The organism is Pseudomonas sp. P110(2024) (assembly GCF_057480795.1).
The window spans coordinates 1-56,906 of the sequence record NZ_JBLIYT010000007.1 but is presented as its reverse complement, the minus strand read 5'-3'; the positions used below and the strand labels follow the sequence as shown (position 1 = coordinate 56,906).

The 56,906-nt window shown below is 64.1% G+C and carries 50 protein-coding genes; 22 read left to right on the top strand and 28 right to left on the bottom strand.

Annotated elements, in window-relative coordinates:
- Window positions 1–19: 19 nt before the first annotated feature.
- From AC25ND_RS12570 to gloB, 10 genes are all read right to left on the bottom strand, one after another.
- Window positions 20–289 (bottom strand): DUF3077 domain-containing protein, encoded by a 270-nt coding sequence (locus AC25ND_RS12570; RefSeq protein ID WP_028690518.1) that lies wholly within the window; start codon window positions 287–289, stop codon window positions 20–22.
- 198 nt (window positions 290–487) lie between these two features.
- A complete protein-coding gene (locus AC25ND_RS12565; protein WP_096048297.1) occupies window positions 488–733 on the bottom strand; it encodes a hypothetical protein in 246 nt (81 codons plus the stop codon).
- A gap of 569 nt (window positions 734–1,302) precedes the next feature.
- Complete coding sequence (locus tag AC25ND_RS12560) at window positions 1,303–2,430, bottom strand: hypothetical protein (RefSeq protein ID WP_343582198.1); 1,128 nt, start codon at window positions 2,428–2,430, stop codon at window positions 1,303–1,305.
- Window positions 2,431–2,541: 111 nt separating this feature from the next.
- A complete protein-coding gene (locus AC25ND_RS12555; protein WP_486976367.1) occupies window positions 2,542–4,140 on the bottom strand; it encodes an ABC transporter ATP-binding protein in 1,599 nt (532 codons plus the stop codon).
- Between the two features lies 1 nt (window position 4,141).
- Window positions 4,142–5,161 (bottom strand): ABC transporter permease, encoded by a 1,020-nt coding sequence (locus tag AC25ND_RS12550; protein WP_028690523.1) that lies wholly within the window; start codon window positions 5,159–5,161, stop codon window positions 4,142–4,144.
- 1 nt (window position 5,162) lies between these two features.
- A complete protein-coding gene (locus AC25ND_RS12545; RefSeq protein ID WP_011534684.1) occupies window positions 5,163–6,236 on the bottom strand; it encodes a microcin C ABC transporter permease YejB in 1,074 nt (357 codons plus the stop codon).
- A 1-nt stretch (window position 6,237) separates the two neighbouring features.
- Window positions 6,238–8,070, bottom strand: a complete 1,833-nt coding sequence (locus AC25ND_RS12540) for an extracellular solute-binding protein (RefSeq protein WP_062363622.1) — start codon at window positions 8,068–8,070, stop codon at window positions 6,238–6,240.
- Entirely contained in the window at window positions 8,067–9,899 is a 1,833-nt protein-coding gene (locus tag AC25ND_RS12535) for an extracellular solute-binding protein (protein WP_199522821.1), read from the bottom strand. Before AC25ND_RS12535 ends, AC25ND_RS12540 begins: the two co-directional genes overlap by 4 nt.
- Before the next feature lie 236 nt (window positions 9,900–10,135).
- A complete protein-coding gene (locus tag AC25ND_RS12530) occupies window positions 10,136–11,563 on the bottom strand; it encodes a lytic transglycosylase domain-containing protein (RefSeq protein ID WP_028690526.1) in 1,428 nt (475 codons plus the stop codon).
- 100 nt (window positions 11,564–11,663) lie between these two features.
- Complete coding sequence (gene gloB / locus AC25ND_RS12525) at window positions 11,664–12,443, bottom strand: hydroxyacylglutathione hydrolase (RefSeq protein ID WP_028690527.1); 780 nt, start codon at window positions 12,441–12,443, stop codon at window positions 11,664–11,666.
- Between the two features lie 84 nt (window positions 12,444–12,527).
- Here gloB and AC25ND_RS12520 point away from each other — a divergent pair, with 84 nt between their 5' ends.
- The 4 genes from AC25ND_RS12520 (at window position 12,528) to AC25ND_RS12505 (ending at window position 17,004) form a co-directional block, all read left to right on the top strand.
- Entirely contained in the window at window positions 12,528–13,301 is a 774-nt protein-coding gene (locus AC25ND_RS12520) for a class I SAM-dependent methyltransferase (protein ID WP_028690528.1), read from the top strand.
- 13 nt (window positions 13,302–13,314) lie between these two features.
- Window positions 13,315–13,761 (top strand): ribonuclease HI, encoded by a 447-nt coding sequence (gene rnhA / locus AC25ND_RS12515; RefSeq protein ID WP_028690529.1) that lies wholly within the window; start codon window positions 13,315–13,317, stop codon window positions 13,759–13,761.
- 150 nt (window positions 13,762–13,911) lie between these two features.
- Window positions 13,912–14,667, top strand: a complete 756-nt coding sequence (gene dnaQ / locus AC25ND_RS12510) for a DNA polymerase III subunit epsilon (RefSeq protein WP_028690530.1) — start codon at window positions 13,912–13,914, stop codon at window positions 14,665–14,667.
- A gap of 93 nt (window positions 14,668–14,760) precedes the next feature.
- Window positions 14,761–17,004 (top strand): Orn/Lys/Arg family decarboxylase, encoded by a 2,244-nt coding sequence (locus AC25ND_RS12505; RefSeq protein ID WP_486976366.1) that lies wholly within the window; start codon window positions 14,761–14,763, stop codon window positions 17,002–17,004.
- Here the strand turns inward: AC25ND_RS12505 and AC25ND_RS12500 are convergent.
- Window positions 16,988–17,206 (bottom strand): hypothetical protein, encoded by a 219-nt coding sequence (locus AC25ND_RS12500; protein WP_028690532.1) that lies wholly within the window; start codon window positions 17,204–17,206, stop codon window positions 16,988–16,990. The two genes, AC25ND_RS12505 and AC25ND_RS12500, sit on opposite strands and share 17 nt — an antisense overlap.
- 158 nt (window positions 17,207–17,364) lie before the next feature.
- Here AC25ND_RS12500 and AC25ND_RS12495 point away from each other — a divergent pair, with 158 nt between their 5' ends.
- Complete coding sequence (locus AC25ND_RS12495) at window positions 17,365–17,925, top strand: NADPH-dependent FMN reductase (protein ID WP_062363610.1); 561 nt, start codon at window positions 17,365–17,367, stop codon at window positions 17,923–17,925.
- Window positions 17,926–18,034: 109 nt separating this feature from the next.
- Here the strand turns inward: AC25ND_RS12495 and phnX are convergent, their stop codons facing one another.
- Together phnX and AC25ND_RS12485 are read right to left on the bottom strand one after the other, a co-directional pair.
- A complete protein-coding gene (phnX, locus tag AC25ND_RS12490; protein ID WP_062363608.1) occupies window positions 18,035–18,862 on the bottom strand; it encodes a phosphonoacetaldehyde hydrolase in 828 nt (275 codons plus the stop codon).
- Window positions 18,863–18,896: 34 nt separating this feature from the next.
- A complete protein-coding gene (locus AC25ND_RS12485; protein ID WP_062363605.1) occupies window positions 18,897–20,003 on the bottom strand; it encodes a 2-aminoethylphosphonate--pyruvate transaminase in 1,107 nt (368 codons plus the stop codon).
- A gap of 114 nt (window positions 20,004–20,117) precedes the next feature.
- On the opposite strand from AC25ND_RS12485, the gene AC25ND_RS12480 reads away from it, so the two are divergent.
- The 8 genes from AC25ND_RS12480 (at window position 20,118) to AC25ND_RS12445 (ending at window position 32,309) form a co-directional block, all read left to right on the top strand.
- Window positions 20,118–20,981: a LysR substrate-binding domain-containing protein gene (locus tag AC25ND_RS12480; protein ID WP_028690536.1), complete on the top strand. Its 864-nt coding sequence runs from the start codon at window positions 20,118–20,120 to the stop codon at window positions 20,979–20,981.
- Between the two features lie 57 nt (window positions 20,982–21,038).
- A complete protein-coding gene (locus AC25ND_RS12475) occupies window positions 21,039–22,100 on the top strand; it encodes an AraC family transcriptional regulator (RefSeq protein WP_486976365.1) in 1,062 nt (353 codons plus the stop codon).
- 38 nt (window positions 22,101–22,138) lie between these two features.
- The gene (locus tag AC25ND_RS12470; protein WP_486976364.1) at window positions 22,139–26,647 is read left to right on the top strand and encodes an NEL-type E3 ubiquitin ligase domain-containing protein; all 4,509 of its coding nucleotides are present in this window, start codon (window positions 22,139–22,141) and stop codon (window positions 26,645–26,647) included.
- 106 nt (window positions 26,648–26,753) lie between these two features.
- Entirely contained in the window at window positions 26,754–28,400 is a 1,647-nt protein-coding gene (locus AC25ND_RS12465; RefSeq protein ID WP_028690538.1) for an acyl-CoA synthetase, read from the top strand.
- 12 nt (window positions 28,401–28,412) lie between these two features.
- Window positions 28,413–29,180 (top strand): SDR family NAD(P)-dependent oxidoreductase, encoded by a 768-nt coding sequence (locus AC25ND_RS12460; RefSeq protein WP_486976363.1) that lies wholly within the window; start codon window positions 28,413–28,415, stop codon window positions 29,178–29,180.
- A 12-nt stretch (window positions 29,181–29,192) separates the two neighbouring features.
- Window positions 29,193–30,386 (top strand): acetyl-CoA C-acyltransferase, encoded by a 1,194-nt coding sequence (locus tag AC25ND_RS12455; protein ID WP_486976362.1) that lies wholly within the window; start codon window positions 29,193–29,195, stop codon window positions 30,384–30,386.
- Window positions 30,387–30,394: 8 nt separating this feature from the next.
- The gene (locus AC25ND_RS12450; protein ID WP_028690541.1) at window positions 30,395–31,522 is read left to right on the top strand and encodes an acyl-CoA dehydrogenase; all 1,128 of its coding nucleotides are present in this window, start codon (window positions 30,395–30,397) and stop codon (window positions 31,520–31,522) included.
- A gap of 13 nt (window positions 31,523–31,535) precedes the next feature.
- A complete protein-coding gene (locus tag AC25ND_RS12445) occupies window positions 31,536–32,309 on the top strand; it encodes an enoyl-CoA hydratase (protein WP_236248543.1) in 774 nt (257 codons plus the stop codon).
- A 36-nt stretch (window positions 32,310–32,345) separates the two neighbouring features.
- Here AC25ND_RS12445 and AC25ND_RS12440 read toward each other — a convergent pair whose 3' ends face one another.
- Window positions 32,346–36,893 (bottom strand): hypothetical protein, encoded by a 4,548-nt coding sequence (locus AC25ND_RS12440; RefSeq protein WP_236248544.1) that lies wholly within the window; start codon window positions 36,891–36,893, stop codon window positions 32,346–32,348.
- Between the two features lie 355 nt (window positions 36,894–37,248).
- Between AC25ND_RS12440 and AC25ND_RS12435 the strand changes: the two genes are divergently transcribed.
- The 3 genes from AC25ND_RS12435 to AC25ND_RS12425 all read left to right on the top strand — a co-directional run bounded on the left by AC25ND_RS12435 (window position 37,249) and on the right by AC25ND_RS12425 (window position 39,723).
- A complete protein-coding gene (locus AC25ND_RS12435; RefSeq protein WP_028690543.1) occupies window positions 37,249–37,653 on the top strand; it encodes a TraR/DksA family transcriptional regulator in 405 nt (134 codons plus the stop codon).
- A gap of 274 nt (window positions 37,654–37,927) precedes the next feature.
- Window positions 37,928–39,412, top strand: a complete 1,485-nt coding sequence (locus AC25ND_RS12430; protein ID WP_486976390.1) for a methyl-accepting chemotaxis protein — start codon at window positions 37,928–37,930, stop codon at window positions 39,410–39,412.
- 116 nt (window positions 39,413–39,528) lie between these two features.
- Window positions 39,529–39,723, top strand: coding sequence for a hypothetical protein (locus AC25ND_RS12425; protein WP_028690545.1), 195 nt, complete (start codon window positions 39,529–39,531; stop codon window positions 39,721–39,723).
- 4 nt (window positions 39,724–39,727) lie between these two features.
- Here AC25ND_RS12425 and AC25ND_RS12420 read toward each other — a convergent pair whose 3' ends face one another.
- The gene (locus AC25ND_RS12420; RefSeq protein ID WP_155952684.1) at window positions 39,728–39,868 is read right to left on the bottom strand and encodes a hypothetical protein; all 141 of its coding nucleotides are present in this window, start codon (window positions 39,866–39,868) and stop codon (window positions 39,728–39,730) included.
- A 361-nt stretch (window positions 39,869–40,229) separates the two neighbouring features.
- On the opposite strand from AC25ND_RS12420, the gene AC25ND_RS12415 reads away from it, so the two are divergent.
- A complete protein-coding gene (locus AC25ND_RS12415; RefSeq protein WP_028690546.1) occupies window positions 40,230–40,700 on the top strand; it encodes a hypothetical protein in 471 nt (156 codons plus the stop codon).
- Window positions 40,697–40,906, top strand: coding sequence for a hypothetical protein (locus AC25ND_RS12410; RefSeq protein WP_028690547.1), 210 nt, complete (start codon window positions 40,697–40,699; stop codon window positions 40,904–40,906). The genes AC25ND_RS12415 and AC25ND_RS12410 overlap by 4 nt, the downstream gene beginning before the upstream one ends.
- Window positions 40,907–40,909: 3 nt before the next feature.
- Here AC25ND_RS12410 and AC25ND_RS12405 read toward each other — a convergent pair whose 3' ends face one another.
- The 7 genes from AC25ND_RS12405 to AC25ND_RS12375 all read right to left on the bottom strand — a co-directional run bounded on the left by AC25ND_RS12405 (window position 40,910) and on the right by AC25ND_RS12375 (window position 48,101).
- Entirely contained in the window at window positions 40,910–41,275 is a 366-nt protein-coding gene (locus AC25ND_RS12405; RefSeq protein ID WP_028690548.1) for a Na+/H+ antiporter subunit G, read from the bottom strand.
- Window positions 41,272–41,550 (bottom strand): K+/H+ antiporter subunit F, encoded by a 279-nt coding sequence (locus AC25ND_RS12400; RefSeq protein WP_011534656.1) that lies wholly within the window; start codon window positions 41,548–41,550, stop codon window positions 41,272–41,274. The genes AC25ND_RS12405 and AC25ND_RS12400 overlap by 4 nt, the downstream gene beginning before the upstream one ends.
- Complete coding sequence (locus AC25ND_RS12395) at window positions 41,547–42,035, bottom strand: Na+/H+ antiporter subunit E (RefSeq protein ID WP_028690549.1); 489 nt, start codon at window positions 42,033–42,035, stop codon at window positions 41,547–41,549. The genes AC25ND_RS12400 and AC25ND_RS12395 overlap by 4 nt, the downstream gene beginning before the upstream one ends.
- Window positions 42,032–43,711 carry a monovalent cation/H+ antiporter subunit D gene (locus AC25ND_RS12390; RefSeq protein WP_028690550.1) on the bottom strand — a complete coding sequence of 560 codons (1,680 nt, stop codon included), beginning with the start codon at window positions 43,709–43,711 and terminating at the stop codon, window positions 42,032–42,034. Before AC25ND_RS12390 ends, AC25ND_RS12395 begins: the two co-directional genes overlap by 4 nt.
- Entirely contained in the window at window positions 43,708–44,052 is a 345-nt protein-coding gene (locus AC25ND_RS12385; protein WP_028690551.1) for a Na+/H+ antiporter subunit C, read from the bottom strand. The genes AC25ND_RS12390 and AC25ND_RS12385 overlap by 4 nt, the downstream gene beginning before the upstream one ends.
- A complete protein-coding gene (locus AC25ND_RS12380) occupies window positions 44,052–46,958 on the bottom strand; it encodes a monovalent cation/H+ antiporter subunit A (RefSeq protein ID WP_028690552.1) in 2,907 nt (968 codons plus the stop codon). The genes AC25ND_RS12385 and AC25ND_RS12380 overlap by 1 nt, the downstream gene beginning before the upstream one ends.
- A 198-nt stretch (window positions 46,959–47,156) precedes the next feature.
- Window positions 47,157–48,101 (bottom strand): DMT family transporter, encoded by a 945-nt coding sequence (locus AC25ND_RS12375; protein ID WP_207853033.1) that lies wholly within the window; start codon window positions 48,099–48,101, stop codon window positions 47,157–47,159.
- Between the two features lie 84 nt (window positions 48,102–48,185).
- Between AC25ND_RS12375 and AC25ND_RS12370 the strand changes: the two genes are divergently transcribed.
- A complete protein-coding gene (locus tag AC25ND_RS12370) occupies window positions 48,186–48,749 on the top strand; it encodes a helix-turn-helix domain-containing protein (RefSeq protein WP_486976361.1) in 564 nt (187 codons plus the stop codon).
- 4 nt (window positions 48,750–48,753) lie between these two features.
- Here AC25ND_RS12370 and AC25ND_RS12365 read toward each other — a convergent pair whose 3' ends face one another.
- Complete coding sequence (locus AC25ND_RS12365; protein ID WP_486976360.1) at window positions 48,754–49,302, bottom strand: cysteine hydrolase family protein; 549 nt, start codon at window positions 49,300–49,302, stop codon at window positions 48,754–48,756.
- 82 nt (window positions 49,303–49,384) lie between these two features.
- Here AC25ND_RS12365 and AC25ND_RS12360 point away from each other — a divergent pair, with 82 nt between their 5' ends.
- The gene (locus tag AC25ND_RS12360; protein ID WP_028690556.1) at window positions 49,385–50,362 is read left to right on the top strand and encodes a GlxA family transcriptional regulator; all 978 of its coding nucleotides are present in this window, start codon (window positions 49,385–49,387) and stop codon (window positions 50,360–50,362) included.
- On the opposite strand, the gene soxR is transcribed toward AC25ND_RS12360, so the two are convergent.
- Window positions 50,329–50,817, bottom strand: a complete 489-nt coding sequence (gene soxR, locus AC25ND_RS12355; RefSeq protein ID WP_486976359.1) for a redox-sensitive transcriptional activator SoxR — start codon at window positions 50,815–50,817, stop codon at window positions 50,329–50,331. The genes AC25ND_RS12360 and soxR overlap by 34 nt on opposite strands.
- An 88-nt stretch (window positions 50,818–50,905) precedes the next feature.
- Between soxR and AC25ND_RS12350 the strand changes: the two genes are divergently transcribed.
- Entirely contained in the window at window positions 50,906–51,286 is a 381-nt protein-coding gene (locus tag AC25ND_RS12350) for an antibiotic biosynthesis monooxygenase (protein ID WP_028690558.1), read from the top strand.
- Here AC25ND_RS12350 and AC25ND_RS12345 read toward each other — a convergent pair.
- Window positions 51,265–52,035: an alpha/beta hydrolase family protein gene (locus AC25ND_RS12345; protein WP_028690559.1), complete on the bottom strand. Its 771-nt coding sequence runs from the start codon at window positions 52,033–52,035 to the stop codon at window positions 51,265–51,267. The genes AC25ND_RS12350 and AC25ND_RS12345 overlap by 22 nt on opposite strands.
- The gene (locus AC25ND_RS12340) at window positions 52,019–53,131 is read right to left on the bottom strand and encodes a DUF3182 family protein (protein ID WP_236179967.1); all 1,113 of its coding nucleotides are present in this window, start codon (window positions 53,129–53,131) and stop codon (window positions 52,019–52,021) included. The genes AC25ND_RS12345 and AC25ND_RS12340 overlap by 17 nt, the downstream gene beginning before the upstream one ends.
- Before the next feature lie 196 nt (window positions 53,132–53,327).
- Here AC25ND_RS12340 and AC25ND_RS12335 point away from each other — a divergent pair, with 196 nt between their 5' ends.
- Window positions 53,328–55,130, top strand: a complete 1,803-nt coding sequence (locus tag AC25ND_RS12335; protein WP_236179968.1) for an aminopeptidase P family protein — start codon at window positions 53,328–53,330, stop codon at window positions 55,128–55,130.
- A gap of 54 nt (window positions 55,131–55,184) precedes the next feature.
- Here the strand turns inward: AC25ND_RS12335 and AC25ND_RS12330 are convergent, their stop codons facing one another.
- Window positions 55,185–55,466, bottom strand: a complete 282-nt coding sequence (locus AC25ND_RS12330) for a hypothetical protein (RefSeq protein ID WP_028690562.1) — start codon at window positions 55,464–55,466, stop codon at window positions 55,185–55,187.
- 186 nt (window positions 55,467–55,652) lie between these two features.
- Window positions 55,653–56,540 (bottom strand): threonine/homoserine exporter RhtA, encoded by an 888-nt coding sequence (gene rhtA, locus AC25ND_RS12325; protein ID WP_182323545.1) that lies wholly within the window; start codon window positions 56,538–56,540, stop codon window positions 55,653–55,655.
- Between the last annotated feature and the right edge of the window lie 366 nt (window positions 56,541–56,906).

Here is a 56,906-nt window from a genome sequence, read left to right as displayed (position 1 = left end):
CCCGCGTTTGCCTGTGGCGTCAGTGCTTCATCCCCAACTCCGCATCATCCATCAGCGCCTTGGCCAGCGCACTCAGGTAATACGATGCCCAGATCAACTGAGGCTTCTCCTCCATGATCCCGGTGATGGTCAGGTCGCATACGCAGCCCATCAACTCCGAAGCCTGTTCCCGTGCGTGCTGGCAAGGGATGCCGGGTTCGATGCAGAACAGCGGGTCGGTATGCCCTTCACCCTGGTAGAACTTGGTCTTGCCCACCGTGGTGTGGGACGTGGTGTCGTCTGTGCTCATTGCTCAATCTCCCTGAAATGATCGGTGCCTGGGCTTGCGCAATCGCGGGACAAGCCCGCTCCCACGGGTACATGTATCACAGCGCATGTGGGGTGCTGCGCGTGGATCGCAGCTATGGATCACAGCGTGTTTGGATTACAGCGTGGGAGCGGGCTTGCCCCGCGATTGCATCAGCCCAGCCAACAAATGACTTAAGTCCTAGTGCAACGTCCGAGGCTCCACCTGCGGCATCTGCACTTGAATCAACGCCGATTCGAGCAGCACCCGCAGCGCCTCCATTTCATGCATCGCGGTCATGACCAGAATCGACACGGGCGACTTGGGATGCAGCAGAACAGCCTGATGCGCCACGGTCTGTGCGCACAGGGCGTACTCCGTGGCCTGGATGATGGTGTCTTCGAGGGAGTGGTGGTTGTGGGGTGGATCGGGGACGATCTTTAACATATTGAGCTCCTATATCCCTAAAGGAACCACCACCTGCCCGCTGTCAAACAGAAGGGTGGCAGCTGTACGTGGGTTGACAGACCGGCGGACATAGGAAGTTCCGGCGCACGCAAGCGTGCCCGCACGTACAGCTACCATTGAAGGTGCTGCAATCCTAGTACCGTCGCGGCCTGTCAAAGCCGATCGCTGAATTCAGCGACTTGCCGAGACTAGGACTACTTTCCAAAGGCTGCAACGGAAAAAAGGCGAGAGGAGGATATTTGGGAAAAGGACTACAAGAAAGGGGATTAATCTGATTTGGATGCTACAGCGGAAGCGTGCGCATGATGAGCTAATAGGCATCCTCTGAGAACATGGGTTTACCATTGGGTGATTTTACGTAATCTTTGAGGTTGTGAGTTCTTAATGTCCAATGCGTGGAGTATGTTTTTAGGTTTTATCAGTTTGGATGTATTGTGGCTCCGGTTTTAGATTTTATTGTTGAGGCTGTAAGGAGAGGTATTTCCGGTTGTGGTGCTGAGATTTATTTGCGCCCAGACAGTGTGTGGGCTAGGGCGCATGGAGTGTTGTTAGTTTGGTTTTGCTTTGAGTTTGTCGAGTACGTTGGCTACATGCTCTAGCCCGTCGAGCGTGGATGGTATCGCTGCTTCGCTATTAACGATGCCGCTAAAAATAAGCTGGTCGAAGCGGTCAAGTAGTTCGGGGCTGTCCTTTCTAATGTCTTTTGCGTATTTCGCGTATTCCTGGATGAACTGGCAAAGCGCCATTCTGAGATCAATTTGGATTAGTTGAGCTTTAATGGCTCTGTATCCATGGAGTGCAACTCGAAAAAAATAGCCGAGCAAAATCTCGAAACCAACTACTGTTGCAATTAGGTAGGTGTCAGTTTTGTCGGTCGTTGAATTGGTTATAAATGCATACATTTTGTAGGTGAAAGGTGCAGTCATTGCTCCTCCAAGGAGAAAAAGCCATGACAGTCTAAGTCGGCCTTCCTTGGTTTTTTGCTGTCTAAGCTTTCTGAAGCCCTCGTGCAATCCAACAAAATTGAACGCATCTTTATATGTGTCCAAGGACCTTTTTAGATTGTTTGCACGCTGCTCCCGCTCAGATAATTCTTTTTCATTAGTCTCACGTTCTTTGGTTAGTCGGCTAATGGTTTTTGGGAGTTCCTTTATTTCGATCATGCCAGGATGATGTATGTACTTGCCCAAGACCTGAAGCACCATTTGGTGCTCGGCGTATTTTATGGTTAATGCTAGGTTTCCAGAGAATTCATGATCAGTTACCTGGTGGGCGACTCGTGCTAAATCATCACTGAGTTCGCCTGGAGTCATTAATTGGAACTCGATTAGGAATCGATAGGCAAGCGCAAAGGCTGCATCCAATCTGCTGAAATCCTGGTTGGCGATGTATGAGGCTTCATTTGTGAATTGGTCGCCTATGTAGCCTATGTTGAGTCCGCATCTTTTTTCAAATAGATCTGGTTGTGCAGATATTTTTCGAAAAATGGATGTTAATGATAGGGCTAGAAATCTAGGGGTGCCCTCTGAGAATGTTGTGTTTTTATTTATTTCGTGTCTCAGTTCTTTTTCGGCGTTTTCGAATATTGTTCGCTTGCTCGAGAAGAATCCTTCGTAATATTCGGTGGTTTCATCCAAAGTGGAGGGTGGTATTGGATTCTGGCTATTTGATTCCATTCTTACTCTCGATTTGTGGGGTGTCATGTGTTGCGTGTTAATGGTTTGGGTTTCTAATTTATTGAAAGATGATGGTTTTCAAGGTTGATATTCGTTAGGTGGTTTTGAACTTTAGCGCTCGATAAACGCCGCCTCCAACAACTGCCTCGTATACCCATGCTTCGGCTCATGAAAGATAGCCCCCGCATCCCCCTGCTCAACCACCTGCCCATGCTTGATCACCATCAGCTGATGACTCAACGCCTTGACCACCGCCAGGTCATGACTAATAAACAGGTAAGTCAGGTTGTACTTCACCTGCAAATTCCGCAAAAGCTCCACCACCTGCCGCTGCACCGTCCGATCCAGCGCCGAGGTCGGCTCATCCAGCAAAATCAGCGCCGGCTTCAACACCAACGCCCGAGCAATGGCGATGCGCTGCCGCTGCCCCCCAGAAAACTCATGGGGATACCGATGCCGCGTCCGAGGGTCCAGCCCCACTTCCTCCAACGCCGCAATAATCGCCGCTTCCTGCTCAGCCGGCGTGCCGATCTTGTGAATCCGTAACCCCTCGCCAACGATATCCGCCACGCACATACGCGGGCTCAGGCTGCCGAAGGGATCCTGAAACACCACCTGCATCTCTCGCCGCAGCGGCCGCACGGCCTTCTGGTTCAACCCTTCAAGATCCTGCCCATGGAAGCGAATGCCACCCTGGCTGGAAATCAACCGTAAGATGGCCAACCCCAAGGTGGACTTGCCCGACCCACTCTCGCCAACGATCCCCAGCGTCTGCCCCTGGGGCAGGCTGAAGTTCACCCCATCTACCGCCTTCACATGGTCCACGGTCCGGCGCAGCAGCCCCTTCTTGATCGGGAACCACACCTTCAGGTCCTTCACCTCCAGCAATGGCGCCCCTTCGGCGTTAGCGGCAGGCGCGCCACTGGGCTCGGCATTGATCAGCATCTGCGTATACGGATGCTGCGGCTTGCTGAACAGCGTGGCGCAGTCAGCCTGCTCGACGATCTTGCCGCACTGCATCACGCACACGCGGTGGGCGATGCGGCGCACCAGGTTGAGGTCGTGGCTGATCAGCAGCAGGGCCATGCCGAGGCGCGCCTGCAGCTCCTTGAGCAGGTCGAGAATCTTCAACTGCACGGTCACGTCGAGCGCCGTGGTGGGCTCGTCGGCGATCAGCAGTTCGGGCTCGTTGGCCAGGGCCATGGCGATCATCACCCGCTGGCGCTGGCCACCGGACAGCTCATGGGGCAGGGCTTTCAGGCGCTTCTTGGGCTCGGGAATGCCGACCAGCTCCAGCAGCTCCAGCGTGCGTGCCGTGGCGGCCTTGCCGGTCAGCCCCTTGTGCAGCAAGAGGATCTCGTTGATCTGCTTCTCGATGCTGTGCAGCGGGTTCAGCGAGGTCATCGGCTCCTGGAAGATCATCGCGATGCGGTTGCCGCGAATGCGCTGCATGGGCTTCTCACCCAGGTGCAGCAGGTCCTTGCCGCCGTACTGGATGGTGCCGGACGGATGCCGCGCCAGCGGGTAGGGCAGCAGGCGCAAAATCGAATGGGCGGTCACCGACTTGCCCGAGCCGCTTTCGCCGACCAGGGCCAGGGTCTCGCCCTTGCGGATGTCGAAGCTGATGCCGTCGACCACGCGGTTGACCTGCTCGCCAGTGACGAACTCCACCGCCAGGTCGCGGACTTCGATCAGGGTGTCTTGGCTCATGTCATTTCCTCGGGTCGAAGGCGTCGCGGGCGGATTCGCCGATGAATACCAGCAGGCTCAGCATCACCGCCAGCACGGCGAAGGCGCTGATGCCCAGCCACGGGGCTTGCAGGTTGGACTTGCCCTGGGCGACCAGCTCGCCCAGCGACGGCGAGCCAGCAGGCAGGCCGAAGCCTAAGAAGTCCAGGGCGGTGAGGGTGCCGATGGCGCCGGTGAGGATGAACGGCATGAAGGTCATGGTCGAGATCATGGCGTTGGGCAGGATATGCCGGAACATGATCGGGCCGTTGCGCATGCCCAGCGCGCGGGCGGCGCGCACGTATTCGAGGTTGCGCCCGCGCAGGAACTCGGCGCGCACCACGTCCACCAGGCTCATCCACGAGAACAGCAGCATGATGCCCAGCAACCACCAGAAGTTGGGCTGCACGAAGCTGGCGAGGATGATCAGCAGGTACAGCACCGGCAGGCCGGACCAGATCTCCAGGAAGCGCTGGCCGGCGAGGTCGACCCAGCCGCCATAGAAGCCCTGCAAGGCGCCGGCGATCACGCCGACGATGGAGCTGGCGATGGTCAGCGTCAGGGCGAACAGCACCGAGATACGGAAACCGTAGATCACCCGGGCCAGCACGTCGCGGCCCTGGTCGTCGGTGCCCAGCAGGTTGTCGGTGGAGGGCGGCGCGGGGGCCGGCACCTTCAGGTCATAGTTGATGCTCTGGTAGCTGTAGGGGATCGGCGCCCACAGCACGAAGGCGTCCTTTTTCTCCAGCAGCTCGCGGATGTACGGGCTTTTGTAGTTGGCCTCCAGCGGGAACTCGCCGCCGAAGGTGGTCTCCGGGTAGCGCTTGAAGGCGGGGAAGTACCATTCGCCGTCGTAGCGCACGGCAATCGGCTTGTCGTTGGCGATGAACTCGGCGCCCAGGCTCAGCACGAACAGCACCAGGAAGATCCACAGCGACCACCAGCCGCGGCGGTTGGCCTTGAAGCGCTCGAAGCGCCGGCGATTAAGGGGGGACAGGGCCATGTCAGTGCTCCCGGCTGGCGAAGTCGATGCGCGGATCGACCAGGGTGTAGGTGAGGTCGCCGATCAGCTTCACCACCAGACCCAGCAGGGTGAAGATGAACAAGGTGCCGAACACCACCGGGTAGTCGCGGTTGATCGCTGCTTCGAAACTCATCAGGCCCAGGCCGTCGAGGCTGAAGATCACCTCGATCAACAAGGACCCTGTGAAGAAGATGCCGATGAACGCCGAGGGGAAGCCGGCGATCACCAGCAGCATGGCGTTGCGGAACACGTGGCCGTACAGCACCCGCGAACGGCTCAGGCCTTTGGCCTTGGCGGTGACCACGTACTGCTTGTTGATCTCGTCGAGGAAGCTGTTCTTGGTCAGCAGGGTCATGGTGGCGAAGTTGCCGATCACCAGCGCGGTGATCGGCAGCACCAGGTGCCAGAAGTAGTCGAGCACCTTGCCGGTGGTGCTCAGCTCATCGAAGTTGTTGGAGGTCAGCCCGCGCAGCGGGAACCAGTCGAAGTAGCTGCCGCCAGCGAACAGCACGATCAGCAGGATGGCGAACAGGAACGCGGGGATGGCGTAGCCGACGATGATCGCCGAGCTGGTCCAGACGTCGAAATGGCTGCCGTGGCGCACGGCCTTGGCGATCCCCAGGGGGATCGACACCAGGTACATGATCAGCGTGCTCCATAGCCCAAGCGAGATGGACACGGGCATCTTCTCGGCGATCAGGTCGATGACCTTGGCGTCGCGGAAGAAGCTGTTGCCAAAGTCCAGCTGGGCGTAGTTCTTGACCATGATCCACAGCCGCTCGGGCGCGGACTTGTCGAAGCCGTACATGCGCTCGATCTCGGCGATCAGCGCCGGGTCCAGGCCTTGCGCGCCGCGGTAGTTGGAGCCGGCCACCGACACTTCGGCGCCGCCGCCGGCGATGCGGCTGGTGGCGCCGTCGAACCCTTCGAGCTTGGCGATCATCTGCTCCACCGGGCCGCCGGGGGCGGCCTGGACGATGATGAAGTTGATGATGAGGATGCCGAACAGGGTCGGGATGATCAGCAGCAGGCGCCGCAGGATATAGGCCAGCATGTCAGTGGGCCTCTTCCACGGCGGGGGCTTCGCTCACGGCAGGCGTGACGTCGGGCTTGATCCACCAGGTGTCGATGCCGATGTCGTACTTGGGCGACACGGCGGGGTGACCGATGTGGTTCCAGTAGGCCACGCGCCAGGTCTTGATGTGCCAGTTGGGGATCACGTAGTAGCCCCACAGCAGCACGCGGTCCAGGGCGCGGCAGTGGTCGACCAGGCTCTGGCGCGAATCGGCGTTGATCAGCTGTTCCACCAACTGGTCGATGGCAGGATCGCGCAGGCCGATGAAGTTGCGGCTGCCGGGGTTGTCGGCGGCGGCGCTGTTCCAGTACTCGCGCTGCTCGTTGCCGGGCGAGTTCGATTGCGCGAAGCCGCCGACGATCATGTCGTAGTCCCGCGAACGCAAGCGGGTGATGTACTGCGACACGTCCACCCGGCGGATCTCGAGGTTGATGCCCAGGTCCGCGAGGTTGCGCTTGAACGGCAGCAGCACGCGCTCGAACTGGGTCTGGGCCAGCAGGAACTCGATGCTCAGCGGCTTGCCGTCCTTGTCGACCATCTTGTCGTCGACGATCTTCCAGCCGGCGTCCTGCAGCAGCTTGTAGGCCTGGCGCTGCTGGTCGCGGATCATGCCGCTGCCGTCGGTGACGGGGTTGCGGAAGGCGCCGTTGAACACCTCGTCGGGCACCTTGCCGCGCAGCGGTTCGAGAATCTTCAGCTCGGCGGGCGAGGGCAGGCCGCTGGCGGCCATCTCGGAGTTCTCGAAGTAGCTGCCGGTGCGGGTGTAGGCGCCGTTGAACAGCTGCTTGTTGGTCCATTCGAAGTCCAGCAGCAGGCTGATGGCCTGGCGCACGCGGATGTCCTGGAACATCGGCTTGCGCAGGTTGAAGATGAAGCCCTGCATGCCCACCGGGTTGCCATTGGGGATCTCTTCCTTGATCAGGCGGCCGTCGCGCACGGCGGGCACGTCGTAGGCGGTGGCCCAGTTCTTCGCGCTGACTTCCAGGCCGTAGTCGAACTGGCCGGCCTTCAGCGCCTCGAGGGCGACGGTGTTGTCGCGGTAGGAGTCGAAGGTCATCACATCGAAGTTGTAGAAGCCGCGGTTGATCGGCAGGTCCTTGGCCCAGTAGTCCTTGACCCGCTCGTAGCGGATCGAGCGGCCGGCCTTCACCTCGGCGACCTTGTACGGGCCGCTGCCCAGCGGGATCTCCAGGTTGCCGCGGTTGAAGTCGCGGTTGGCATACCAGTGCTTGGGCAGCACCGGGAGCTGGCCGAGGATCAGTGGCAGCTCGCGGTTGTTGCTGTGCTTGAACTTGAACAGCACCTTGAGCGGGTCTTCGGCGACCACGTCGGCGACGTCGGCGTAATACTGGCGGTACAGCGGGGCGCCGTCCTTGATCAGGGCGTTGAAGGTAAATACCACGTCTTCGGCGCGCATCGGCTGGCCGTCGTGGAAGCGCGCCTCGGGGCGCAGGTAGAAGCGCACCCAGCTGTTGTCAGGAGCCTTTTCGATCTTGCCGGCCACCAGGCCATACTCGGTGAAGGGCTCGTCCTGGCTCTGGCGCATCAGCGTGTCGTAGATGCTGCCGATGTTGTCGGCGGGCACGCCCTTGTTGATGAACGGGTTGAGGCTGTCGAAGCCGCCGAAGCTGGACTGGCGGAAGGTGCCGCCCTTGGGCGCGTCAGGATTGACGTATTCGAAGTGCTTGAAGTTGGCCGGGTATTTCGGCGCTTCGCCGTACAGGGTCAGGGCGTGTTGCGGGGCGGCGACGGCCGGGAGCGTGAGGCAGGCCAGCAGCAGGCTGCCGGCCAGGCGGCGCAGGGTGGGCGTCATTTGGCTTTCTCCGAAGTCTTCTTGATCCACCAGCTGTTCAGCCCAAGGGTGTAGGGCGGCGTGGTGACGAAGGCGAACCGGTTGCGGTAGGCCAGGCGGTGATTGTCGAGGTACCAGTTGGGGATCATGTAGTACTGCCATGAGAGCACGCGGTCCAGGGCGCGCGCGGCGGCGATCTGGTCATCGCGGCTGCGGGCGGCGAGCAGGGTGTCGAGCAGGTGGTCGACCACCGGGTCCTTCACGCCAGCATAGTTCTTGCTGCCCTTGACGGCGGCTTGGCTCGAGTGGAAATACAGCCACTGTTCGAGGCCCGGGCTCAGGGTCTGGTTCAGGGTCATCAGGATCATGTCGAAATCGAACTGGTCGAGCCGTTGTTTGTACTGGGCGCGGTCGACAGTGCGCAAGCGCGCATCGATGCCGATGCTGGCCAGATTTTCGACATAAGGTTGCAGGATGCGTTCGAGGTTCGGGTTCACCAGCAGCAGTTCCATCCGGAACGGCTGGCCCTTGCCGTCCACCAGGCGCTGGCCGTTGAGCTTCCAGCCGGCCTGGGCGAACAGGTCGAGGGCCTGGCGCAGGGCCGCGCGGCTGATGCCGCTGCCGTCGGTGTGGCTGACCTGGTAGGACTGGGTGAACAGCTTTTCGGGCAGTTGGTCGCGGAACGGCTTGAGCAGCAGCCACTCCTTGCCGGTGGGCAGGCCGCTGGCGGTGAACTCGCTGTTGGGGTAGTAGCTGGTGGCGCGCCGGTAGGCGCCGTTGAACAGGGCGCGGTTGGTCCATTCGAAATCGAGCATCAGGCCCAGGGCCTGGCGTACCCGTGGGTCGCTGAAGGCGGCGCGGCGGCTGTTCATGAACAGGCCTTGGGTCTGCGTGGGGATCTGGTGCGGGATCTGCGCCTTGATCACCTCGCCCCGGCGCACGGCGGGGAAGGTGTAGCCGTTGGCCCAGTTCTTCGCCTGGTGCTCGATATAGATGTCGAATTCGCCCGCCTTGAAGGCTTCGAAGGCCACGGTGGCGTCCCGGTAGAACTCGTATTCGACACGGTTGAAGTTGTACTTGCCGCGGTTCACGGCCAGGTCCTTGCCCCAGTAGTCCTTCACCCGCTCGAACACCAGGCGCCGGCCCGGTTGCACCTCGCTGATGCGGTAGGGACCGCTGCCCAAGGGCGGCTCGAAGGTGGTGGCCTTGAAGTCGCGTTTTTCCCAGTAGTGCTTGGGCAACACCGGCATTTCGCCCAGGCGCAGGATCAGTAGCGGGTTGCCGGCGCGCTTGAACACAAAGCGGATGCGCAGCGGGCCGAGGATGTCGACCCGGGCCACTTCCTGCAGGTTGGTGCGGTAGATCGGGTGGCCGTCCTTGAGCAGGGTGCGGTAGCTGAAGGCGACGTCGGCGGCGGTAATCGGCACGCCGTCGTGGAAGCGTGCCTCGGGGCGCAGGTTGAACACCACCCAGCTGCGGTCCTCGCTGTACTCGACGGAGCGGGCGATCAGGCCGTAGCTGGAGGTGGGTTCGTCGCCGGAGGGGTCGTACATGCCGGTGCCGACCATCAGCGGCTCGTTGAGCTCGTTGATGCCGTACTGCAGGAAGTTGGGCGTGGTGACCGGGCTCGAGCCCTTGAAGGTATAGGGGTTGAGCGTGTCGAAGGTGCCGAAGGCCATGGCCCGCAAGGTGCCGCCTTTTGGGGCTTGCGGGTTGACCCAGTCGAAGTGGGTGAAGCTGGCCGGGTACTTGAGCGTGCCGAACTGCGCGTATCCGTGGCTTTCGCTCACCATCGCGACGGCGGGGAAGCTCAAGGCCAGGCTGAGAGACAGCAGGAGGGGACGTATCAAGTCGGCATCCGATCCAGAAGGCGTTGGGCTTGGTTCGGGGTACAGTAACAGCTTGTCTGGAATGGAAAAAGGGTACGGGTCGGTCGGATGGATGTGGCTGATTGGGGCTGCTTTGCAGCCCTTTCGCGACACAAGGCCGCTCCTACAGGGATTGCGCAGACCCTCAGGCTGGTGCAATGCCTGTGGGAGCGGCCTTGTGTCGCGAAAGGGGCGCGAAGCGCCCCCCAGGATTCACATCAACGCGACAGGTAGACGGTCAGCGTCTGCCCCGGCTTGAGCGCATGCCCGCTGCGCGGATTCCAGCGCTTGAGGTGCTTCATCTCGACGTTGAAGCGCTTGGCCACCAGGTAGTACGAGTCGCCCTTGCGCACCTTGTACTGGGTGGAGCGTTGCTTGGCATCGGCCACGCGCTTGGCCGCCGCGCTCGGCGCGTTGCCGCCACGCAGGGCCAGCACCTGGCCGACCTTGAGGCTGTTGCCGCGCAGGCTGTTCCAGCGCTGGATGTCCTTGACCGCGACGCGGTTGGCCTTGGCGATGCTGCCCAGGTTGTCGCCACGCTTGACCCGGTAGCTGCGTGCCGCCGGCGCCCTGGCATCGGCCAGGGCGGCCTGGAACACGGCCTTGTTCGGCTGCAGGGCGACCAGTTCCTCGGGCTTGAGGTTGGACATGCGGTCGCTGAGCAGCTGCGCCTTGGCGGTGGGCACCAGCAGTTGCTGCGGGCCGTCCACGGTCATGCGCTTCTTGAAGGCGGGATTGAGCTGGATCAGCTCGTCTTCGTCGATGTCGGCGAAGGCCGCGACGCGGGACAAATCGAGGCGGTCGTTGATGGCGACGGCTTCGAAATAGGGCTCGTTGGCGATCGGGTTCAGGTTGATCCCGTAGGCGGCAGGGGTGTTGACCACCTGCGACAGGGCCAGCAGCTTGGGCACGTAGTCGCGGGTTTCCTGCGGCAGCGGCAGGTTCCAGTAGTCGGTCGGCAGGCCCAGGCGCTCGTTGCGCTCGATGGCGCGGCTGACGGTGCCTTCGCCGGCATTGTAGGCCGCCAGGGCCAGCAGCCAGTCGCCGTTGAACATGTCGTGCAGGCGGTTCAGGTAGTCCAGTGCGGCGTTGGTCGAGGCGGTGACGTCGCGACGGCCGTCGTAGAAGTTGGTCTGGCGCAGGTTGAAGTGACGCCCGGTGGACGGGATGAACTGCCACATGCCGGCGGCATGCGCGCGGGAGTAGGCCATCGGGTTGTAGGCGCTCTCGATGGCCGGCAGCAGGGCCAGCTCCAGCGGCATGTCGCGTTCTTCGAGGCGCTCGACGATGTAGTGCAGGTAAAGGCTGCCGCGCTCGCCGGCGTTCTCGAGGAACGACGGGTTGCTGGCGAACCACAGGCGTTGCTGTTCGATGCGCGGGTTGACGTCCATGCCGTCCTGCAGGGCGAAGCCCTGGCGCATGCGCTCCCAGACGTCCTGGGGCGGTGCTTCCTTGGGCTTGACCACCAGCGGCGCGGGTTTGTGCTTGATCCGCGCCTGGTAGTTGTGCGCGCGAACGCTGTCGGATTCGTCGAGCTGACGGGTGCTCTGGCAGCCGACCAGGGTGGCGGCCAGCGCCAGTGCACTGATCTGTGCCAGTCGCGTCAGGGCGACCGAATGAGCGGTTCTGCGGCTAGGGGAAGACATCGGCTGGAACGGTTATCCGGGCAAAAAAGTTGGGCGATTCTAGAAACCGGCCCCGGCCGGGTCAACCTTTGGGCGTGTGTCACGATATATCTTGAGGTTATCAGAACACGTCTTTCCAAGACCTCAAGGCAGCAAAAACAGTGGCTTGGGTAGGGTTGGAATGACCCTTCCATTCGTCTGCTTTTTGTTTAACGAATGTTTCAGCGGTGCGCAAAAACGGGTTGGTCAGGCGCTCGAGGCCGATGGTGGAGGGCAAGCTGATGCGATTGTCGGCGCGCAGGCGGGTAACGTCTTCGAAGCGTTGCAGAACGTGCGGGTTTTCCGGCTCGACGGCGCGGGCGAAGCGCAGGTTGCTCAGGGTGTACTCGTGGGCGCAGTACACTTCGGTCTCGGCGGGCAGGGCGGCCAGGCGCTGCAGCGAATGGTGCATCTGTTCGGGTGTGCCTTCGAACAACCGCCCGCAACCGGCGGCGAACAGGGTGTCGCCACTGAACAGTAGCGGCGTGGGCGATTGCGCAGTGTAATAGGCGATATGGCCGAGGGTGTGGCCGGGCATGGCCATGACCTCGAAGGTCAGGCCCAGTGCCTGGACCTGCGCGCCGTCCTCCAGGGCGACGTCGCGGCCCGGGATGCGTTCGCTGGCCGGGCCGTAGACGGTGGCGCCGCTGGCCTGCTTCAGGGCTTCGACGCCGCCGACGTGGTCATGGTGATGGTGGGTGACCAGGATCGCCTCCAGCACCCAGTCGGGATGCTGGCCGAGCCAGGCGAGCACCGGCCCGGCATCGCCGGGATCGACCACTGCGCAGCGGCGATTGGCAGTATCCTGTAACAACCAGATGTAGTTGTCGTTGAAAGCGGGTAGGGCATCGATCTGTATCATGTGCGGATCCGTATCGCCAAGCCTGGACATTGGGGGCATCTTAGCCGCGATGGCGCGGCCGGAGAACCTTCGAGGGAGAACGCAATGACCGACCAAGCCTTCGCCCAGGCCGACCCCGACTGGGTCGAACTCATCAGCCTGGCCCGCGACTGGTTCAATGGCCCCCTTGGGCAGTTGATGCTCAAGGAAGAGGAAAAGTTGCTCGAAGAAGAGCTGCGGCGCTTCTTCGGTGGTTACCTGGTGCACTACGGCCCCTGCGCCGAACCCCCGCCCAATGCGCCACAGGTGCAGCGCAATGTGCGCCTGGGCGCGCCGTTGCCGGGGGTGGAGATCGTCTGCGAAGAGCAGGCCTGGCCGTTGTCGGAGCATGCCGCCGACGTGGTGGTGCTGCAGCATGGCCTGGACTTCAGCCTGTCGCCCCATGGCCTGCTGCGCGAGGCGGCCAGCGCGGTGCGCCCGGGCGGCCACCTGCTGATCGTCGGCATCAACCCGTGGAGCAGCTGGGGGCTGCGCCATTTCTTCAGCCAGGGCGCCTTGCGCAAGGCCCGCTGCATCTCGCCGTCGCGGGTCGGCGACTGGCTCAACCTGCTGGGCTTCGCGCTGGAGAAACGCCGCTTCGGGTGCTATCGTCCGCCGCTTGCCTCGCCGGCCTGGCAGCAGCGTCTGGCCGGCTGGGAGCGGGTGGCGGGGGGCTGGCAGAGTGCCGGGGGCGGCGTCTACCTGCTGGTGGCGCGCAAGATGGTGGTCGGCCTGCGGCCGCTGCGCCTCGAGCGCCGCGAGCCGATGGGCAAGCTGTTGCCGCTGCCATTGGCCAAGGTCAACCGCAGCGCCACCCACCCCGATTCCGAAAAGCACTGAACACGAGTGGTACATGAGCGATAGCGTCGAGATCTACACCGATGGTGCCTGCAAGGGCAATCCCGGCCCGGGCGGCTGGGGCGTCCTGATGGTTTTCAAGGGCGTCGAGAAGGAACTGTGGGGCGGCGAACGCGAGACCACCAACAACCGCATGGAACTGATGGCCGCGATCGAAGGCCTGAAGGCGCTCAAGCGCGAGTGCGAGGTGGTGCTGACCACCGACTCCCAGTATGTGATGAAGGGCATCAACGAGTGGATGACCAACTGGAAGAAGCGTGGCTGGAAGACCGCCGCCAAGGAGCCGGTGAAGAACGCCGACCTGTGGATGGCCCTCGATGAACAGGTCAACCGGCACAAGGTGACCTGGAAGTGGGTGCGTGGGCATATCGGCCACCCGGGCAACGAGCGGGCCGACCAGTTGGCCAATCGTGGGGTTGATGAGGTTCGCGCGCAACGTTGATTGTGTTGCGGGCCATCGCGGGGCAAGCCCGCTCCCACGAGATGACTGCTGGCTGCGTGGGAGCGGGCTTGCCCCGCGATGACCGCAAAACGGCCCCGATTTCGTTATACTCCCACCCCGAATTCAAGCACCGCCAGTTGGAGTCCCCGCGTGGAGCAGCAGCAAGACAAACGGTTCGTCATCCTCGACACCGAGACCACCGGCATGCCGGTGGCCGAAGGCCACCGCATCATCGAGATCGGTTGCGTCGAAGTCGTGGGCCGGCGCCTGACCGGGCGGCACTTCCACGTCTACCTGCAGCCCGACCGCGACAGTGACGAGGGCGCGATCAACGTCCACGGCATCACCGACGCTTTCCTGGTCGGCAAGCCGCGTTTCGGCGATGTGGCCGAGGAGTTCTTCGAGTTCATCCAGGGCGCCACCCTGGTCATCCACAACGCGGCGTTCGACGTCGGCTTCATCAACAACGAGTTCGCGCTGATCGGCCAGCAGGACCGCGCCGACATCTCGCAGCACTGCCCGATCCTCGACACCCTGATGATGGCGCGCTCGCGCCATCCGGGGCAGCGCAACAGCCTCGATGCGTTGTGCAAACGCTACGGCATCGACAACTCCGGCCGTGAACTGCACGGCGCATTGCTCGACTCGGAACTGCTGGCCGACGTCTACCTGGCGATGACCGGTGGCCAGACCAGCTTGTCGCTGGCGGGGGATGGCGCACAGGACGAAGAGGGGCAGGGCAGCACCGGCAGTGAGATCCGTCGGATTAGCGGTCGTGCTGCCGGTAAGGTGATCATGGCCAGCGATGAAGAGCTCGAGGCCCATGCCGAGCGCTTGGCGGCCATTGCCAAGTCGGCAGGTGGGCCGGCGATGTGGCAGGTGCTGACCGAGCCGACCGCCAGCTGATCCAAAGACAGTACCGGCCCTATCGCGGGGCAAGTCGCAGCGGCGATGGCATCAACTACCCTGAGGGAAATTACCCGCAGAGGTAGCCGCCCGATGTACAAGGACCTCCAGTTCCCCATCCTCATCGTCCACCGGGCGATCAAGGCCGACAGCGTCGCCGGCGAGCGGGTACGCGGCATCGCCGACGAACTGGCCAGGGACGGCTTCGCCATTCTTGCCGCCGCCGACCAGGCCGAGGCGCGGCTGGTGGCCGCCACCCACCACGGCCTGGCCTGCATGCTGATCGCCGCCGAGGGCGTCGGCGACAACAGCCACCTGCTGCAGAACATGGCCGAGTTGATCCGCCTGGCCCGGCTGCGCGCACCCAACCTGCCGATCTTCGCCCTGGGCGAGCAAGTCACTCTGGAGAACGCCCCGGCCGAGGCCATGGGCGAGCTCAACCAGCTGCGCGGCATCCTCTACCTGTTCGAAGACACCGTGCCCTTTCTCGCCCGCCAGGTGGCACGGGCCGCGCACAGCTACCTCGACGGCCTGCTGCCGCCGTTCTTCAAGGCCCTGGTGCAACACACCGCGCAGTCGAACTATTCGTGGCACACGCCGGGCCACGGCGGTGGCGTGGCCTATCACAAGAGTCCGGTGGGGCAGGCATTCCACCAGTTCTTCGGCGAAAACACCCTGCGCTCGGACCTGTCCGTGTCGGTGCCCGAGCTGGGCTCGCTGCTCGACCACACCGGCCCCCTGGCCGCCGCGGAGGCGCGGGCGGCGCGCAACTTCGGCGCCGACCATACCTTTTTCGTCATCAACGGCACCTCCACCGCCAACAAGATCGTCTGGCACGCCATGGTCGGGCGTGGTGACCTGGTGCTGGTGGACCGCAACTGCCACAAGTCGGTGGTGCACGCGATCATCATGACCGGCGCCATCCCCCTCTACCTGTGCCCGGAGCGCAACGAACTGGGCATCATCGGGCCGATTCCGCTCAGCGAATTCACCCCGGCGACGATCCAGGCGAAGATCCAGGCCCACCCGCTGGCCCAGGGGCGGTCGGCGAAGATCAAGCTGGCGGTGGTCACCAACTCCACCTACGATGGGCTGTGCTACCACGCCGGCCTCATCAAGCAGACCCTCGGCGCCAGTGTCGAGGTGCTGCACTTCGATGAGGCCTGGTTCGCCTACGCCGCCTTCCATGAATTCTTCGCCGGCCGCTACGCCATGGGTACGCCGCGCGGCGATGAGGGCCCGCTGCTGTTCAGCACCCATTCGACCCACAAGCTGCTGGCCGCCTTCAGCCAGGCGTCGATGATCCATGTGCAGGACGGCGCCTCCCGCCAGCTGGACCGCGACCGTTTCAACGAAGCGTTCATGATGCATATCTCCACTTCGCCGCAGTACAGCATCCTCGCATCGCTGGACGTGGCCTCGGCGATGATGGAGGGCCCGGCCGGACGCTCGCTGCTGCAGGAGATGTTCGACGAGGCCCTGAGCTTTCGCCGGGCGCTGGCCAACCTGCGCGAGCATATCGCCGCTGACGACTGGTGGTTCAGCATCTGGCAGCCGCCGCAGGCCCAGGGTGGCGAGCGGCTGGAGGCGGCGGACTGGCTGCTGCAGCCGGGTGCCGAATGGCATGGCTTTGCCGAGCTGAGCGACGACTATGTGCTGCTCGATCCGCTCAAGGTCACTCTGGTGATGCCAGGGGCCGGTGGCGGCGCGGGCGAGCACGGCATTCCGGCCGCAGTGGTCAGCAAGTTTTTGTGGGAGCGGGGGCTGGTGGTGGAGAAGACCGGCCTGTACAGCTTCCTGGTGCTGTTCTCGATGGGCATCACCAAGGGCAAGTGGAGCACGCTGCTCACTGAACTGCTGGAGTTCAAGCGCCACTACGACGCCAATACCGCGCTGGCCGAATGCCTGCCCAGCGTGGTGACGCTGCAGCCGTCACGCTACCAGGGGCTGGGGCTGCGTGACCTGTGCCAGCAACTGCATGCCTTCTACCGCGGCAATGCCACATCCAGGCAGCTCAAGCTGCTGTTCACCCGTTTGCCCGAGGTGGCGATGACCCCGGCCGAGGCCTATGACCGGATGGTGCGCGGGGAGGTGGAGGCGGTGCCGATCGAGCAACTGCTGGGCCGGGTCGCGGCGGTGATGCTGGTGCCGTATCCGCCGGGAATCCCCTTGATCATGCCGGGCGAGCGCTTCACCGAGGCGACCCGCTCGATTCTGGTCTACCTGGACTGTGCCCGGGCTTTCGACCAGGGCTTCCCGGGCTTCGTCGCCGATGTGCATGGCCTGCAGTGCCAAGGGACGCTGTACACCGTCGATTGCGTCAAGGAATACGAATGATCTCGACGCCGGTCTGGGCCAGCTCGAAGCGGTCGTCACCCAGGTGGTTGACGCGGTCACCGATAGCCAGGCGATAGCTGGTAACCGGCGCGCCGAGGGTGCTGCCGTCGGCCTGGAGGGTGGACTCCTGGAACTCGTGGACCGGGTAGATACGGCCTTCGGCGTCGCGGGCGTGGAACTGGCCGACCATTACTGCTGCCATTTAGGTGGAAACCTCTGAATCGTGTAGGAAATGTCTGTAGGCATAGACCAGTGAAACGCCCGGGAAGTTTTCAGCCGAATGGAAAAAAACCGCGAAGCCGAGGAACGGTCATCTATAACTAACAGGTCCCATTCCCAGAGCAGAGGTTGCAAAACGCCATGAGCCAGGTTTATTCGGTAGCGGTCGTCGTCGGCAGCTTGCGCAAGGAGTCCTATAACCGCAAGGTGGCCCGCGCGCTGTCTGAGCTGGCACCGTCCAGCCTTGCCCTGCGGATCGTCGAGATCGGCGACCTGCCGTTGTACAACGAGGATGTCGAGGCTGAGGGCGCGCCCGAGGCGTGGAAGCATTTTCGCGACGAGATCCGCCGCAGCGACGCGGTGCTGTTCGTCACCCCGGAGTACAACCGTTCGGTGCCGGGCGGGTTGAAGAACGCCATCGACGTGGGGTCGCGGCCCTATGGGCAGAGCGTGTGGGGCGGCAAGCCGGCGGCGGTGGCCAGCGTGTCGCCGGGGGCTATCGGCGGGTTTGGTGCCAATCATGCGGTGCGCCAGTCGCTGGTGTTCCTCGACATGCCGTGCATGCAGATGCCCGAGGCGTATATCGGCGGGGCGGCAACGCTGTTCGATGACAGTGGCAAGCTCAATGACAAGACCCGGCCTTTCCTGCAGGGCTTTATCGACCGGTTTGCGTCGTGGGTGAAACTGAATCGGGCGGTCTGACCTCCCGAAGTCATCGCGGGCAAGTCGCAGCGGCGAACCGCCGCTCCCACACCAGGCGGCATGTATGCTGGGGCGTGGGAGCGGGCTTGCCCCGCGATGTTTTTCGACATCACGCGCTCTGCGGCATCTCCCCCTTGGCCAATCGCCGGTTGATATCGGCAATCACTTCGGGCAGTTCGTTGATGGTGTCGATCAAGTAGTGCGGGCGCGATGCGGCGAACATCCCGTGGATCCGCTTGCGCTCGCTCTCCAGCTTCTCCGTGCTCAACGCCCGGTAGCCTTCCCAGGTCAGCCCCAGGGCATTGCCCGAGCACACCAGCGCCACGGTCCACATCCCGGCGCGGCGGCCTTCGAGAATCCCCGGCACGGTGTCGTCGACCTTCACGCAGGCAGCCACGTCATCGATGCCCAGGGCAATCACGTTGGCCAGCGCCTGGGCCGGCCACGGGCGGCCGTTCGGTGTCTCGTCGGTGGCCACCACATGGTCGGCCACGTAGCCGTTCTGCGCGGCCAGCTCGACCACCTTGTCCATCACCACCTTCGGGTAGCCCGAGCACGAGCCGATCTTCAGGCCGCTTTTGCGCAACCCGGTCAGGGTCTCCAGGGCGCCGGGGATCAGCGCCGAGTGCACGGCGATCTTCTCGATCTGCAGCGGCATGAAGCGCTCGTAGATGGCGGTGACGTCATCGTCGGTGGGCGTGCGGCCGAACACCTTGCGGTAGCGCTCGGCGATCTCCGGCACGTCGCACAGGGTGCGGATATGGTCCCACTTGCCCATGCCCATCGGGCCACGGGCTTCTTCGATGGACACCTGCACGTCGAACTCGGCGAAGGCTTCGACGAAGATCTGGGTCGGGGCGAACGAGCCGAAGTCGACCACGGTGCCGGCCCAGTCGAGGATGGCGGCTTGCAGCTGGGTGGGGTTACTGTAGTTCATGTGCGCATTTTCCTTGAATTGGGTGGGCAGAGGGTCAGATGTCCAGTACTTCCATTTCCCGCAGCACCTCGGCCACGGCATTGACGGCGGCCTGCATGCCATCGGCGCCGACCACGCCGATGCAGCCGACGCGGAAGGTCTCGACCTGGGTCAGCTTGCCCGGGTAGAGGATGAAGCCCTTGGCCTTGACCCGCTCGTAGAAGTCCTTGAACTGGTAGCGCGGGTCCTTCGGCGCGTGGAAGGTGACGATGATCGGCGCCTGGATGTCGGCGGGCAGGAAACTCTGCAGGCCGATTTTCGCCATGCCGTCGAGCAAGGTCTTGCAGTTATCGGTGTAGCGTTGGTGGCGGGCGGGCAGTCCACCCTCTTCGTTGTATTGCTGCAGCGCTTCGTGCAGGGCAGCGACCACGTGGGTCGGCGGGGTGAAGCGCCACTGGCCGGTCTTGGCCATGTAGGCGTGCTGGTCGTGCAGGTCCATGGCCAGGGAGTGGGCGTTGCCTTCGGCGGCGGCCAGGGCGGCTTTCTCGGCGAAGACAAAGCCCATGCCCGGCACGCCTTCCAGGCACTTGCCGGAGGCGGCGATCAGCGCTTCGAAGGGGATCTGGCGGGCGTCGATCGGCAGCGCGCCGAACGAGCTCATGGCGTCGATGATCAGGCGCTTGCCGTGGCGCCGGATCACCTGGGCGATCTCGGGCAGCGGGTTGAGGATGCCGGTGCTGGTCTCGCAGTGGATCAGCGCCACATGGGTCACGGCGGGGTCGGCGGCCAGCAGGCGGTCGACGTCCGCGGCGGTGGTCGGCTGGTCCTCGCCGGTCTCGAAGGTGCTGTAGGCGCGGCCCAGCACCTTGCAGATCTTCGCCAGGCGCTGGCCGTAGGCGCCGTTGATCAGCACCAGCACCTTGCCGTCACGGGGGACCAGGGTGCCGAGGGCGGCCTCGACGGCGAAGGTGCCGCTGCCTTGCAGGGGCACGCAGTGGTGGCTGGCGCTGCCGTCGATGATGGCCAGCAGTTGTTCGCACACGCTGGCGGTCAGCTGGTTGAAGTCGCGATCCCACGACCCCCAGTCCACGAGCATGGCCTGGCGGGTGCGGATCGAGGTGGTCAATGGACCGGGGGTCAGCAGGATCGGTGCGTTGCTCATTCCGTGGTTCCTCACTATGCGGTGGGCTGGAAACTAGTGGGGCTAGGTTGCAATTCGCTGTGTCATCAATCAAATTGTTTGTAGATATGCCAGCCATAAGTCAGGTCGATAGATATGAACCTGTTCCAGCTCCGCGCCTTCGACGCCGTCGCCCGCGAGGGCAGTTTCACCCGCGCCGCCGAGCGCCTGTTCATCAGCCAGCCGGCGGTGACCGGGCATGTAAAGGCGTTGGAGGAGCACTACCAGATCACCTTGCTGCGCCGTACCGCCCGGCGGGTCGAGCTGACGGAGGAGGGTGCGCGCCTGGCGGCCATCACCCGGGCCATGTTCGGCCTGGCCGAGGAAGCCCAGTCCATGCTCGAGGCTAACCGGCAGTTGCTGACCGGGCGCCTGGAGGTGGCGGCTGACGGCCCGCACCGGGTGATGCCGATGCTGGCGCAGCTGCGCGAGCGCTACCCGGGTATCACCGTCAACCTGCGCCTGGGCAATGCCCAGGAAACCCTGGCCGCGTTGTTGTCGGAACATGCCGATGTGGCCGTGCTGACCGAGATCGAGCCGCGCAAGGGCCTGCACCTGCAGGCGTTGTGCGAGTCGCGGTTGTGTGCACTGTTGCCGGTGGGGCATGCGTGGACGGGTACCGGGGGAGACTTGCCGCTGGCCGAGCTGGACAGGCAGATCATGGTGCTGCGCGAGCCCAGTTCGACCACCCGGCGCACCTTCGACAAGGCCTGCGCCGACGCGGGTGTGCAACCTAGGGTGCTGCTGGAGCTGGACAGCCGCGAAGCGGTCACCGAGGCGGTGGCGGCGGAACTGGGCATCGGCGTGGTGTCCTCCACCGAAGTGGCCCATGACCCGCGGGTGGTGGCCCGCCCCCTGGCCGGTCAGGGCCTGGTCAACCAGCACATGGTCGGTTGCCTGGAGCGCCGTCGCGAGCTGCGCCTGATCCAGGCGTTTCTCGGGCTGGCGGCTGCCGCGTGATGGCTGTTTCGAGCGCGACGGCCTAAGATGGCCGGCCTACAGCCGACGGGACGGTCGATGAGCGAGAAAGACACCATTTCCATGCAGCTGGTGCGTGAAGCGCTGTTGCAGACTTGCCCGGCGGGCCAGCCCGATGTCGGCTTGCTGGTCCGGGCGGGCATCGAGATCGGCCGGCTCGACCTGCCCGAGGCGCGGGTCAGCGCCGAGGCCTATGCCCGGCTGTGGCGCCTGTTGGCTCGTCGTTGCAACGACGAGTTCTTTGCCATGGATCCGCGCGGCCTGCGTAGCGGCAGCCTCGCGTTCATGTGCCGGGCGAGCATGACGCAGCCCACCCTTGGCGCTGGTCTGGAGGTTGTGCTGGGGTTTCTGGCGCTGATGCTCGAAGACCTGCAACCGAGTCTGGTCCGCCAGCAGAGCCTGGCAGAGATCGTCATCAACGAACCGCTGGAGCAGCCACGGCGTGCGTTCACCTACTTCACCTTCTGGATGATCGTGCATGGCGTCGCCTGCTGGCTGGCCGGCCGGCGGATTCCGATCCTGGCCATCGAGCTGCGCTGCCCCGAGCCGCCGTTCTGCGACGATTACCGGGTCATGTTCTCGCAGAATCTGACGTTTGAGCGTCCACGCACGCGCATGATCATCGCTGCCGATTGCCTGACCCTGCCGATCCGGCGCACGCCGCAGGAGTTGCAGCGGTTCCTGGCCGAAGCGCCGGGCAACATACTGGTCAAGTACCGCGACCCTGGCAGTCTGGCGCTACGCATTCGTACGACATTGCTGGAGATCGAGCCAGGCGCATGGCCGGATGCGCAGACGGTGGCGCATAACCTGTGCATGTCGGTGGCGACCTTGCGGCGGCGCCTGTCCGAGGAAGGGCACAGCTACCAGGGCATCAAGGACAGTTTGCGTCGAGAATTGGCGATCACCTGGCTGGCCGAGCCAGCGCTTGGCCTTGCCGACGTCGCGCAACGCCTGGGCTTTGCCGACGCCAGCTCGTTCTACAAGGCATTTCGCAAGTGGTTCGGTTGCAACCCAGGCCATTACCGCAACCTGATCATCCAAGGCGAAATGCCGCACCGGCTGGCGCCGTTTCCCTCTGTGCCGGGTGGGGCGAGCTGACTAGTGTCGAGGGTTCTGAAACCGCAGGATGCTTCGTCATGTCAGCAACTACAACGCCCCAACCAGCAGCGACGGTCACGCCACACGCGATCACGGACGACTTCATCAAGGCGCAACTGCCTGATTGGCTCAAGGAGGCCAAGGCCGAGCAACTCGATGCCTTGCGCGATTGCCTCAAAACTCACGATACCAACGCTCGTCAACTGGCTTTGGCGACCCAAGCGCTGCTGTCGCCACAGCAGTTTGCCGAACAGGTGTTCCACCCGCTCCTGGCTGATCTCGACAAAGGCACGCATGAGGTCAAGGCACTGCAGTGGCTGGATATTCGGCAAGGCACCTCGGGGCTCTTAAGCGCGCCCTCCGCGGTGCGTTGGGGACTGCGCGCTCCCGCCTTGTTGCGTTTGATGCAGGGATTCGAAGAGGGCGCGCAGTTCTTCTCCGGTAGTGGCGTCGTGTGCCCTGGCAGTAACACGGTGCTGTCCGGCGACGCCGACGATTTTGCCGCGCGTTGCAGGGCGCTGGACGCTGGCAAGCAGTATCAAGATCTACTCGACCGGCAGTTCGATGGGGCGACTGTGGCGCTGCTGACCCGTCACCAGCGTTCGGGGTTTGCCCTGGCGTGCCAGCACGCACTGGTGCAGGGCCATTTGTCCGAGTCTCAGCATGCCGCGTTGCAGCCTGTGATCCATGACATGCCCAGCCTGTCGGAGGCGCCGCTGCGCTCCAATGCCGGCGAGTTGCGCATGCTCGATTGCACGCTGATCAACGCGCTGCTGATTCAACTGTACGACAAGGCAAACAAGGCGGCCGGCGTGGTGCTTTACCTGCCGGTCGATCACCAGCGACCACTGCGTTGCTTCGACTCGTTCGAGTCGCTCTCCGAGCACCTGGTGGCGGCGCTGCGAGAGCAGGACTTCAGGCGCCGTGTGCGTGGCCTGGTGTGCCTGCACGAGCAGCCTGACTTTCTGGAAACCATGCTCAAGCGTTTGTCCGACGATGTCCCCGACCTCAATCTGCAACGCCGCGCGGCTCAGGACAACAATGTCTTCGCATTGCTGGCGCGCAGCCAGGTGGCGCGAATCAAGGCCGATGGTCGATTGCTGCTGGTGTGCGCCGCCGACGCTGACCACGCGGCCGCCGATCGCCGTATCAAGCGCTGGGAGGGGGTCGGGCTCGCTTTGCTGGGTGTCGCGGGCATGGCGGTCCCTGCCATTGGCATGGTGCTGCTTGGAAAATTGTTGGTGGACACCCTTGGCGAGGTCTATGCCGGGGTGGGGGACTGGCAGCAAGGCCATCAGCACGAGGCCTTGGACCATATGATCGAAGTGGCCAAGACGGTCGCGGTGACGGCGGTGACTGGGGCCGGTGTGGCGTTGGTCGCCCGTGGTTTCGCTGGCAGCGCCTTCGTCGACGCGCTGGAACCTGTCGAACTCGTCGATGGCAAGCAGCGGCTGTGGAACCATGACTTGAGTGTCTACGAGTCGACGCCCGAGCAACCGGTGTTGCAGGAAAACGGCCTCTACGCGGTCGGAAACCGACGCTGGTTGCACGTGGACCGGCGTTACTACGAAGTCCGCCAGGCGGCCCCCGAGCAGCCCTGGCGCTTGTGTCATCCCCACGACCAGGACGCGTTCGCGCCAAGCATCGAGTACAACGGCGAACGCTGCTGGCGCATCTGCCTGGAGCGCCCGCTGGAGTGGGATGATAGCTGCGCCATGCTCAATCGTCTGTGGCCTCATCAGGTGCCGCTGGACCCGCAGCGTGCCGAACAGATCCTGACGGTGGCGGGCGTCGACCAGGACGAGCTGCGTGGTGTGCTGGTACAGAATCGGCCCGCGCCGGTCAACCTGCGCGACACGCTGCGTCGCTTCGAGGCCGATGCGCGTGTCACCGCGGTATTCAAGGCTGTGAAGGCCCCGGGCGCGACGCTGGAGGATGCCCAGGTGCTGGCGTGGTGCCGTACCCGGCCAGGTATGCAGGCTGTGGATGCACCTGGCGCAGCGGTGTGGCTCGCCGACCGGCAAGCCGAAGTGCAAGCGCTGCTGTTTGAGCATCTGGCGCGTATCACGCCCCCGGGCAACCCATTGTTCACGCTGGTGAAGCGGGACTTCCCGGGCTTGCCTGACGCTTATGCCGAGGAGGCGGTGCGAGAATGCGATGCGGTGGTCGAGCAGGTGGCCAGGGTCGAGGCACGAGTGCCTTACACGGTGGCAACCAAGGTACGCTCGCTGTTGCAGCTGGCGCGGCTGAACCGGGCAGTGGAAGGGCTGTACCTGAACAGCGCCTACTGCGAGGATGCTGGCCTGTTGGTCATGCGACTGCTCGAGAAGCTGCCGATGTGGCCGACCCGAGTCGGTCTCGAGCTGCGCGCCGAGGATGGCCGTATGCTGGCGATCACCAATCCGGCGGTGGCGAGTGATGCGAGGATCGTGCTGGCTCGACGAGACGGTGCGATGCGCTTGTATGACGCACAAGGCATGCAACGTGACTCCGAGGTGGCCGCGCCGGGGAATCTGTTCCAGGCGATCATCGCCGCGCTCGACGAGAGCCAGCGAAGTGCGCTCGAGCTTGAGCCGAGTGACCCTGCGCAATCGCTGCGCCTTGCGTTGATCAAGGCTTTACCGGAAAAACGCAGCGACTGGTACTCATTGCTTGACATGCAAGCGTCCACGCCATGGTTCAACCCTGGAAAAAGGTTGCCTGACGGCCGGGTCGGTTACACGCTCGGTGGGCGGTCTTCGAGAAACACCGCGCGCAATGGCATCACCATCCTCAGAGAGCGCATTCGCGCGCTCTATCCCGTGCTCGACGATGCCCAGGTCGAGAGCAAGGTCGCGCAATTGCGACGTGATCCGCTGGGCCGCAGCCCGCTTGAGGCGTTGTTGTACGAGGAGAGCAACTACAACTTGCTCGACATCGCGCTGCGTGAATGGGCGCAAGCGCATGCGCCATCGGCGTCCCCGGGATTGCGTGGCATCGTGGCCAGGCGCCTGCGTGAAGCGTGGCGCTATGAAAGTGAAGTGATCTACAGCAGGGAGGGAGAGGTGCGGGGCCGGGTGCTCGACCTGAGCAATTGTCGAATTCAGGAGCTGCCCAGACTGCCGGAACAGGTAGACCTTACGCACATCACCAACCTGGTAATGTGCCGAATGGCGCTTAGGGAAGTGCCTCACAGGTTTTTGCGGTGCTTCGATGGCTTGCGTTTCCTGAATGTGAGCAACAACCAGTTGATCGCGCTGCCATCGAGCATCGCACAATGCGGGAACCTGGTTGAACTGCGAGCCTCCGGCAATCGCATTGAAATGGACGCGGCGGATGAGCGGTTGCTTTCGCAGATGTCACGCTTACGGACGATCGACCTCAGCAATAATCCGATTCGCCTGCTGAACCTGCGTTTCAATGAGCCGACGCAATTGCGGCACCTGGACGTGAGCCGTTGCCGGTTGCGGACGATGCCTGCCGGATTGCAGGACTGCGCGTTTCTTTCACTTGCCGACCTCAGTGGCAACCAGATCCGGACTGTGCCCGCCGAGGTGCTCAGCATGCCCGCGGCGTTCAGGTACCGGTTGCGCACGGACTTCAACCCGATGTCATTGCAGGTGCGCCGCGAGCTTTACTGGATGGACCCGGTTCACAACCACGGGGAGGAAATCGTCCAGGAGCGCATCTTGACGCCTGCCAAGGAGCGCTGGGTTGCGCTTGCGCCCGAGGATGAACAGGGGCGCAGCAGGGCCCTGTGGGAGCGCCTGGCAGGGATGGAAGATAGTCGAGAGTTGTTCCGTTTGCTGCGCGCACTCACCGAAACGGCGGACTTCCGTTCTGCCAGTACCTACCTCGCCGGCCAGTTGTGGGAGTTGTTGCAGGCCATCGACGGTGACGCGGCCTTGCGTGAGCTGATCTTTGCCGACTCCAGCGAGCCAGGCGAGTGCGTCGACAGGATCGCTGATCGTTTTAGCGCACTGATTATCCAGAAGATGGTGCACCAGGCCACGGCGAAGGCTGCGACCGGCAAGGGCGGGGAAGAACTGCTCAAGCTGGGCCGGCAGTTGTTCCGGCTGGAGCAAGTGGACTTGCTGGCCAGGAATGAGGCTGCGCGAAGAGAGATGGGAGGTGTATACGTCGATGTGCTCGAAGTGGTGATCGGCTATCGCATCGCGCTGACCAAGGCGCTGGATTTGCCAGGGCAGCCAAGGAACATGCAGTTCTTGGCATTGGCGGGCATCACCGACGATCTCGAGCAGACGGTATTGGCGGCGGTGAAGGCCAGCGAGACGGACGAGGCATTGGCAAAAAGCCTCGCGGGGCGCGATTTCTGGCGCAAATATGTGGAGGCACGGCACCCGGCGCTGTTCGACGAGATCCTCGAACGCGCCGGCGCGGAAGGCACCAGGCTCGACGAAGACAAGAGCCTGAGCAGCGCGGAGTATGACCGTCGCTGGCGTGTGCTCAAGGTCACGCGTGAACAGGAGGAATATGCCGTGACGATCCAGCTCGCCCACGAGGCCTTGATCATGCAATCCGCCGGGCAACCGCTCGATCCGGTCTAATCCGCTCAGCCCGATTGACAGCTTTGGCCATTGCCGGATGAGCTGACCGGCGCGAACATCGTCAGACCGATGTGCACTCCAACAATAAGAAACCAGGAGTCTGACGATGCGCGATTATGCCGAGGCCGCTCGTTCGTTCGACCATGCCCGAGCCGCTGCCGCGGCGTTGCATGGCAATCTCGAGGCCCTCAACGCCTGTGTCGAGTGCTGCGACCGCCACAGCGGCAGCGACAAAACCGCCCTGGTCTGTGAAGACCGCGATGGCAACAGCGAGCGCTATACCTTCGATCAACTGCAGGTCCTGGCCGCACGCTTTGCCAACGTGCTCAAGGCCCAGGGCGTGGGGGCCGGCGACCGCGTCGCCGGGCTCATGCCGCGTACTCCCGAACTGCTGGTGACCATTCTCGCCACCTGGCGCCTGGGCGCGGTCTACCAACCGCTGTTCACCGCTTTCGGCCCCAAGGCCATCGAGCACCGTCTCGAGCAGTCCCATGCCAAGGTGGTGGTCACTGATCGCCACAACCGGCCCAAGCTCGATGAGGTGGAGGACTGCCCGATCCTCGTCACGGTCGGTGCCGCCGAGGGTGAGCTGGACTTCCACCGCAGTCTCGAGACTGCCGCCAGCGATTGCGCGCCGGTGATGCGTAACGGCAACGATCCATTCCTGCTGATGTTCACCTCGGGCACCACTGGCCCGGCCAAGCCACTGGAAGTGCCATTGCGCGCCATCGTCGCGTTCCAGGGCTACATGCGCGACGCCATCGGCCTGCGAGCGGACGACAACTTCTGGAACCTGGCCGACCCCGGCTGGGCCTACGGCCTTTACTACGCGGTCACCGGGCCGCTGTCGCTGGGCCACGCCACCACCTTCTACGACGGCCCGTTCAGTGTCGAAAGCTGTGCGCGGGTCATCGACAAGCTGGGCATCACCAATCTGGCGGGTTCGCCCACAGCCTACAGGCTGCTGATCGCGGCGGGCAGCGCGTTTGCGGCGCCGATCAAGGGGCGCCTGCGGGTGGTCAGCAGTGCCGGCGAACCGCTCAATCCGGAAGTGATCCGCTGGTTCGCAGACGAACTTGGGGTGACTATCCACGACCACTACGGCCAGACCGAGCTGGGCATGGTGCTGTGCAACCACCATGCGCTGGCGCACCCGGTGCACCTGGGCTCGGCCGGCTTCGCCATTCCCGGCCACCGCATCGTGGTGGTGGACGAGCAGGGCAATGAACTGCCTGCCGGCCAGCCTGGCATTCTCGCGGTGGACCGCGAGCAGTCGCCGCTGTGCTGGTTCGCCGGTTACCACGGGCTGCCAACCAAGGCGTTCGTTGGCAGGTACTACCTGTCCGGCGACACCGTCGAGCTCAACCAGGATGGCAGCATCAGCTTCGTCGGCCGCAGCGACGATGTGATCACCACCTCGGGCTACCGAGTCGGCCCGTTCGATGTTGAAAGCGCACTGATTGAGCACCCGGCGGTGGTCGAGGCGGCGGTGATCGGCAAACCCGACCCGGAGCGCACGGAACTGATCAAGGCCTTCGTGGTGCTCGCCCACGGTTATCAGGGCAGTACCGAACTTGAGGAAACCCTGCGCCAGCACGTGCGCCAGCGCCTCTACGCCCACGCCTACCCGCGTGAAATCGAATTCGTCGGCGAGCTGCCCAAGACCCCGAGCGGCAAGCTGCAACGCTTCATCCTGCGCAATCAGGAAATCGCCCGACAACAAGCCGCGCAGCCGATCGCTGCGGGCGCCTGAAGGAAGACTGACATGCACATCACTCAAAAGAACTTCATCGTCAGCGGCGCGGCCTCGGGCCTGGGCGCCGCCACCGCGCAGATGCTCATCGAGGCCGGCGCCAAGGTCATGCTGGTCGACCTGAACGCCGCGGCCGTCGAGGCTAAGGCCGCCGAACTGGGTGCCAATGCCCGCTTCGCGGTGGCCGACATCAGCGATGAGCAGGCCGCCAAGGCGGCGGTCGATGCCGCGGTCAGCGCCTTCGGCGGCCTGCACGGGCTGGTCAACTGCGCGGGTATCGTCGGCGCTGAGAAGATCCTGGGCAAGAATGGGCCGCATGCCCTGGGCAGCTTCGCCAAGGTCATCAACGTCAACCTGATCGGCAGCTTCAACCTGTTGCGCCTGGCCGCCGCAGCCATGGCCGAAGGGCTGGCGGACGAGGGCGGCGAGCGGGGCGTGATCATCAATACCGCCTCCATCGCCGCCTATGACGGCCAGATCGGCCAGGCCGCCTATGCCGCCTCCAAGGGCGCCATCGCCAGCCTCACCCTGCCGGCGGCCCGCGAACTGGCGCGCTTCGGCATCCGCGTGATGACCATCGCCCCGGGCATTTTCGAAACCCCGATGATGGCCGGCATGACCGACGAAGTGCGTGCCTCGCTGTCCGCCGGCGTGCCGTTCCCTCCACGCCTGGGCCGCCCGCAGGAGTACGCGGCGCTCGCCCGCCATATCATCGAGAACAGCATGCTCAACGGCGAGGTGATCCGCCTCGACGGCGCGCTGCGCATGGCTGCCAAGTAAGGAGAACCGAACATGAGCCTGAATCACGATCCGATTGTCATCGTCAGCGCCGTGCGCACGCCGATGGGCGGCCTGCAAGGCGACCTCAAGAGCCTGACCGCGGCGCAGCTGGGCAGCGCGGCCATCCGCGCCGCCGTCGAGCGTGCCGGCATCGATGCCGGCAGTGTCGAGCAGGTGCTGTTCGGCTGCGTGCTGCCGGCCGGCCAGGGTCAGGCACCGGCGCGCCAGGCGGCGCTGGGTGCCGGCCTGGGCAAGCACACCACCTGCACCACCTTGAACAAGATGTGCGGCTCTGGCATGCAGGCGGCGATCATGGCCCATGACCAGTTGCTGGCCGGCAGCGCCGATGTCATCGTCGCCGGTGGCATGGAAAGCATGACCAACGCCCCGTACCTGCTGGACAAGGCCCGTGGCGGCTACCGCATGGGCCACGGCAGGATCATCGACCACATGTTCATGGACGGCCTGGAAGACGCCTACGACAAGGGTCGCCTGATGGGCACCTTCGCCGAGGACTGCGCGCAGAAGGGCGACTTCAGCCGTGAGGCTCAGGACGCCTTCGCCATCGCTTCGCTGACCCGTGCCCAGGAAGCGATCAAGAGCGGCCGCTTCGCCGCCGAGATCGTTCCGGTGGAAGTCACCGAGGGCAAGGAAAAACGCCTCATCAAGGACGACGAGCAGCCGCCCAAGGCGCGCCTGGACAAGATCCCGCAGCTCAAGCCGGCCTTCCGCGAAGGCGGCACCGTCACCGCGGCCAACTCCAGTTCCATCTCTGACGGCGCCGCCGCGCTGGTGCTGATGCGTCGCTCAGAGGCTGAGAAACGCGGCCTCAAACCGCTGGCGGTGATCCATGGCCACGCGGCCTTTGCCGACACCCCGGCGCTGTTCCCCACCGCGCCCATTGGCGCTATCGACAAGCTACTCAAGCGCACTGGCTGGAACCTGTCCGATGTCGATCTGTTCGAGATCAACGAGGCCTTCGCCGTGGTCACCCTGGCGGCCATGAAGCACCTCGACCTGCCCCATGACAAAGTCAATATTCACGGCGGCGCCTGCGCCCTGGGCCATCCGATCGGCGCCTCGGGCGCACGCATTCTGGTGACCCTGCTGTCGGCCCTGCGCCAGAACAACCTGCGCCGTGGCGTGGCGGCCATCTGCATCGGCGGTGGCGAAGCGACGGCCATGGCGGTCGAGTGCCTGTACTGAGGTGAATCATGCTGGTAACTGAAGAACAACAACAGATCGCCGACGCCGTGCGCGACTTCGCCCAGGAGCGTCTGAAGCCGTTTGCCGAACAGTGGGACAGGGAGCACCGCTTCCCCAAGGAGGCCATCGAGGAGATGGCTGGCCTGGGCCTGTTCGGCATGCTGGTGCCGGAGCAGTACGGCGGCAGCGACACCGGCTATGTGGCCTATGCCATGGCCCTGGAGGAGATCGCCGCCGGTGACGGCGCCTGCTCGACCATCATGAGCGTGCACAATTCGGTGGGCTGCGTGCCGATCCTCAAGTTCGGCAGCGAGGCGCAGAAGCAGCAGTTCCTGGCGCCACTGGCCAGCGGCTCGATGCTCGGCGCCTTTGCCCTGACCGAGCCCCAGGCCGGCTCCGACGCCAGCAGCCTGAAGACCCGCGCCCGCCTGGACGGCGATCACTACGTGCTCAACGGCAGCAAGCAGTTCATCACCTCCGGGCAGAACGCCGGGGTGGTGATCGTCTTCGCCGTCACCGATCCAGACGCTGGCAAGCGCGGCATATCGGCCTTCATCGTGCCCACCGATTCACCGGGTTACCAGGTGGCGCGAGTCGAGGACAAGCTTGGCCAGCATGCCTCCGACACCTGCCAGATCGTCTTCGACAACGTGCGCGTGCCGGTGGGCAACCGCCTGGGTGAAGAAGGGCAGGGCTACAAGATTGCCCTGGCCAACCTCGAAGGCGGGCGGATTGGCATCGCCTCGCAGTCGGTGGGCATGGCCCGCGCCGCGTTCGAGGCGGCACGCGACTACGCCAACGAGCGGCAGACCTTCGGCAAGCCACTGATCGAGCACCAGGCCGTGGCCTTCCGCCTGGCCGACATGGCAACCAAGATCGCCGTGGCCCGGCAGATGGTGCTGCACGCCGCCGCCCTGCGCGATGCCGGACGCCCGGCGCTGGTGGAAGCCTCGATGGCCAAGCTTTTCGCCTCGGAAATGGCCGAAAAGGTCTGTTCGGACGCCTTGCAGACCCTCGGCGGTTATGGCTATCTGAGCGACTTCCCGCTGGAGCGGATCTACCGCGATGTGCGGGTCTGCCAGATCTACGAAGGCACCAGCGACATTCAGCGCATGGTCATTGCGCGCAATCTTTGAAGGAGCAGACTGCATGGCATTCGAAACCATCCTGTTGGACATCCACGGCAAGGTCGGCCTGATCACCCTCAATCGCCCGCAGGCGCTGAACGCGCTGAACGCGCACATCGTCGGCGAGATCAACTTGGCCCTGGATCAGCTGGAGAAGGATCCAAACATCGGCTGTGTGGTGTTGACCGGTTCCGCCAAGGCCTTCGCCGCCGGCGCTGACATCAAGGAAATGGCCGAGCTGCAGTATCCGCAGATCTACGTCGAAGACCTGTTCAGCGATTCCGATCGCATCGCCAACCGGCGCAAGCCGATCATCGCCGCGGTGTCGGGCTTCGCCCTGGGCGGTGGCTGTGAGCTGGCGATGATGTGCGACTTCATCCTGGCCGCCGACAACGCCAAGTTCGGCCAGCCGGAAATCAACCTCGGCGTGCTGCCGGGCATGGGCGGCACCCAGCGCTTGACACGTGCCGTGGGCAAGGCCAAGGCCATGGAGCTGTGCCTGACCGGTCGCCTGATGGGCGCCGAGGAAGCCGAGCGTGCCGGCCTGGTGGCGCGTATCGTGCCTCAGGCCGAGCTGGTGGAGGAGGCGCTGAAGGTGGCCGCGACCATCGCCAGCAAGTCGATCCCGGTGAGCATGATGGTCAAGGAGAGCGTCAACCGCGCCTTCGAGGTCACCTTGAGCGAAGGCGTGCGCTTCGAGCGCCGGGTGTTCCATGCCGCGTTCGCCACCGAAGACCAGAAAGAGGGCATGGCTGCGTTCATTGCCAAGCGCGAGGCACAGTTCAAGGACCGCTGACGGGAAGGGGGCGCAGTCTGCGCCGCGCCCCCTGGCTTACAGGTCGAAGAAGTATCGGGCGGCGGCCGTGCTGGTGATCGGTGCGCGATAGACGTCGAACACCCTGCCGCTGGCATCGCTGTAGCGCTGGCCGGGCATGTGCCGTTGCGCTGCTGTTTTCAGATGCCCGGCGGTGAAGTCAGCCTTGGCCGCGGTCATCGACGGGTAGTGGAAGTGCGCATACCACAGAACCTTGCCTGCATGGCTGATACTGTATTCGTCGAGAAAATCGGCGGGCCGGCCCTTGAGCCTGGCCAGTCGATTGCGGCCCCCCGTGGCACGCAATTGCACGTGCCCGCCATCGGCCAGGTACATGACTTCACCCATGCGCGGTTTCTGCGTGAGGGCGGCTGACACGCGTAGCCGCGTCGCCGTTTCCTGCAACTCGTCCGCCAGCCTGCGCAGGGATCCGGCGACCAGCTCGGCATCCTTGCCGGCACGGGCCTCGTCGGTTTCGTTGTTCTCGGTCAGACATGTCTCGATGGCGTTGACCCGTTCGAGCAGGCGGGTGCGTTGATAAAGCACGCTCTCCTCGATTTCCACCGGCAGATAGCGATTCGCGTGCGCTTGCAGGTTCGACACCTCGTCGCGGGCCTGCTCAATCAACGTGTCGCTCTCCCTGAGCAGGCGTTTGAGGGGCATCTGGATTGGGCGTGAGGTAGGCTGGTCAGGCTTGAGCTCCACCCAGTCGCCCTGCTTGAGGTGGTAGGTGCGCGCGGGTGTCTTGTCCTCCGGCCCGGGAATATCGACGGTGTTGGCATCGTCGCTGCGCGGATCGGCCAGGAGCAGCCCGTGCTCGGTGGTCTCGATCAGCCCGGGCACCTTCTTGCGCAGTTGCCCCAGTGTACTGATTGGCGGGTAATCGGGCAGTTCGTTCAGGTCATTGCGGTTTCGCTCAAGCACCCAGGCGAGTTGTTCATTTATCTCCTGTAGAGTCTCCAGCGCCGCGGCGTCCTTGACCAATGTGGTGAAGATTTGCAGTTGTCGCGTCGCGGCCTGAAGGTGGCCGACGATACTGCGCAGCAATCTGGCGGTGATCTCGTCGTCGGCGTTTTCCAGCTTGAACAGTTTTGTACGCTGGGCAATACCCAGCTCGAAGCTGCTCCAGAAGCGATCACTCCAGTAGCACGCCTCGTCGCTCAGACCGTGTACCAGGCTCATGCGGTTGAGCAATCCTTCGAGACGCAAGAAGCGCAGGATCAGTTCTCTCTCCGCAGTTGCTGGCACACTGATAGCGAGGTCCCGCCATTGGCGGATCTCGGGTTGTTGGGGGCTGGCCAGCTTGTTCAGCTCATCCTGGCAGTGGCGCAGGCGTCGATTGTTACCGATCATCCGCTCAATCAAGGGCGCAAGTCTGTCCAGGCGAGCGGCGATGATTCTGACGTCCGTGGGGGTAAGCGTCTCACCGGCCTGCTGGAGGCGGGCAGCTTTGAGCAACTGGCTCCGATCAGGTTGATAGCGCAGGTGCAGGACCTTGTGCAGCAGCCGCTGGCAGAAGCTGTCCTGATACAGCGCGAAAGCATGGACTTTCTTGAAGTCCTTCACCGGCTGCAAAGCGTTGCGCTGTTTCAGGTTTTCGATATGCGTCGCCCAGAACGCCGACAGCGTGTCGAGCTTGTCCTGGCAGGTCTGCAGGCGGGCGTCATCTAGCGGTGCGGCCACCAGCTTCTCAAGGGTGGCCTGTTCCCGGATCCTGGCATCGATGGTGTCCTTGTCGGCCTTGATCAATGCGTTGACGGCGCGCAGGGCACTTTCCTTTTCCAGTTGCAGCTTGCGGATCTGCGCGGACAGTGGCATGCCCCCCTTGAGCGTCAACCTCAGGTCCAACTGCCAGCGTCCGGCCTCGTCGCGGCGCAGCCAAGGGCCTGCGGTTTCGTCAGGGCCGATGATGCGCATCTGGTTGCGAGGCATGTCGAGCATGACGTGGTACAGGTTGCCATGCAGCTGTGCATAGAACTTGTCACCCTGCAGGTACAGGCCACGCAAGGGGCCGCTGGGCACCGGTTCACCGAGTGAAGCGGGGATGATATCCGCCCGTAACGCGCGCAGTGCGGAGTTCTGCCCGGCAGTCAGGGATTGGGTGGATCGCGTCCAGCTGAAGTCGAGATGGAGCAAAGAGGCGGCCTGGACCACGGTGGGGGGCACGGGTTGCTGTTCGGATGCGCCAAGCGCCGTGACCGGTGCGCCAAGCGTGCGCGCCTTTGCGCTTTGCTCATGCAGGCGGGTAATCGAATGGGTGACCAGCAGCAGGGCGATATTGACCAGCAGGTTGACCGCGGCCTGCTCGTGCCCGGTGGGGTCGAGTTCGGCGTCGGTGTTGACGAAGTCGGCCAGCGCCACTTCCATCTGCGCCAGCCATGCCACCCTGCCCAGTGTGCCGCCCGCCAGGGGAAGCAGGGTGTTGAACAGCAGCCAGCCCAGCTCTTTCCAGCGCGTCCAGCGGGTCTGTGCGCTGGTCGAGGCATGCGCTTCAAACGTCTGGATCGATTCGTTGACGCAGGCAAGGTAGAGATCTGCGCCGACATCGCTGGAACTTGGTTCGATGGTCAGCTCCACCGGAGCTGGCCGGCCGAAAGGGATGGCGCTGGTGTCATCCAGTGGAACGAACAGGTGAGGCTCGAGGAAGCCGCCATGGGCATAGAATCTGTGGACTTCGGCCGGAAGGCGTTGCAGCAGGTCATCCTGCAGGGCGCCAGGGGTACTGATGGCCACGAACAGCGCCAGCCGATCGCTGAACTGCAACAGGCTATCCTCGTGCAGGGGACGGTACAACAGGCAACTGTCGGCACTGGGTGACCGTGGCTCGATGAGCCAGGTATTGCGTGGATAGTCCACTGTCGAGCCGGGGGCCTTGAGCAGGCCCAACGGTCGGATGACCCAGCGCTTCGGGTCATTGTCATCGTCGTCTGCGCTGCTGAACACCTGGCTGATATGGCTGGCAACGTCCTGATCCGCCAGTTTTCCGCGCAGGTAGAGCTCCTGCGCCAGTGCGGGCAATTGGCTGCCGAGTTGCGCGATGAGCAGGCGTTGACGCTGCTCGCGTTGGGCGCTGTCATCCAACAGCTTGCTGCGTAGCATGGCGGGGAATGCGCTGGCGATGTCCAGCTCGCTGACCACCGTGCGCAGGTAGTTTTCGTCCAGCCAGCCAGGCAGCAGGTCTGCGTTGTTCGAGAGCAACTCCACTCGCCCTGGCCTGAGCAGCCCGATATTGGCAATCGCCAATTGGGCGAGGGAGAAGGTGACGGGATCTACCTCGCCCGTGCTGGCAAGCCCAGGGCGCGCGGCGGCGGTGGCGATGGTTTGGTAGTTGACGACCCGGACCTGCCTGGGGTCAAGCGGGGCGCGCGGATAATCCGCTTCGAAGCGTGCGGCCAGTTGCCGGTAGGCGAAGTCTTCGGCATTGTCGATACCGTCGAGCCAGAACTGCCCGTTGGTATTCTGGCGGGACTGGGCGACGTCGAGCAGTAGCGTGCTGTAGCGCAACAACGGCTGGCTCCTGGCGTTACGCAGCCAATCCGGAAGAAGGGCCGATATCGCGTTGCGTTGCTTGGATTCGGCCTCGCTGCACAGGTCGAGCATGGAGGTAAGCCGGTCCAGCTCCAGGCTCATGTTGATGGCGTCGAGTCTGCTTCGATGGGCCGTGGCGCAATGGTCGATCACCCGTAGTTGCTGTTCCAGCACACCCAGCGCCATGCTTTCGAAGTCCCCTTGAGCGGTCTGACCGATACTGACTTCCCGGGAGGTGGTCCGGGACCTCGTGGGCCAGTATCGAGCGATGCTCTCCAGCATCTCCTGGCGGGAGGGGAAAGCGAGCAGCTTGCCTGTGAGGGTATAAAGCAGGGTCAGGTTGCGCCTGGGGTCGGTATCGCTGTGTTCGATCAGCAGCGCGCTCGCCAGTTCATTGTCCAGCGTCTCATCCCTGGAAAAGTCCGCGGCAAGCTGCCAGACGCGCAGGCCGGCTGTATTCTGCCGGTTCCTGTGATCGGGGTCGGAATGCACCAGCCTGGCGATGGCCAGGGCGAACGGAGGTAGGCTGCCAGCGTTCTGGTGGGCTTCGATGGCCTCCAGAAAACGGCTGCGAAGTTCTTCGGCGTACCAATGCCAGGGGGTTTCACCACTGCTGTCGAAGTGGCTCCAGTAGCTCGCCAATGATTGCCGGTACACCTCGAGCAGTAACGGTGCGTTGTCATTGATTAGCAGCTCCACCTGGTGCAGAGGTAGAGGCACCTGCCCGGCCGGATCACCATCGACGCGAGCGGTGAGGGTGTCCTCGCCAACCGTGAGGTTGAGTGTCCGGCGTATGCAATAGCGCTCAATGAGCACTTGCGCCAAGGGGCGAACCCACAGGTTGTCGGAACGTGGATTTCGGCTGGCGAGATAAAGTGCCCTTGGATCCTGGGTTGCGTTCGGTAGATAATGCGACCACTGAGCGGCGAGGACATGGTCTGCGGCGTCGAGCAGCTCCGGACGCTCGCTGAACCGTCTGGCAATCTTGCATTGAAGCGGGCTGGAGCGGGCAAGGCGCAGATGTGGTAGGTCGTGCATGATCAAGCCTCATACGTGAGTAAAGGTCGTATGAAGCGGGTTTACGGTGCTTCGCGGTCACTAACCCGCTACCTCCAGCCGCTGCGCCGTTTGCGTTCAGGCGTGATGGAAAGCCAGAATCGTTACGACATATTGCTCCCTGGCCGTCGCAAAGCGGCGGCTGCGCACCAGTAGGCGGATTCCTGGCCATTTCGGACAAATCCTCCGTCATTTATGTTGCCCACTGCGACGCGGCACCTTAGACTGCCGCCCCCTGTAAAAGAGTGCCGGTTGGCGCTTGAAGAATTTCGCTACCGACGATACGTCGTCGGCGGCACCTGAATCGCCCAAATGCACATTTTTCATAGAGAAGTCGATGACCAAGGAACAGTTGCTGGCCATGTCGGCCGATGACTACATGAACGCCGAACAGCTCGCGTACTTCACCGCGCTGCTGCAGGCGATGAAAGTCGAAACCCACGAGCGCATCGAACTCAGCCGCAATTCCATCGAAAGCCTGGATACCCCATCGGATCCCGCTGACGTGGCGTCGGTCGAGGAAGAGCGCACCTGGCTGGTCAATGCCATCGATCGTGACCAGCGCCTGCTGCCGCAGTTGGAGATGGCCTTGGACCGCATCGCCGATGAAAGCTTCGGCTGGTGCGACGACAGCGGCGAGCCGATCGGCCTCAAGCGCCTGCTGATCAGCCCGACCACCAAATACTGCATCGAAGCCCAGGAGCGTCACGAGCAGCTCGACCGCCACCAGCGGCAAGTCTGATCCAGCGCCCACGCAAGGCCCCAGGGAGCGATCCCTGGGGCCTTCGTGTTTTCTTGCCCTGTATCAACGGGTGGCCGGCTGCATCCACGTGAGCGTGGATAATGGCGTTATAGTGGCGTTTAATGTCGTCACAATAACGACATGTGGATGGATCACGAAGATGATGCGAGAAGGATCTCTGCCGGCTGGCGAAGGACCGCGGGCCACCCCCACTCATGCGGGAGCCGCCGTCGCCCTGGGGCGGGGCGTTGCGCTGTGCGCGGTACTGGCGGCGATGGCGTTCGCCGGGCTGTCCTTGTACCTGGCCCTGCCGTTGGCGCTTTTGGTGCTGTGGGTGCCGCTTGCGCGCAAGGCGGTCGTCGCGCAGTCGACGCCTGCCGCGGCCGCGGACAGTTCGCTGCTTCAAGAATTGGCCCGTGGCACCAGCTACAATGCGTTGTCGGCCGCTGCAGTGGCCCATTCGGTACAGCAATTGGCCGCCCGCGTGCAGTCGCAGTTAGGGGCTGCCCAAGACATCGTCGGCAGCGCCGAGATCATGATCACCACCGAGGAACAGACCGCCCAGCTAAGCCAGCAGGCACTGGAAGCCGCTCGCTCAGCCCACGGCAGCAGCGTGTTAGGCAGCGAGGTGCTGGCCGAATCCATTCAGTGCATGCGTGATTTGAGTGTGCGTGCTTCGGCCAGCCGCGAGTTGATCGAGGCCTTGCATCAGCGCAGCGAGGATATCGCCCGGGTCACCCTGGTGATCCAGGGCATTGCCAGCCAGACCAACCTGCTGGCGCTCAACGCCGCCATCGAGGCGGCGCGGGCGGGTGAACATGGCCGTGGTTTCGCGGTGGTGGCCGACGAGGTGCGCGGTCTGGCCGGGCGCACCGCCAGCGCCACCGAGGAAGTGGGGCAGATGGTTGCCGACATCCAGGCGCGAACCGCCCAGGTGGTGGCGCAGATCCGCACGCTGGCCGAGGACCTGGGCAAGGGGGTCGGCCAGGTCGAGCAGGCCGGTGGGCAACTGGCGCAGATCGCTAGCCTGGCGGCCAGTGTCGAGGGTCAGGTGAGCGAAATAGCTGGGGGTACCCAGATCAACCAAGCCCAACTCGACACCCTGTTCCAGGCCGTGGCCCAGGTGCGCGGCGATCTGGAGGTCAGCGACCAGCAGACCCGGCGCCTGGCCAAGGCGGCGGTGCAAATGGAGGGGCAGGTGGAAAGCCTCAGCGAACGGTTGGCCGAGGTCGGTCTGGACGCCTACCACCAACGGGTGTTTGAACTGGCGCAGGCGGGTGCGCGGCATATCGGCGAGCGTTTCGAGGCGGATATCGAACAGGGGCGCATTGGCTTGGACGATCTGTTCGACCGGCAATATCGCCCGATTGCCGGCATGCAACCTCCGCGTTTCACCACGCGCTTCGACCACTACACCGATACCGTGCTGCCACAGCTCCAGGAGCCGTTGCTGCAGCACGATGGGCTGGTGTATGCCATCGCCTGTACCCAGCAGGGCTATGTGCCGACCCACAACAATGCCTTCAACCAACCACTGACCGGCGATATCGCCCATGACACGGCGCACAACCGCAGCAAGCGCCTGTTCGACGACCGCACGGGCGCTCGCTGTGGCAGTCATCAGCAGCGTGTGCTGTTGCAGACCTATACGCGAGACACGGGAGAGCTGATGCACGACCTGTCGGTACCGATCTTTGTCGCAGGTCGACACTGGGGTGGCCTGCGTCTGGGGTATCGCCCCGAACCCGGGCTCGACTGACGCGATTTGTTGCCCGGAATGTAACACTGCTGTTCTGCCTGGCGCCTTATTCGCAAGCGGTCCAGGACGTATCATAGGCATATCGTTAGGTGGCTAATTAAATTCCGGAGGGAATTATGACGAGCCGAGTCGACGTGGCCGTGATGATCGGCAGTGGTGTGCCACGGTCCTTGCAGGCCTTGGGCATAAGGGTGTGCTGGGTAGTGTTGGTTGACGGCGAGCGCCGTGGCACCGCCTTCGCCAGCCGCGACGAGGCCCTGGAATGCCAGGCTGCGTGGCAACAGCAGGTGGATAGGAGCCACGCAGCGTGAACCCTCAGCGCTCCAGGTAGCGTGCGAGCTCCCAGGCGTCCTGGTAGCGTTGGCGGAATCCGTGGACTTTGCCGGAGTTGGTTTCAGTGATGTGGAAGAAGCTGATGCCGGCGGCCACGACGCTATACCGGGAGATACCTGGCACTGCCGTGCGACAAGAAATGCTACGTGCCTCTCGACGGAATTCGGTGTTTTCGTGCATATTCCTGTACCTGTAATGCGCGATGAAGGGTTGGGGCACACTTGAGCTGAAGTGTCGCCCCCAGTAGTCGCATCTTTCCTGACCCTTTAGCTGTCAGGTATTACGGTTCCTATTTGCGGATAGTTTGCCGAAGCACGCCGGATGTTCCAGCGGGGAAATGTTCCCTGCTTGGCGTATCGACCCTGTGCGTGGATCTTCGCTTACCGAATCCATGGTCCATCGGACTTCGACTTGAAGTGGTTGCCACCCCACGCCAGCGGCGTGCGCGGTGCGGCCCGCTGTAATTGATGTGAGGAGCTTTTCATTGGCAGTCAGTACTCTTGATACCCATGCGTTGTTTGCCCTGGGCGATTTGCGCGCCAAGCTGGTCAAGTTGTTCCAGGGGCGTTTCGTGTATGTCACCGAGCAGAACCCCGACGGCCTGTACATGGCCGAGATCGATACCGACGATGCCATGGTGGTCGACGACAAGCAGCGCCTGGAGCTGAAAGTGGGTGACCACTTCCGTGCCGCCGTGCTGCCCAGCCGCGAAGGCGGCAAGCTCGAACTGCGTTTTCGCGAGATCAAGTTCAATGTCTACGGGCAGGGTGACTACGCCTTCGTTTCCGTGCCGGAAGGCGAGGCCATCGTGTTCCGTGAAGGGCAGGGCGTGATGCTTGTGTTCGCGGCCCAACAGCAGGTTCAGGAAGGCCTGGGCAAGCTACTCAAGGCGGTGACCGGCAAGGTCGCCAAGTGGCGCAAGGGCGAGCTGACCACCTTCAAGGCCAGCGAGTGAGCGACGCCACCACGCCTGCCTCGCGGGCCGACTTCCACCGTGAACATCAGGCAAGGGCGATCGAACAGGCCGAGCGCCTGCTGGCGCGTCGGCTGGAACTGCAGGGCGCTTGGCTGGCCTGGGTGGCCGGCGAGCTCTACCAGATGAGCCCGCCGCCCTTCGTTGCCATGGTGCGCCGCGAGCTGCAGCGCCTGAGCCAGGCCTGAGGCTCAGTTACCGCGATCACGCCCGCTGCTGACTTCTTCTGGTACCTCCTCGCCCGAGGTGCGCTTGCGAAACAGCGCGGCCCTGGCCAGCAGCAGGGTGGTCACCGGCACGGTGATCGACAGCAGGATCGGGATCAGCCAGGCGTGCAGCACCGGGCTCTGCTTGAGCACCGAGAAATACAGGATCGAGGCCAGCGCCACGCACCAGGCGCCGATGGTCGAAGCCAGTGCGGGCGGGTGCATGCGCTGGAAGTACTCCTTCAGGCGCACCAGGCCGATGGCGCCGACCAGCGCGAACAGGCTGCCGATAAGCAGCAGGGCGGCCGTGACCAGCTCCAGCCAGAACGGCAATACCACGCTTTCGTTCATTCGATCACCTCGCCACGCAGGAGGAACTTGGCCAGGGCGAAGGAACCGACGAAGCCGAACAGGGCGATCAGCAGGGCGCCTTCGAAATAGGTATCGCTGGCGTAGCGGATCCCCAGTACCAGCATCATCAGCATGCCCAGGATGTACAGGTAGTCCAGGGCCAGTACCCGGTCCTGGGCGGACGGGCCGCGGAACAGCCGGATCAGCGTCAGCCCCATCGCCAGGGCGAAGATGAACAGGCTGGCGAGGACGGCATTGGCGAGCAGGCCGCTCATTCGAAGATCTCCATCAGCGGGCGTTCATAGGTGTGTTTGAAATGTTCGATGAACGCCGGTTCGTCGTCCAGATCGAACACGTGCAGCAGCAGTACGCTGCGGTCCAGGGCCAGTTCCGACCAGATGGTGCCCGGCACCACGGTGGTGATCATCGATAGCGCCGCCAGGCCGTGCGCGTCGCGCAGGTTCAGCGGGATGTGCACGAACGCCGAGCGCGGTGGCGTGCTGCCGGCGCGCAGGACGCCACGGGCGACCTGCAGGTTGGAATGGATCACATCAAGGCCGACCCGGCCGATCAGCTTGGCAATCACCCAGGGCCTGCGCACGTGGGCATGCTGCGGGCGCAGCGGCGCCATCAGGATCGGTGCGAGGATGCCCAGCAGGGCGCCCAGCAGCAGGTTGCCCGGGCTGACCGACAGATTGAGCAGCAACCACAGCACGAACAGCGCAATGGAAAGCAGTGGCGCGGGGAGCAGTCGATTCATGGTTGCACCTCCAGGCCAGCGGTGGTCGGGCCGGGCAACGGCCGGGTCGCCATCACTGCCTTGATGTAGGTCTCCGGCGTGCGCAGGCTGGCGGCGGTGTCCTGTGTGTAGCGCAGCAGCGGCTCGGCCTTGAGGCTGAGGAAGATGCACAGGCCCAGGAGGATGACGATGGGCACGCATTCATAGCGACGCAACACCGGGGAAGGGCGTTCCTCGGGCTTCCAGAAGCGCTGGATGCCGACGCGGCCGAAGGCGATCAGCGAGGCCATGCCGGACAACACCAGCAGGGTGACCAGGATCCAGCCCGCGGTGCCCAGTGGCTGCTCAGTGGCAACTCCCAGGCCTTGCGGGTTGAACAGCGCGCTGATCAGGTTGAGCTTGCCGATGAAGCCCGACAGTGGCGGCATGCCGATGATCAGCAGGGCGCAAGCTATGAAACTCAGGCCGAGGAAGGCCATGGTCCAGGGAATGATCTGGCCGATCACCGCCTGCTGCTCGTCGTCCAGGTTGATGCCCTTGGGCGGGTGCAGCGATTCCAGGGGCGAAGGCATCGCATCTTCTTCATCGTCCAGCGGCGCCTCGTTGGCCGAGCGCGAGCGCTCAACCAGCTCGGCCAGCAGGAACAGCGCGCACAGGGCCAGGGTGGAGCTTGCCAGGTAGAACAGCGCGGCGCCGGTCAGGATCGATTGGCCGAAGCCGACGGCGGCCAGCAGCGTGCCGGCGGACATCAGGATGCTCAGGGCCGCCAGGCGCTCCAGGCGCTGGGCGGCGAGGATCGACATGGCCGCCACGGCCAGGGTCGCCAGGCCGCCATACACCAGCCAGTCGCCACCGAAGAACGCCGAGGCGCCGGCCTGGCCGGAGAACAGCAGCGTCCACATGCGCAGGATGGCGTACAACCCGACCTTGGTCATGATCGCGAACAGCGCGGCCACCGGTGCGCTGGCCGACGAATAGGCCGGCACCAGCCAGAAGTTCAACGGCCACATCCCGGCCTTGGCCAGGAAGGCAATGGCCAGGATCGCCGCGCCGGCATGCAGCAGGCCGCGGTCGGCTTCTGGCACCAGCGGCACTTTCAGCGCCAGGTCGGCCATGTTCAGGGTACCGGTCACGCCATAGAGCATGGCTGCGCCGACCAGGAACAGCGACGAGGCAAACAGGTTGATGGCGATGTAGTGCAGCCCGGCCTTGACCCGCGCCCGCCCCGAGCCATGCAGCAGCAGGCCGTAGGAGGCCGCCAGCAGCACCTCGAAGAACACGAACAGGTTGAACAGGTCGGCAGTGAGGAAGGCGCCGTACAGGCCCATCAGCTGGATCTGGAACAGTGCGTGAAAGCTGGCCCCGGCACCGTCCCAGCGTGCCCGGGCGAACAGCAGGGCGCTCAAGCCGACGATGCCGGTGAGGGTGAGCAGCAGCGCCGACAGGTGATCGACCACCAGGGCGATGCCGAACGGCGCCGGCCAGTTGCCTGGCAGGTAGACGCCAATGGACTCGGCCTGGCCCTGGGTGCGCACCCACATCAGCAGGGTAACGGCGATGCCCAGGCCAAGGGCGGTGGACAGCAGGTTCAGGCGCGCCTTGAGCCAGCGGTGTTTCTCGCCAATCAGCAGCATCAACGACGCGGTGACCAGCGGCAGCAGGATCGGCGCGATGATCAGTTGGTTCATCCCGCTCATTCCTCACGCTCCCGGCCATCGACGTGGTCGGTCCCGGTCAGGCCGCGGGAGGCCAGCAGCACCACCAGGAACAACGCGGTCATGGCGAAGCTGATGACGATCGCGGTGAGTACCAGTGCCTGGGGCAGCGGGTCGGTGTAGTGCAGCAGGTCGTGGGGCACGCCGTCCTTGATGATCGGCTCCTTGCCGATGAACAGGCTGCCCATGCTGAAGATGAACAGATTGACCCCGTAGGACAGCAGGCACAGGCCCATGATTACCTGATAGGTACGCGGGCGCAGGACCAGCCAGACCCCGGAGGCGGCCAGGACGCCGATGGCGACTGCAATGACTTCTTCCATCAGGCGGCTCCTGCTTGGCTGGACTTGGCGGGGCGGTAGGCGCGCACTGACTGGTGGGCCAGGGCGGTGAGGATCAGCAGGGTCGAGCCGACCACCACGGTGTACACGCCGATGTCGAAGAACAGCGCGCTGGCCACGTGTACGTCACCGAGCAGCGGCAAGTGCAGATGGGCGGTGTGGGTGGTCAGGAACGGGTAGCCCAGCAGTATCGCCCCGGCACCGGTGAGGGTGGCGCAGAGCAGGCCGGTGCCCATCCAGCGCAGCGGACGCAGGCTCATCTGCGCCTCGACCCACTGGGTGCCGGCGACCATGTACTGCAGGATGAACGCCACCGACATCACCAGGCCGGCGACGAAACCGCCGCCTGGCTGGTTGTGGCCACGCATGAACAGGTACATCGACACCAGCAGGGCGATCGGCAGCAGCAGGCGCACCAGGGCGGCCGGCACCATCATGAAGCCGAGCGCGGTGTCGGTGGCCTGGCGCGGGTTGACCAGGTCGGTGACCACGTCCGGTGCCAGCAGGCGTTGCTGCGCCGGCAGCTGCATGCTCTCCTTCGGCGGGCGGAAGCGGCGCAGCAGGGCGAACACGGTCAGCGCCACGGCCACCAGCACGGTGACCTCGCCGAGGGTGTCGAAGCCGCGGAAATCCACCAGCATCACGTTGACTACGTTGGTGCCGCCGCCCTGGGGCAGGGCGCGGCTGAGGTAGAACGACGAGATGTCGTTGGGCGTCGGGCGGGTCAGCATGGCGTAGGACAGCAGTGCCATGCCGCCGCCGACCAGCACTGCCAGCACCAGGTCGCGCAGGCGCCGCAGGCGTGCGCGGTCCTGGCTGCCGGGCAGCGGCGACACGCCTTCGATACGCCGTGGCAGCCAGCGCAGGCCGAGCAGGATCAGCACGGTGGTGACCACCTCGACTGCCAGTTGGGTCAGCGCCAGGTCCGGCGCGGAGAACCAGACGAAGGTGATGCAGGTCATCAGGCCGCAGACGCCGACCATGATCAAGGCGGCCAGTCGGTGATACTTGGCCTGGTAGGCGGCGCCGATGGCGCAGGCGATAGCGATCAGCCAGAGCGCGACGAACACCCCGGAGCCCGGGATCTTTGGCCGGTCGCCCCAGCTCAGGCCACTGTACAGCAGAGGTACCAGGCCAGCGACGAAGGCCGCCAGTGCCAGCATGAACAGTTGCGTCTGCAGGCGCTTGGTGGTCAGCAGCCGCTCGCCATGCCGGGCCAGCAGCATCAGGCGCACCAGGCCGTGCTCGAACAGGCGCTTGCCGTTGAAACGCTCGATCAGCGGTGGATAGGGGAAGCGGCCGCGCTGCAGCTGCTTGCGTAGCAGCAGGTAGAGCACGATACCGCCGGTCATGGCGATCAGGCTCATGATCAGCGGCGCGTTCCAGCCGTGCCAGATGGCCAGGCTGTATTCCGGCAGCACGCCACCCACCACGGGGGTCGCGGCCGCGGCCAGCAACGGGCCGACCGATTGCGCCGGGAAGATGCCGACCACCAGGCAGGTGAGCACCAGCAGTTCGACCGGTGCGCGCATCCAGCGTGGTGGTTCGTGAGGCGTGTGCGGCAGGTCCTGGGCCGGGGGGCCGAAGAACACATCGACGGTAAAGCGCAGCGCGTAGGCCACGCTGAAGGTTCCGGCCAGGGTGGCGATCACCGGCAGGGCCGCTTCGACCCAGGCCGTGGAGGTGATGAACACGGTCTCGGCGAAGAACATCTCCTTGGACAGGAAACCGTTCATCAGCGGCACGCCGGCCATCGAGGCGCTGGCGACCATGGCCAGGGTCGCGGTGAACGGCACCAGGCGGAACAGGCCACTCAGGCGACGGATGTCACGGGTGCCGCTCTCGTGGTCGATGATCCCCGCGGCCATGAACAGCGAGGCCTTGAAGGTGGCGTGGTTGAGGATATGGAACACTGCGGCGACCGCCGCCAGCGGGCTGTTCAGGCCCAGCAGCAAGGTGATCAGCCCAAGGTGGCTGATGGTTGAGTAGGCCAGCAGGCCCTTGAGGTCGTTCTGGAACATCGCGGCGAAGGCGCCGAGCAGCAGGGTGGCGGCACCGGCGCCGCCGACGATCCAGAACCATTCCTCGCTGCCCGACAGCGCCGGCCACAGGCGGGCCAGCAGGAACACCCCGGCCTTGACCATGGTCGCCGAGTGCAGGTAAGCCGAGACGGGGGTGGGCGCCGCCATGGCATGGGGCAGCCAGAACTGGAAGGGAAATTGCGCGCTCTTGCTCAGGGCGCCGATCAGGATGAGGGGCAGCAGCACCGGGTACAGCGCATGCTGGCGGATGGTGTCACCGGCAGCCAGGACCTTGTCCAGGTCATAGCTGCCGACCACATGGCCGAGCAGCAGGGCCCCGACCAGCAGGCACAAGCCGCCGGCCCCCGTGACCATCAACGCCATGTAGGCGCCGCGGCGGGCGTCGGCGCGGTGGTGCCAATAGCCGATCAGCAAGAACGAGAACAGGCTGGTCAATTCCCAGAAGAACACCAGCTGGATCAGATTGCCGGAGATCACCAGGCCGAGCATGGCGCCCATGAACGCCAGGAAGAAGGCGAAGAAGCGCGGCACCGGGTCCTGGGGCGACATGTAGTAGCGGGCGTACAGCGACACCAGGGTGCCGATGCCCAGCACCAGCAGGCTGAACAGCCAGGCGAAGCCGTCCATGCGCAGGACCAGGTTCAGGCCCAGGCTCGGCAGCCAGAGGAATTCCTCGCGGATCACCCCGCCATCGGCGACCTGGGGGTACAGCAACGCCACCTGGACAGTGCCGACCAGGGCCACGAGCCCGGCAAGAATGGACTCGGCGTTGCGTGCGTTGTGCGGCAGTACAGCCGCCAGGCAACTGCCCAGGAAGGGCAGAAGCAATAGCACAATCAATGACATAGCGTTCTGTTCTGAGAAGTTTGCCAAGGATCATACGTGCCGGACGGTTGATCACCAACACGCAAGCGGTTGCAGGATCCTACAAATGTGCTGTGACAAGCTGTTTTTTTATAACAGTTTCTTTCAGAGCATAGCGGCTGAGCGAATGTCCGTGGGGCTGTATTCAACGCTTGCGGATTGTCTGTGAAGGCGGGGGGCTTACAACCCCGCCTCGCGCTCGCGGGCCTCATCATCCTGCAAGGCGCTGGCCTCATCCTGGCGACGAATCTTCAGCTCGCTCACCACCACCGCCAGCACGATCAGCAGCCCGCCGACCAACGCCACGCCTGGCAGACGCTCGCCGGCGATGCGTCCGACGATGCCGGCCCACACAGGTTCGCCAGCGTAGATCAGGGTGGCGCGGGTCGGCGAGACCGACTGCTGCGCCCAGTTCATCGCCACCTGGATCACCGCGCTCATGGCGCCCAGGCCTACCGCACTGATGAGCAGCAGCCAGGAAAAACCGGGCAGTTGTTCCTGGGTCGGCACGATCATCAGGAACGACAGCGCCGAGGCGGTGGCCAACTGCACCACGGTGACCCGGCGCACATCGACCTGGCCGGCGTAGCGACTGATCAGGATGATTTCGCCGGCGATCGCCACGGCGCTGACCAGCGTCACCAGTTCGCCTTCACTAAAGTGCAGCGCGCCGCCCTCGGGGCCGGCCAGCAGCATCAGGCCGACGAAGGCCAGGCCGATGCCCAGGCTCGGCATCAGCCCCGGGCGGCGGCCCAGTACCAGCCATTGCAGCAGAGGCACGAAGGGCACATAGAGCGCGGTGATGAACGCCGACTGGCTGCTGCTGATGGTCTGCAGGCCCATGGTCTGCAAGCCGTAGCCCAACATGATCGAGACGCCGATGAGCACGCCGGCCTTGAGTTCGGTGAAGGTCAGCCCCGACAGCGAACGGGCCGACACCAGACCGACGAACAGGGCGGCGGCGGCAAAGCGCAGGCCGACGAAGAACATCGGCCCGCTGACGGTCATGACGTTGTGCACGATCAGGAAGGTGCCGCCCCAGAGCATGGTGATGAACACCAGCACCAGTTCGGCCTTGCTCAGGCGCAAGCTGACGGTGGGTTTGCGGGCGGGGGCTTGGCTCATGGTCTTGCGCACTCGGAAGGGGCGGCGCACAATTCGCCGCAAAGTGGGCAGTATACTGCGCACCCCCTACCAGTGAGCAATATAGTGCACAAAGATTCCGAGCACCGTGCATCGGTGCTGCAGCATGTCAGCCAGAACGTTCGCCGCTTGCGTGGCGACGCCGGCCTGAGCCAGGCCGCCCTGGCCGAGCGCTCCGGGGTCAGCCGGCGGATGCTGGTGGCCATCGAGGCTGGCGAGAAGAATGTCAGCCTCACCACCCTGGACCTGATCGCCGAAGCGCTGGGGGTGGCGTTCAGCACCCTGATCCAGGCGCCGGACCGGCGTGACCCCGGTCGCATCGAAGAGCTGGCCTGGGCCGGTGTGCACCCTGCCAGCCGCGCCGTGCTGCTCGGCAGCAGCCCGGCACGGCGCGAGGTCGAGTTGTGGGAGTGGACCCTGGCTCCGGGCGAGTGCTACGCCAGCGAGGCCGATGCCGCTGGCTGGAGCGAGCAGATCTATGTGGCCGACGGCCGCCTGACCCTGATCATCGAAGGGGGAGAGCGGCAACTGGGCAAGGGCGAGTTCTTCGTCTTCCCCAGCGACTGCCGCTACGCCTACCGCAACGATGGGCAGGAGTCGGTGCGCTTCGTGCGCAACGTGGTGATCTGAGCCCTCAACCGGCCAGCAACTCGTCGGTACTGGTCACCCTGGCGTAGGCGAATGCCAGCGCGGCCATTGCCGAGGCGTGCACATCGGCCGCCGCAACCGTCTTGCCGTCGAACTCCAGCGCCAGCGTCGCGCAGGCATCGTAGGCCACGCTGACTTCATAGCCGAAGTCGGCGGCGGCGCGGGTCGCGGCGTCGATGCACATGTGGCTCATGCTGCCCGCGATGGTCAGTGCCTTGATGTCGTGCTGGTCGAGCAGCGCCTTCAGCTGGGTGTCGCGGAAGCTGTTGACCTTGTGCTTGAGCACCACCGCCTCGCCGGCCGCCGGCGCGACCTTGGGGTGGAACTGCGCGCCGGCCGAGCCTGGCACGAAGAAGGGGGCGTCGGCGCTCTCGAACTCATGGCGCACATGCACCACTAGGTCGCCACGCTCACGGGCCGCGGCCAGCAACCGGGCGGCGTTGTCGGCGGCCGCCTCGGCGCCGTCCAGGGTCCATTTGCCACCGGGGAAGTAGTCGTTCTGGATATCGATGATGATCAGGGCGCGCTTGCTCATGGTGCCTCCTGCGGCAGTAGTGATGAACTGCCGATAGTTATAGGCTGTGGCGACCCGATCGAGGATAGGCGCGAGCGACACAATGACGGCAAAAACTGACAGCCTGGAAATCGGCGTGCTGATCTATCCCGGCGCCCAGAGCGCGGCGGTGCACGGCCTGACCGACCTGTTCGCGGTGGCCAACCGGGTCGCCGCGCAGCTGGGCGCACACGATCTGCCGGTGCTGCGGGTGACCCATTGGCAGCTCGATGGCGCGGGGCAGCTGCAGGTGGTGCATGACAGCCAGCCGGCAAGCGGCCATGCGCTGCGGGCGCTGATGATTCCGCCGAGCCTGGCGGCGACCCCGTCTGCCGAGGTGTTGCAGGCCCATCGCGCCGCGCTCAGTCAGGTGCACGGCCAGGGTACTGTGCTGGCCTCGGTATGCATCGGTGTGTTCCTGGTGGCCGGCAGCGGCCTGCTGGATGGTCGGGCGGCCTGTACCCATTGGAACTATGCCCAGGCCCTTTCCGATCGCTTCCCCAAGGTGCGGGTGCAAGGCAGCCAGCCACTGCTCGACGACGGCGACATCGTCACCTCTGCCGGGCTGATGGCCTGGACCGACCTCGGCTTGCACTTGATCGAACGCTTCCTCGGCCACACCCTGGCCCGCGAGACGGCCCGCTATCTTGCGGTCGAGCCCTCGCCGGCGCCGCTGCCCGGCGCCCTGTTCCAGCCGCGCCTGGACCATGGTGACGAGGCGGTGCTGAAGGTGCAGCACTGGTTGCAGGCCGAGGAGGCCCGGGATGCCGGCCTGGCCGACATGGCCGGTTGCGCGGGCCTCGAGCCGCGCACCTTCCTGCGTCGCTTTCGCGCCGCCACCGGCCTGCGTCCCACCGAATACGCGCAGCAGGTGCGGGTCGGCCGGGCTTGCCGCTTGCTGGAGTTCACCCGGCGCAGCGTCGACCAGATCGCCTGGGGCGTCGGCTATCAGGACCCCAGCGCTTTTCGCAAGGTGTTCCAGCGCCTGACCGGGATGACCCCCAGCGACTACCGGCGGCGCTTCGCGGTCATCAGCGGCTGAGCCTCGCTGCTGGTCGGGTGCGGCCCCGGGCCCTCATCGGCGAGGCGGTCGTGATGGTTGCGCAGCGGGCATTCCTTCAACGACATGCAACCACAGCCGATGCAGCCGTCGAGCTGGTCGCGCAGCATCACCAGATCGTCGATGCGCCGGCTCAGGTCGTCGCGCCAGCGCGCCGACAGGCGTTGCCAATCGTCGGCAGTGGGCGTGTGATCGCAGGGCAGCGCCTGCAGGGCGCTGGCGATGTCGGCCAGGGCGATGCCCAGGCGCTGGGCCATCTTGATCACCGCCACCCGACGCAGCATGGCACGCGGATAGCGGCGCTGGTTGCCGGCGTTGCGGGTGCTGTGGATCAGCCCCTTGGTCTCGTAGAAGTGCAGCGCGGTCACGGCCACGCCGCTGCGCGCGGCCAGCTGTCCGACGCTGAGCAGGCGCTCCTGGGCGGAAGGGGGCTTCATTGGCAATAAAATCCTTGACCTTGAGTTAGCTGGAGGTTTTACCCTTCACGACCATCTGCTGCAAGAGCCCAAAACGAGGAGATGCGTCATGGCGGCCAACACCCATTCCCTGTGGTTCACCCAGATGATCGAGTACGACGTGCCCCCCTTGCGCCAGGATGCCCTGGCCGAGGCCCTGGTGGTGCGCAGCGAGCACCTCGCGCAACGCTGCGATGGCCTGCTCAGCGTCAGCATCCAGGTCAGCGACGACGGTCGCCGGGTGCTCCAGCACCTGCGCTGGCAATCGCGCCAGGCCTGGGCGGCCGCCGCTGGCTGCTTCATCGAGGAGCCGTTCCTCGACCTACTGGGCGAGCACCGGGCCCGTGGGGTGAACTTCGCCGCGTACCAGACGCTACGCAGCCTGGTGCGTGGCGCCGACGGCGGCCTTCACTGCCAGCTGGGCAGCACTCAGGCGTACCAGGGCGCGTAGTGCGGGTAGCGGTCCAGGCGCGCGCCGATGACCATCTCGCTGATCCAGGCCGTGAGCAGGGCGCTATAGGCTTTCTGACTCTCTTCGCTGGACAGCGCGTGGTCGGCGCCATCGACCAGGCGGTGGGTCATCGAGTGGGCGCCGACGAAGGCCGAGCGATAGCTCATCAGCGTGCTGTGCGGCACATAGTCGTCCTGTTCGGACTCCACCAAGAGCACGTCGCCGGCGAATTCGGCGCAGGCGGCCAAGGCGCGGTTGTCGGCAGGGCCGAGCTCACGCAGGCGGTAGGCGTTGAGCCGCTGGCGGTCGAGGGCCTGCTTGGGCGCATCCCATTCATCGTCCCAGTAGAGGGCCGGCACCCTTAGGGCGAGCCATTTGACTGGCCGGTGACGGGTGAGCAGGGTGGCCAGGTAGCCGCCGTAGCTGCTGCCGATCACGGCAATGGCGCCGGGGTCGACCGATGGCTGGCTGGCCAGCCGGTCGTAGGCGGCCAGCAGGTCGGCCAGGTTCTGCTCGCGGGTGACGGTCAGGCGCTGGCTCTCGGTCTTTTCGTGGCCGCGCAGGTCGAAGGTCATGCATACGCAGCCAAGCCCGGTGATCTGCCGGGCGCGGGCCAGGTCGCGCTGCTGGCTGCCGCCCCAGCCATGGACGAAGAGGATCCCCGGCATGCGGCTGCCCGGGCTGACCAGGGTGCCGACGATGCTTTCGCCCTCGACCTGCAGTTCAACGGTTTCACTCTCGATGGTCATGGTCACGTATCCGTGCATATTTGCTGAGTTGTCCAAGTTCACTGTCGTGGCCCTGATAGAACAGGGTGGCGTCGGCGGGCAGTTGCGCGTCGCCGAAGACCTCGTGGGTTGACGCGCGTAGCCGTTGCAGCGCCGGGTCGGCGGCGAAGGCCTGCAGCGCGAGGACCTCGGCGGGGCTGGCACCGCCCAGTCGCCAGGATTGCTCGAGCACGCCGCTGCGCAGGTGTCCGTGATGGTCCTGGCCGCGGGCGATGTCGTAGTTGCGCCGTGAGGCGATGAAGCCTGGGAAGTAGCGCTTGGCAGCCTCTTCATAGGTCATGGCCTGGTTGATGGCCAAGCGCAGGTGATCCTCAAGTGGCAGGTGCAGCAGGTGCTGGTAGTCACCGCGCACGATCACCAGGTCGGAACCACCATATACCTCGGTGCCCGCATGATCGCGGGTGAGGTGCTGGGTGCCGTGATAGCTCAGGGTCAGCCCGGCCACGCGTACCTGGCCGACGCTGAAGGTCTCGACGGCATCGAGGTCTTCCTCAAGCACCAGGCCCCACAGCCCCAATTGCTGTTCATCCATTGCCTCCAGCAGCGGCTCCAGGGCCTGACCATCAACGATCACCTGCTGGCCCCGACCGGCGCAGGCCAGTACCGGCTTGATCCTCACCGGTCCATCGCGCAGCAGCAGTTCGGCAGCGCGCCGGGCATCGGCCTTGGAGAACACGGTATAGCCACGCAGCAGGGCGTCGCTGGCGTGTTGGGCAAAGGCGTCGGTCCAGCCGGGAGGGAAGATGGCGTCTGCCGGTAGCGGGTGGGAGATAGCCTTGGTGGCCATGTGCGGATGGCTGACCATGCCGCCGAACAGGTCATGCTCGTCGTGGACGCCGAGCGCAGCGTACCGCTGCGCGTCGACCAGGGTCTGGGTCGGTACATAGTAGTAAGCGGCCGTTTCGGATTGCGTGGGCGATGGCTCGACCCGCTCGACACCCAGCAGAAGGGCTAGGTGATCGGCAATCTGCAGGTGGACCGCCCGTTCGTGCTCGGGAGTGTGCTCGCGGGTGTCGAGCAGCACGACGGCGCTTTTCGGTTCGCGTGAGTGGGGCATGGCCTACCTCGCGTACGCACGGTATGTAAGGGTTGTGAAGGCCCGTAGCCGGTTTAGTTCAGGGGGGATGGATCGACGGTCGGCAGGGCAGTTGGGGCAATGCATACCTTGTTACGGTCGTGGTGATTGCGGGCGTCTGCCGGGTGTTTCATTATCAACGCCTTGGACCCGTCGACACCTATCCGCAGGAGTGCGCATGAACAGTCAGTCCCCCCTTCACGAATCCGTCCCGGCGCGCCTTGCCCGTGTGCGCGAGGCCATGGCCCGGGAGGGCGTGAATGCCCTGTTGGTGCCTTCGGCTGACCCGCACCTGTCCGAGTACCTGCCGGGCTATTGGCAGGGGCGGCAGTGGCTGTCCGGTTTCCTCGGTTCGGTGGGGACGCTGGTGGTAACGGCTGACTTTGCCGGGCTGTGGGCTGACAGCCGTTACTGGGAGCAGGCGGAAAAGGAGCTGGTCGGCAGTGGTATCGAGCTGATGAAGCTGCGCCCCGGCCAGCCCGGGGCGCTGGAATGGCTGGGGACGGAGGTGGACGGCACGGTCGCGGTGGATGGCGCGGTCATGGCCCTGGCCTCGGCGCGGCAACTGGGCGAGCGCCTGCAGGCGCGTGGTTCGACGTTGCGCACCGATCTCGACCTGCTGGATCGGGTATGGGTTGACCGCCCCTCGCTGCCGGGTAATCCGGTGTACCAGCACCTGCCACCCCATGCCACGGTCAACCGTGCGCAAAAACTCGTTGAACTGCGCAGCACGCTGCGGGAAAAGGGCGCCGATTGGCACTTTATCGCCACCCTCGACGACATCGCCTGGCTGTTCAACCTGCGTGGTAGCGATGTCTCCTACAACCCCGTGTTCGTTTCCTTCGCGCTGGTCAGCCAGGACAAGGCGTTCCTGTTTGTCGGGCGTGACAAGGTCGACGGCCACCTGCGCCAGGTACTCGCGGCCGATGGCATCGAGGTCCGCGACTACGCTGAGGTCAACGACGCGTTGGCCGCGATTCCGGCAGCAGCCAGTCTGCTGGTGGACCCGGCGCGGGTTACTCGCGGCCTGCTGGACAATTTGCACGAGCAGGTGCGACTGGTTGAGAGTATCAACCCGACCACCCTGAGCAAATCGTGCAAGGGAGAAGGGGATCTCGTTCATATTCGCCAGGCCATGGAGCAGGATGGCGCGGCGCTATGCGAATTCTTCGCCTGGTTCGAAGCGAACCTCGGCGTGCAACCGATCACCGAACTGACCATCGACGACCAGTTGAGCGCAGCCCGTGCCCGTCGTCCTGGCTTTGTGTCGCTGAGCTTTTCGACCATCGCGGCGTACAATGCAAATGGCGCAATGCCGCACTACCGCGCCACCGAAGAGTCCCATGCCGTCATTGAGGGCAATGGCCTGCTGTTGATCGACTCGGGCGGCCAGTACCTGGGCGGGACCACCGATATTACGCGGATGGTGCCGATCGGCGAGCCGAGCCATGAGCAGAAGGCCGATTGCTCCCGGGTGCTCAAGGGCATGATCGCCCTGTCGCGGGCCAAGTTCCCGCGTGGGATACTCTCGCCGCTGCTTGATGCCATCGCCCGGGCACCGATCTGGGCCGATCAGGTCGAGTACGGCCATGGCACCGGTCACGGTGTCGGCTATTTCATGAATGTGCACGAAGGCCCGCAAGTGATTGCCTACCAGGCCGCGGCCACACCGCAGACGGCCATGCAGCCGGGCATGATCAGTTCCATCGAGCCCGGCACCTACCGCCCAGGGCAGTGGGGCGTGCGGATCGAGAACCTGGTGGTCAACCGCGAGGCCGGTACCAGCGAGTTCGGTGAGTTCCTTTCGTTCGAGACTTTGACCCTGTGTCCAATCGACACCCGCTGTCTGCTGGTCGAGACGCTGAGCAGTGAAGACATCGCCTGGTTGAACCGTTACCACCAGACGGTGCGGGAGCGACTGGCGCCGTTGCTGGAAGGCGAGGCGCTAGCGTGGCTGGAGCGACGCACTTCCGCGCTGTGAGCATGGTGTGCTGGTAACAAAAAGGGCAGCCATTGGCTGCCCTTTGTTTATCGGTTACTTGCAAATCACGATCATGCTACGGCTGGTATAGCCGGCCGGATTGATGCCGAACACATAGTCGCCAGGCTCTTCGTCGGTGTCGCCGGACCGGGCGATTACCTTGTAGCCTTTGCTGCCGCAGGAGCTGGCGGCCTTGCTGTAGCACTTGTCCCATGACGAGGAGAGCCCCGAGCAGTTGATATGCAGGCCCTTCTTCCCTCGCTTCACTTCGGTATTGGCTGTCGCGGCGCATCCAGCGATGGCCAGGATGGCCAGGATGAGAAAAATACGTTTCATTCCTGTCCTTATTTGGCCCAACTGCACTCACGGGCCTGTGGTTTGCGCCTTGTCTCTTCCCTGATGGTCCCCAGCGTCCATGTACCGCTCAGTAGATAGCGTCAAGATTATATTTGGGTGACAGCTTAATCAGCCACGGCGGGCGGTACAAGGTTGCAAGCCTTCTAAATGCAAATATTTCTCAAATCAGTCGGCAGCCACGGCCGGGGCCGCATCCCGTTTCATCGACAGGGTCGCACCTACAGAGGCAGTGATGATGGCAAGGATTGCCAGCCATTGCCAAAGGGTAAGCTTCTCGCCCAGGAAGAGTAGTCCGGACAGTGCGCCAAAGGCCGGCTCGATGCTCATCAATGTGCCGAAGGTACGGGCGGGCATGCGGGTCAAGGCGACCATTTCCAGGCTGTAAGGCAGAGCTGTCGACAGGATGGCCACGCCCAGGGCCACGGGTAGCAGCGCAGGTGTCAGCAAGGCGCTGCCGGCGTGGGCGATTCCAATCGGGGCGACGAACAGGGCTGCGATCACCACACCCAAGGCCGCGGTCTGGATACCGTTCTCGGCTCCGGCCTTTTGCCCGTAGAGGATGTACAACGCCCAGCACACGCCGGCCCCTAGGGCATAGCCGGCGCCGATCGGGTCCAGCCCGCCGTCGGTCTGGCCGACGGGAATCAACAGCAGCAGGCCGGCGACCGCCAGGGAGATCCATAGGAAGTCCAGTGCCCGTCGCGAGGCCCATAGCGCCACGGCAAGCGGTCCGGTGAATTCAAGGGCGACAGCGATACCCAGCGGCACGCTGCGCAATGACATATAGAAGAGGAAATTCATGCCGCCCAGGGCCATGCCGTAGATAATCACGCTGCGCAGGGTGCTGGCATCCAGGCGAGCACGCCAGGGGCGCAGCAACAGGAGCATGATCACGCTGGCGAAGATGAGTCGCAGGGCGGTGGTGCCTTGGGCGCCGACGATGGGGAACATGCTCTTGGCCAGCGAAGCGCCGGACTGGATGGAGGCCATGGCGATCAGCAGCAGGCCGATGGGGAACAGCGTGGCGGCCAGGCTGCGGTTTGGGGTGTTCATGGAGGCTTCCGTTATAGTGCGCGCAAGGGTGTGCAATATAGTGCGCACTGATGGAAGGGTTGGCAAGGTTGGTATTGGTGTGCAGATGAAGGTTGCGGCGAGTGGCTGGCGGCTCCTGAAGGGATACTTTTCATATGCTTGAAATAAAAGGTTGACGGGCTTTCAGATCCCCTTATAATGCGCCCCACTTTCAGCGACATCGGAACGAAAAACTCCTTGAATATCAATGAGTTGATTGTTGAAGAGGGTGGCGGAGGTGCTTCGGTCTAACGATCGGCAGCGGTGAAAAAGGCAGTTGACAGCAGGTTGTAACGCTGTATGATTCGCCTCCCGCTACGAGAGATCGCAGCGAGTCAAGTGTTTGAA

Bases quoted from the DNA above. Each gene is read 5' to 3' on its own strand.
- AC25ND_RS12460 (WP_486976363.1), top strand. From the start codon at position 28,413: ATGCACATCACTCAAAAGAACTTCATCGTCAGCGGCGCGGCCTCGGGC.
- AC25ND_RS12395 (WP_028690549.1), bottom strand. From the start codon at position 42,035: ATGAATCGACTGCTCCCCGCGCCACTGCTTTCCATTGCGCTGTTCGTG.
- rnhA (WP_028690529.1), top strand. From the start codon at position 13,315: ATGAGCGATAGCGTCGAGATCTACACCGATGGTGCCTGCAAGGGCAAT.
- AC25ND_RS12465 (WP_028690538.1), top strand. From the start codon at position 26,754: ATGCGCGATTATGCCGAGGCCGCTCGTTCGTTCGACCATGCCCGAGCC.
- AC25ND_RS12350 (WP_028690558.1), top strand. From the start codon at position 50,906: ATGGCGGCCAACACCCATTCCCTGTGGTTCACCCAGATGATCGAGTAC.
- AC25ND_RS12340 (WP_236179967.1), bottom strand. From the start codon at position 53,131: ATGCCCCACTCACGCGAACCGAAAAGCGCCGTCGTGCTGCTCGACACC.
- AC25ND_RS12360 (WP_028690556.1), top strand. From the start codon at position 49,385: ATGACGGCAAAAACTGACAGCCTGGAAATCGGCGTGCTGATCTATCCC.
- rhtA (WP_182323545.1), bottom strand. From the start codon at position 56,540: ATGAACACCCCAAACCGCAGCCTGGCCGCCACGCTGTTCCCCATCGGC.
- AC25ND_RS12365 (WP_486976360.1), bottom strand. From the start codon at position 49,302: ATGAGCAAGCGCGCCCTGATCATCATCGATATCCAGAACGACTACTTC.
- AC25ND_RS12450 (WP_028690541.1), top strand. From the start codon at position 30,395: ATGCTGGTAACTGAAGAACAACAACAGATCGCCGACGCCGTGCGCGAC.
- AC25ND_RS12545 (WP_011534684.1), bottom strand. From the start codon at position 6,236: ATGCTGGCCTATATCCTGCGGCGCCTGCTGCTGATCATCCCGACCCTG.
- phnX (WP_062363608.1), bottom strand. From the start codon at position 18,862: ATGAACTACAGTAACCCCACCCAGCTGCAAGCCGCCATCCTCGACTGG.
- AC25ND_RS12445 (WP_236248543.1), top strand. From the start codon at position 31,536: ATGGCATTCGAAACCATCCTGTTGGACATCCACGGCAAGGTCGGCCTG.
- AC25ND_RS12400 (WP_011534656.1), bottom strand. From the start codon at position 41,550: ATGAGCGGCCTGCTCGCCAATGCCGTCCTCGCCAGCCTGTTCATCTTC.
- AC25ND_RS12380 (WP_028690552.1), bottom strand. From the start codon at position 46,958: ATGTCATTGATTGTGCTATTGCTTCTGCCCTTCCTGGGCAGTTGCCTG.
- AC25ND_RS12405 (WP_028690548.1), bottom strand. From the start codon at position 41,275: ATGAACGAAAGCGTGGTATTGCCGTTCTGGCTGGAGCTGGTCACGGCC.
- AC25ND_RS12330 (WP_028690562.1), bottom strand. From the start codon at position 55,466: ATGAAACGTATTTTTCTCATCCTGGCCATCCTGGCCATCGCTGGATGC.
- soxR (WP_486976359.1), bottom strand. From the start codon at position 50,817: ATGAAGCCCCCTTCCGCCCAGGAGCGCCTGCTCAGCGTCGGACAGCTG.
- AC25ND_RS12500 (WP_028690532.1), bottom strand. From the start codon at position 17,206: ATGGCAGCAGTAATGGTCGGCCAGTTCCACGCCCGCGACGCCGAAGGC.
- AC25ND_RS12565 (WP_096048297.1), bottom strand. From the start codon at position 733: ATGTTAAAGATCGTCCCCGATCCACCCCACAACCACCACTCCCTCGAA.
- gloB (WP_028690527.1), bottom strand. From the start codon at position 12,443: ATGATACAGATCGATGCCCTACCCGCTTTCAACGACAACTACATCTGG.
- AC25ND_RS12425 (WP_028690545.1), top strand. From the start codon at position 39,529: ATGACGAGCCGAGTCGACGTGGCCGTGATGATCGGCAGTGGTGTGCCA.
- AC25ND_RS12505 (WP_486976366.1), top strand. From the start codon at position 14,761: ATGTACAAGGACCTCCAGTTCCCCATCCTCATCGTCCACCGGGCGATC.
- AC25ND_RS12560 (WP_343582198.1), bottom strand. From the start codon at position 2,430: ATGGAATCAAATAGCCAGAATCCAATACCACCCTCCACTTTGGATGAA.
- AC25ND_RS12470 (WP_486976364.1), top strand. From the start codon at position 22,139: ATGTCAGCAACTACAACGCCCCAACCAGCAGCGACGGTCACGCCACAC.
- AC25ND_RS12520 (WP_028690528.1), top strand. From the start codon at position 12,528: ATGACCGACCAAGCCTTCGCCCAGGCCGACCCCGACTGGGTCGAACTC.
- AC25ND_RS12540 (WP_062363622.1), bottom strand. From the start codon at position 8,070: ATGACGCCCACCCTGCGCCGCCTGGCCGGCAGCCTGCTGCTGGCCTGC.
- AC25ND_RS12530 (WP_028690526.1), bottom strand. From the start codon at position 11,563: ATGTCTTCCCCTAGCCGCAGAACCGCTCATTCGGTCGCCCTGACGCGA.
- AC25ND_RS12495 (WP_062363610.1), top strand. From the start codon at position 17,365: ATGAGCCAGGTTTATTCGGTAGCGGTCGTCGTCGGCAGCTTGCGCAAG.
- AC25ND_RS12390 (WP_028690550.1), bottom strand. From the start codon at position 43,711: ATGAGCGGGATGAACCAACTGATCATCGCGCCGATCCTGCTGCCGCTG.
- AC25ND_RS12480 (WP_028690536.1), top strand. From the start codon at position 20,118: ATGAACCTGTTCCAGCTCCGCGCCTTCGACGCCGTCGCCCGCGAGGGC.
- AC25ND_RS12430 (WP_486976390.1), top strand. From the start codon at position 37,928: ATGGCGTTCGCCGGGCTGTCCTTGTACCTGGCCCTGCCGTTGGCGCTT.
- AC25ND_RS12550 (WP_028690523.1), bottom strand. From the start codon at position 5,161: ATGGCCCTGTCCCCCCTTAATCGCCGGCGCTTCGAGCGCTTCAAGGCC.
- AC25ND_RS12555 (WP_486976367.1), bottom strand. From the start codon at position 4,140: ATGAGCCAAGACACCCTGATCGAAGTCCGCGACCTGGCGGTGGAGTTC.
- AC25ND_RS12455 (WP_486976362.1), top strand. From the start codon at position 29,193: ATGAGCCTGAATCACGATCCGATTGTCATCGTCAGCGCCGTGCGCACG.
- AC25ND_RS12375 (WP_207853033.1), bottom strand. From the start codon at position 48,101: ATGAGCCAAGCCCCCGCCCGCAAACCCACCGTCAGCTTGCGCCTGAGC.
- AC25ND_RS12435 (WP_028690543.1), top strand. From the start codon at position 37,249: ATGACCAAGGAACAGTTGCTGGCCATGTCGGCCGATGACTACATGAAC.
- AC25ND_RS12485 (WP_062363605.1), bottom strand. From the start codon at position 20,003: ATGAGCAACGCACCGATCCTGCTGACCCCCGGTCCATTGACCACCTCG.
- AC25ND_RS12385 (WP_028690551.1), bottom strand. From the start codon at position 44,052: ATGGAAGAAGTCATTGCAGTCGCCATCGGCGTCCTGGCCGCCTCCGGG.
- AC25ND_RS12440 (WP_236248544.1), bottom strand. From the start codon at position 36,893: ATGCACGACCTACCACATCTGCGCCTTGCCCGCTCCAGCCCGCTTCAA.
- AC25ND_RS12345 (WP_028690559.1), bottom strand. From the start codon at position 52,035: ATGACCATCGAGAGTGAAACCGTTGAACTGCAGGTCGAGGGCGAAAGC.
- AC25ND_RS12570 (WP_028690518.1), bottom strand. From the start codon at position 289: ATGAGCACAGACGACACCACGTCCCACACCACGGTGGGCAAGACCAAG.
- AC25ND_RS12335 (WP_236179968.1), top strand. From the start codon at position 53,328: ATGAACAGTCAGTCCCCCCTTCACGAATCCGTCCCGGCGCGCCTTGCC.
- AC25ND_RS12475 (WP_486976365.1), top strand. From the start codon at position 21,039: ATGAGCGAGAAAGACACCATTTCCATGCAGCTGGTGCGTGAAGCGCTG.